58 protein-coding genes, 16 tRNA genes and 1 other annotated feature (1 of these 75 running past the window's edge) are annotated in these 57671 nt (G+C 42.7%); of the genes, 16 read left to right on the top strand and 58 right to left on the bottom strand.

Translation table 11 applies throughout. The features are described 5' to 3' along the window. The 3 genes from H580_RS0106350 to H580_RS0106340 all read right to left on the bottom strand — a co-directional run. Positions 1–341 carry the 5' portion of an SCO family protein gene (locus H580_RS0106350; RefSeq protein WP_028594032.1) on the bottom strand. 313 nt of this gene lie to the left of the window's left edge, so the window shows 341 of its 654 coding nt (coding positions 1–341); its start codon is at positions 339–341; its stop codon lies off the left edge, out of view. 75 nt (positions 342–416) lie between these two features. Further along, positions 417–1346: a heme o synthase gene (gene cyoE / locus H580_RS0106345; RefSeq protein ID WP_028594031.1), complete on the bottom strand. Its 930-nt coding sequence runs from the start codon at positions 1344–1346 to the stop codon at positions 417–419. A 147-nt stretch (positions 1347–1493) separates the two neighbouring features. Further along, the gene (locus H580_RS0106340; protein WP_245583506.1) at positions 1494–1790 is read right to left on the bottom strand and encodes a hypothetical protein; all 297 of its coding nucleotides are present in this window, start codon (positions 1788–1790) and stop codon (positions 1494–1496) included. A 104-nt stretch (positions 1791–1894) separates the two neighbouring features. Here H580_RS0106340 and H580_RS0106335 point away from each other — a divergent pair, with 104 nt between their 5' ends. After that, positions 1895–2881: a metal-dependent hydrolase gene (locus tag H580_RS0106335; RefSeq protein ID WP_028594029.1), complete on the top strand. Its 987-nt coding sequence runs from the start codon at positions 1895–1897 to the stop codon at positions 2879–2881. Positions 2882–3147: 266 nt separating this feature from the next. Here H580_RS0106335 and H580_RS0106330 read toward each other — a convergent pair whose 3' ends face one another. Then, the gene (locus H580_RS0106330) at positions 3148–3381 is read right to left on the bottom strand and encodes an alpha/beta-type small acid-soluble spore protein (RefSeq protein WP_028594028.1); all 234 of its coding nucleotides are present in this window, start codon (positions 3379–3381) and stop codon (positions 3148–3150) included. A gap of 162 nt (positions 3382–3543) precedes the next feature. Between H580_RS0106330 and H580_RS0106325 the strand changes: the two genes are divergently transcribed. Beyond that, a complete protein-coding gene (locus H580_RS0106325) occupies positions 3544–3768 on the top strand; it encodes a DUF5325 family protein (protein WP_028594027.1) in 225 nt (74 codons plus the stop codon). Between the two features lie 148 nt (positions 3769–3916). On the opposite strand, the gene trpS is transcribed toward H580_RS0106325, so the two are convergent. Next, a complete protein-coding gene (gene trpS / locus H580_RS0106320; protein ID WP_028594026.1) occupies positions 3917–4903 on the bottom strand; it encodes a tryptophan--tRNA ligase in 987 nt (328 codons plus the stop codon). Positions 4904–5068: 165 nt separating this feature from the next. Then, positions 5069–5349, bottom strand: a binding site (T-box leader). A 209-nt stretch (positions 5350–5558) separates the two neighbouring features. Here trpS and H580_RS0106315 point away from each other — a divergent pair. Both H580_RS0106315 and H580_RS0106310 read left to right on the top strand, forming a co-directional pair. Then, positions 5559–6524 (top strand): aldose 1-epimerase, encoded by a 966-nt coding sequence (locus H580_RS0106315; protein ID WP_028594025.1) that lies wholly within the window; start codon positions 5559–5561, stop codon positions 6522–6524. Positions 6525–6694: 170 nt separating this feature from the next. Then, positions 6695–6934, top strand: a complete 240-nt coding sequence (locus H580_RS0106310; RefSeq protein WP_028594024.1) for an alpha/beta-type small acid-soluble spore protein — start codon at positions 6695–6697, stop codon at positions 6932–6934. 143 nt (positions 6935–7077) lie between these two features. Here the strand turns inward: H580_RS0106310 and H580_RS0106305 are convergent, their stop codons facing one another. Continuing rightward, positions 7078–8298 carry an MFS transporter gene (locus tag H580_RS0106305; protein ID WP_245583505.1) on the bottom strand — a complete coding sequence of 407 codons (1221 nt, stop codon included), beginning with the start codon at positions 8296–8298 and terminating at the stop codon, positions 7078–7080. Further along, positions 8298–10106, bottom strand: a complete 1809-nt coding sequence (locus H580_RS0106300) for a M3 family oligoendopeptidase (protein WP_036604804.1) — start codon at positions 10104–10106, stop codon at positions 8298–8300. The genes H580_RS0106305 and H580_RS0106300 overlap by 1 nt, the downstream gene beginning before the upstream one ends. A gap of 212 nt (positions 10107–10318) precedes the next feature. Between H580_RS0106300 and H580_RS25765 the strand changes: the two genes are divergently transcribed. From H580_RS25765 to H580_RS0106285, 3 genes are all read left to right on the top strand, one after another. Then, the gene (locus H580_RS25765; protein ID WP_084509008.1) at positions 10319–10495 is read left to right on the top strand and encodes a YycC family protein; all 177 of its coding nucleotides are present in this window, start codon (positions 10319–10321) and stop codon (positions 10493–10495) included. Positions 10496–10497: 2 nt separating this feature from the next. Beyond that, a complete protein-coding gene (locus tag H580_RS0106290; protein ID WP_028594021.1) occupies positions 10498–10737 on the top strand; it encodes a hypothetical protein in 240 nt (79 codons plus the stop codon). A 254-nt stretch (positions 10738–10991) separates the two neighbouring features. Further along, complete coding sequence (locus H580_RS0106285) at positions 10992–11765, top strand: class I SAM-dependent methyltransferase (RefSeq protein WP_028594020.1); 774 nt, start codon at positions 10992–10994, stop codon at positions 11763–11765. Positions 11766–11892: 127 nt separating this feature from the next. Here H580_RS0106285 and H580_RS0106280 read toward each other — a convergent pair whose 3' ends face one another. Together H580_RS0106280 and H580_RS0106275 are read right to left on the bottom strand one after the other, a co-directional pair. Continuing rightward, positions 11893–12627 (bottom strand): DUF2225 domain-containing protein, encoded by a 735-nt coding sequence (locus tag H580_RS0106280; protein WP_028594019.1) that lies wholly within the window; start codon positions 12625–12627, stop codon positions 11893–11895. Between the two features lie 32 nt (positions 12628–12659). Next, positions 12660–13040, bottom strand: coding sequence for a globin domain-containing protein (locus H580_RS0106275; protein WP_028594018.1), 381 nt, complete (start codon positions 13038–13040; stop codon positions 12660–12662). A 421-nt stretch (positions 13041–13461) separates the two neighbouring features. Here H580_RS0106275 and ylbJ point away from each other — a divergent pair, with 421 nt between their 5' ends. Both ylbJ and H580_RS0106260 read left to right on the top strand, forming a co-directional pair. Beyond that, positions 13462–14712: a sporulation integral membrane protein YlbJ gene (gene ylbJ / locus H580_RS0106265; RefSeq protein ID WP_036604774.1), complete on the top strand. Its 1251-nt coding sequence runs from the start codon at positions 13462–13464 to the stop codon at positions 14710–14712. A 125-nt stretch (positions 14713–14837) separates the two neighbouring features. Next, the gene (locus H580_RS0106260; RefSeq protein ID WP_028594016.1) at positions 14838–15650 is read left to right on the top strand and encodes an NAD kinase; all 813 of its coding nucleotides are present in this window, start codon (positions 14838–14840) and stop codon (positions 15648–15650) included. Between the two features lie 99 nt (positions 15651–15749). Here H580_RS0106260 and H580_RS25400 read toward each other — a convergent pair whose 3' ends face one another. Together H580_RS25400 and lipA are read right to left on the bottom strand one after the other, a co-directional pair. Next, positions 15750–16589 carry a YutD family protein gene (locus H580_RS25400; RefSeq protein ID WP_051217292.1) on the bottom strand — a complete coding sequence of 280 codons (840 nt, stop codon included), beginning with the start codon at positions 16587–16589 and terminating at the stop codon, positions 15750–15752. 92 nt (positions 16590–16681) lie between these two features. Then, entirely contained in the window at positions 16682–17569 is an 888-nt protein-coding gene (gene lipA, locus H580_RS0106250) for a lipoyl synthase (RefSeq protein WP_028594015.1), read from the bottom strand. Positions 17570–17774: 205 nt separating this feature from the next. On the opposite strand from lipA, the gene H580_RS0106245 reads away from it, so the two are divergent. After that, positions 17775–18827 carry a M23 family metallopeptidase gene (locus H580_RS0106245; protein ID WP_028594014.1) on the top strand — a complete coding sequence of 351 codons (1053 nt, stop codon included), beginning with the start codon at positions 17775–17777 and terminating at the stop codon, positions 18825–18827. A 698-nt stretch (positions 18828–19525) separates the two neighbouring features. Here H580_RS0106245 and yunB read toward each other — a convergent pair. Together yunB and H580_RS23545 are read right to left on the bottom strand one after the other, a co-directional pair. Then, positions 19526–20611, bottom strand: coding sequence for a sporulation protein YunB (gene yunB / locus H580_RS23550; protein WP_425414113.1), 1086 nt, complete (start codon positions 20609–20611; stop codon positions 19526–19528). Positions 20612–20783: 172 nt separating this feature from the next. Further along, positions 20784–21149, bottom strand: a complete 366-nt coding sequence (locus H580_RS23545) for a hypothetical protein (protein WP_036604772.1) — start codon at positions 21147–21149, stop codon at positions 20784–20786. A 167-nt stretch (positions 21150–21316) separates the two neighbouring features. On the opposite strand from H580_RS23545, the gene H580_RS0106230 reads away from it, so the two are divergent. After that, positions 21317–22027 carry a 4'-phosphopantetheinyl transferase family protein gene (locus H580_RS0106230; protein ID WP_028594013.1) on the top strand — a complete coding sequence of 237 codons (711 nt, stop codon included), beginning with the start codon at positions 21317–21319 and terminating at the stop codon, positions 22025–22027. 117 nt (positions 22028–22144) lie between these two features. Here the strand turns inward: H580_RS0106230 and H580_RS0106225 are convergent, their stop codons facing one another. The 7 genes from H580_RS0106225 to H580_RS0106195 all read right to left on the bottom strand — a co-directional run bounded on the left by H580_RS0106225 (position 22145) and on the right by H580_RS0106195 (position 28587). Further along, on the bottom strand, positions 22145–22897 hold the full coding sequence (locus H580_RS0106225; protein ID WP_028594012.1) for an iron ABC transporter ATP-binding protein: 753 nt from the start codon (positions 22895–22897) through the stop codon (positions 22145–22147). Beyond that, the gene (locus tag H580_RS0106220; RefSeq protein WP_028594011.1) at positions 22894–23958 is read right to left on the bottom strand and encodes an iron chelate uptake ABC transporter family permease subunit; all 1065 of its coding nucleotides are present in this window, start codon (positions 23956–23958) and stop codon (positions 22894–22896) included. The genes H580_RS0106225 and H580_RS0106220 overlap by 4 nt, the downstream gene beginning before the upstream one ends. Continuing rightward, the gene (locus H580_RS0106215) at positions 23955–24971 is read right to left on the bottom strand and encodes an ABC transporter permease (RefSeq protein WP_028594010.1); all 1017 of its coding nucleotides are present in this window, start codon (positions 24969–24971) and stop codon (positions 23955–23957) included. Before H580_RS0106215 ends, H580_RS0106220 begins: the two co-directional genes overlap by 4 nt. 19 nt (positions 24972–24990) lie before the next feature. Continuing rightward, positions 24991–26004 carry a siderophore ABC transporter substrate-binding protein gene (locus tag H580_RS0106210; protein ID WP_028594009.1) on the bottom strand — a complete coding sequence of 338 codons (1014 nt, stop codon included), beginning with the start codon at positions 26002–26004 and terminating at the stop codon, positions 24991–24993. 194 nt (positions 26005–26198) lie between these two features. After that, a complete protein-coding gene (locus tag H580_RS0106205) occupies positions 26199–27074 on the bottom strand; it encodes a DUF4097 family beta strand repeat-containing protein (protein ID WP_051217291.1) in 876 nt (291 codons plus the stop codon). Between the two features lie 87 nt (positions 27075–27161). Then, positions 27162–27866 (bottom strand): ABC transporter permease, encoded by a 705-nt coding sequence (locus H580_RS0106200; protein WP_028594007.1) that lies wholly within the window; start codon positions 27864–27866, stop codon positions 27162–27164. Further along, on the bottom strand, positions 27859–28587 hold the full coding sequence (locus tag H580_RS0106195) for an ABC transporter ATP-binding protein (RefSeq protein ID WP_028594006.1): 729 nt from the start codon (positions 28585–28587) through the stop codon (positions 27859–27861). The genes H580_RS0106200 and H580_RS0106195 overlap by 8 nt, the downstream gene beginning before the upstream one ends. Positions 28588–28753: 166 nt before the next feature. Here H580_RS0106195 and H580_RS0106190 point away from each other — a divergent pair, with 166 nt between their 5' ends. Together H580_RS0106190 and H580_RS0106185 are read left to right on the top strand one after the other, a co-directional pair. Continuing rightward, positions 28754–29482 (top strand): response regulator transcription factor, encoded by a 729-nt coding sequence (locus H580_RS0106190; protein WP_028594005.1) that lies wholly within the window; start codon positions 28754–28756, stop codon positions 29480–29482. Next, positions 29479–30573: a sensor histidine kinase gene (locus H580_RS0106185; protein ID WP_028594004.1), complete on the top strand. Its 1095-nt coding sequence runs from the start codon at positions 29479–29481 to the stop codon at positions 30571–30573. The genes H580_RS0106190 and H580_RS0106185 overlap by 4 nt, the downstream gene beginning before the upstream one ends. 80 nt (positions 30574–30653) lie before the next feature. Here H580_RS0106185 and H580_RS0106180 read toward each other — a convergent pair whose 3' ends face one another. From H580_RS0106180 to H580_RS0106150, 7 genes are all read right to left on the bottom strand, one after another. After that, positions 30654–31058 (bottom strand): hypothetical protein, encoded by a 405-nt coding sequence (locus tag H580_RS0106180; RefSeq protein WP_028594003.1) that lies wholly within the window; start codon positions 31056–31058, stop codon positions 30654–30656. Between the two features lie 480 nt (positions 31059–31538). Then, entirely contained in the window at positions 31539–32537 is a 999-nt protein-coding gene (locus H580_RS0106175) for an amidase domain-containing protein (protein ID WP_028594002.1), read from the bottom strand. Between the two features lie 694 nt (positions 32538–33231). Continuing rightward, on the bottom strand, positions 33232–33990 hold the full coding sequence (locus H580_RS0106170) for a hypothetical protein (RefSeq protein ID WP_036604792.1): 759 nt from the start codon (positions 33988–33990) through the stop codon (positions 33232–33234). 259 nt (positions 33991–34249) lie between these two features. After that, positions 34250–36133, bottom strand: a complete 1884-nt coding sequence (locus H580_RS0106165; RefSeq protein WP_028594000.1) for a M56 family metallopeptidase — start codon at positions 36131–36133, stop codon at positions 34250–34252. Beyond that, positions 36133–36546: a BlaI/MecI/CopY family transcriptional regulator gene (locus tag H580_RS0106160; RefSeq protein WP_028593999.1), complete on the bottom strand. Its 414-nt coding sequence runs from the start codon at positions 36544–36546 to the stop codon at positions 36133–36135. The genes H580_RS0106165 and H580_RS0106160 overlap by 1 nt, the downstream gene beginning before the upstream one ends. Positions 36547–36972: 426 nt before the next feature. Next, on the bottom strand, positions 36973–37809 hold the full coding sequence (locus H580_RS0106155) for a TrmH family RNA methyltransferase (protein ID WP_245583504.1): 837 nt from the start codon (positions 37807–37809) through the stop codon (positions 36973–36975). Next, positions 37806–38474 carry a potassium channel family protein gene (locus H580_RS0106150; RefSeq protein WP_028593997.1) on the bottom strand — a complete coding sequence of 223 codons (669 nt, stop codon included), beginning with the start codon at positions 38472–38474 and terminating at the stop codon, positions 37806–37808. Before H580_RS0106150 ends, H580_RS0106155 begins: the two co-directional genes overlap by 4 nt. 172 nt (positions 38475–38646) lie before the next feature. On the opposite strand from H580_RS0106150, the gene sspI reads away from it, so the two are divergent. Next, positions 38647–38868, top strand: coding sequence for a small acid-soluble spore protein SspI (sspI, locus tag H580_RS0106145; RefSeq protein WP_028593996.1), 222 nt, complete (start codon positions 38647–38649; stop codon positions 38866–38868). A 99-nt stretch (positions 38869–38967) separates the two neighbouring features. On the opposite strand, the gene H580_RS0106140 is transcribed toward sspI, so the two are convergent. The 3 genes from H580_RS0106140 to H580_RS0106130 all read right to left on the bottom strand — a co-directional run bounded on the left by H580_RS0106140 (position 38968) and on the right by H580_RS0106130 (position 43306). After that, on the bottom strand, positions 38968–40029 hold the full coding sequence (locus H580_RS0106140) for a MerR family transcriptional regulator (RefSeq protein ID WP_028593995.1): 1062 nt from the start codon (positions 40027–40029) through the stop codon (positions 38968–38970). 218 nt (positions 40030–40247) lie between these two features. Further along, on the bottom strand, positions 40248–41528 hold the full coding sequence (locus H580_RS25395; RefSeq protein ID WP_051217290.1) for a MerR family transcriptional regulator: 1281 nt from the start codon (positions 41526–41528) through the stop codon (positions 40248–40250). Positions 41529–41719: 191 nt separating this feature from the next. After that, positions 41720–43306, bottom strand: coding sequence for a peptide chain release factor 3 (locus tag H580_RS0106130; protein ID WP_028593994.1), 1587 nt, complete (start codon positions 43304–43306; stop codon positions 41720–41722). 165 nt (positions 43307–43471) lie between these two features. Between H580_RS0106130 and H580_RS0106125 the strand changes: the two genes are divergently transcribed. Continuing rightward, positions 43472–44824 carry a flavin-containing monooxygenase gene (locus H580_RS0106125; protein WP_051217289.1) on the top strand — a complete coding sequence of 451 codons (1353 nt, stop codon included), beginning with the start codon at positions 43472–43474 and terminating at the stop codon, positions 44822–44824. A 106-nt stretch (positions 44825–44930) separates the two neighbouring features. Here H580_RS0106125 and H580_RS0106120 read toward each other — a convergent pair whose 3' ends face one another. The 3 genes from H580_RS0106120 to H580_RS0106110 form a co-directional block, all read right to left on the bottom strand. Further along, entirely contained in the window at positions 44931–45554 is a 624-nt protein-coding gene (locus H580_RS0106120) for a cyclase family protein (protein WP_028593992.1), read from the bottom strand. Positions 45555–45582: 28 nt separating this feature from the next. After that, the gene (gene zwf / locus H580_RS0106115) at positions 45583–47124 is read right to left on the bottom strand and encodes a glucose-6-phosphate dehydrogenase (protein WP_028593991.1); all 1542 of its coding nucleotides are present in this window, start codon (positions 47122–47124) and stop codon (positions 45583–45585) included. Between the two features lie 122 nt (positions 47125–47246). Then, positions 47247–48050: a YwmB family TATA-box binding protein gene (locus H580_RS0106110; protein ID WP_028593990.1), complete on the bottom strand. Its 804-nt coding sequence runs from the start codon at positions 48048–48050 to the stop codon at positions 47247–47249. Positions 48051–48165: 115 nt separating this feature from the next. Between H580_RS0106110 and H580_RS0106105 the strand changes: the two genes are divergently transcribed. Continuing rightward, entirely contained in the window at positions 48166–48636 is a 471-nt protein-coding gene (locus H580_RS0106105) for a hypothetical protein (RefSeq protein ID WP_028593989.1), read from the top strand. A gap of 92 nt (positions 48637–48728) precedes the next feature. On the opposite strand, the gene H580_RS0106100 is transcribed toward H580_RS0106105, so the two are convergent. The 25 genes from H580_RS0106100 to H580_RS0105980 form a co-directional block, all read right to left on the bottom strand. After that, positions 48729–49394 carry a response regulator gene (locus H580_RS0106100; protein WP_028593988.1) on the bottom strand — a complete coding sequence of 222 codons (666 nt, stop codon included), beginning with the start codon at positions 49392–49394 and terminating at the stop codon, positions 48729–48731. Continuing rightward, complete coding sequence (locus tag H580_RS0106095) at positions 49342–50466, bottom strand: sensor histidine kinase (RefSeq protein WP_028593987.1); 1125 nt, start codon at positions 50464–50466, stop codon at positions 49342–49344. Before H580_RS0106095 ends, H580_RS0106100 begins: the two co-directional genes overlap by 53 nt. Positions 50467–50502: 36 nt before the next feature. Then, positions 50503–51150, bottom strand: coding sequence for a cell wall-active antibiotics response protein LiaF (gene liaF / locus H580_RS0106090; RefSeq protein WP_028593986.1), 648 nt, complete (start codon positions 51148–51150; stop codon positions 50503–50505). A 121-nt stretch (positions 51151–51271) separates the two neighbouring features. Beyond that, entirely contained in the window at positions 51272–51955 is a 684-nt protein-coding gene (locus H580_RS0106085) for a PspA/IM30 family protein (protein WP_028593985.1), read from the bottom strand. A gap of 1 nt (position 51956) precedes the next feature. Then, positions 51957–52442 carry a PspC domain-containing protein gene (locus H580_RS0106080; protein WP_028593984.1) on the bottom strand — a complete coding sequence of 162 codons (486 nt, stop codon included), beginning with the start codon at positions 52440–52442 and terminating at the stop codon, positions 51957–51959. A 7-nt stretch (positions 52443–52449) separates the two neighbouring features. Further along, the gene (locus tag H580_RS0106075) at positions 52450–53118 is read right to left on the bottom strand and encodes a PspA/IM30 family protein (protein WP_028593983.1); all 669 of its coding nucleotides are present in this window, start codon (positions 53116–53118) and stop codon (positions 52450–52452) included. A 51-nt stretch (positions 53119–53169) separates the two neighbouring features. Continuing rightward, positions 53170–53469 carry a LiaF transmembrane domain-containing protein gene (locus H580_RS0106070; RefSeq protein WP_028593982.1) on the bottom strand — a complete coding sequence of 100 codons (300 nt, stop codon included), beginning with the start codon at positions 53467–53469 and terminating at the stop codon, positions 53170–53172. A 332-nt stretch (positions 53470–53801) separates the two neighbouring features. Continuing rightward, complete coding sequence (locus tag H580_RS23530; RefSeq protein ID WP_036604767.1) at positions 53802–55352, bottom strand: flotillin lipid rafts scaffold protein FloT; 1551 nt, start codon at positions 55350–55352, stop codon at positions 53802–53804. 72 nt (positions 55353–55424) lie between these two features. Then, positions 55425–55943: an NfeD family membrane protein gene (locus tag H580_RS0106060; protein ID WP_028593981.1), complete on the bottom strand. Its 519-nt coding sequence runs from the start codon at positions 55941–55943 to the stop codon at positions 55425–55427. A 189-nt stretch (positions 55944–56132) separates the two neighbouring features. After that, positions 56133–56215: transfer RNA gene (locus H580_RS0106055), tRNA-Leu, on the bottom strand. A 15-nt stretch (positions 56216–56230) separates the two neighbouring features. After that, positions 56231–56307, bottom strand: a tRNA-Arg gene (locus H580_RS0106050). Positions 56308–56328: 21 nt separating this feature from the next. Continuing rightward, positions 56329–56402, bottom strand: a tRNA-Cys gene (locus H580_RS0106045). 3 nt (positions 56403–56405) lie between these two features. Beyond that, a tRNA-Gly gene (locus H580_RS0106040) sits at positions 56406–56480 on the bottom strand. 6 nt (positions 56481–56486) lie between these two features. Continuing rightward, positions 56487–56561 (bottom strand) — tRNA-Gln (locus H580_RS0106035). 10 nt (positions 56562–56571) lie between these two features. Next, positions 56572–56647, bottom strand: a tRNA-His gene (locus H580_RS0106030). Positions 56648–56682: 35 nt separating this feature from the next. Then, positions 56683–56756, bottom strand: a tRNA-Trp gene (locus tag H580_RS0106025). Positions 56757–56760: 4 nt separating this feature from the next. Beyond that, positions 56761–56845 (bottom strand) — tRNA-Tyr (locus H580_RS0106020). A 4-nt stretch (positions 56846–56849) separates the two neighbouring features. Continuing rightward, positions 56850–56925: transfer RNA gene (locus H580_RS0106015), tRNA-Thr, on the bottom strand. A 14-nt stretch (positions 56926–56939) separates the two neighbouring features. Next, positions 56940–57015 (bottom strand) — tRNA-Phe (locus tag H580_RS0106010). 44 nt (positions 57016–57059) lie between these two features. Next, positions 57060–57136 (bottom strand) — tRNA-Asp (locus H580_RS0106005). Between the two features lie 21 nt (positions 57137–57157). Next, a tRNA-Met gene (locus H580_RS0106000) sits at positions 57158–57234 on the bottom strand. Between the two features lie 7 nt (positions 57235–57241). Then, positions 57242–57317: transfer RNA gene (locus H580_RS0105995), tRNA-Val, on the bottom strand. Between the two features lie 98 nt (positions 57318–57415). Continuing rightward, positions 57416–57490: transfer RNA gene (locus H580_RS0105990), tRNA-Glu, on the bottom strand. Between the two features lie 6 nt (positions 57491–57496). Further along, positions 57497–57588, bottom strand: a tRNA-Ser gene (locus tag H580_RS0105985). A gap of 4 nt (positions 57589–57592) precedes the next feature. Continuing rightward, positions 57593–57668: transfer RNA gene (locus tag H580_RS0105980), tRNA-Asn, on the bottom strand. Positions 57669–57671 lie beyond the last annotated feature (3 nt).

Below are 57671 nucleotides of genomic sequence, written 5' to 3'. Positions count from 1 at the left end.
ACGACATCTTTGCCAAATACACCTTTCTCCTTCAACATATCCTGAGCTTCTGTCAGCATATAAGTGGTTGGAGGACATACATCTGGGCAACTGGCGAAGAAGAAATAGAATAAGCGAACTTTGCCTTCCGTATCCGCTAAAGAAACCGTCTTGCCATCGACATTTTCTAGTGAAAAGTCTGGAGCCTGCTTAATAACTGAAAAATCAGCATTTGGATCAGACTGTCCTGCGCCCTCATTTAAAATGCCGGATCCGTATATCCATGCTGCCGCAATACCAAACAAAAACACCAATGAGAATAAAAAGATTTGTAACGAATACTTTTTCACAAAAGCTGCCACAGCTCCCGCTCCCCTTCGCATCATCTTCTCTTGAATGTCAATTCACTTGCTTTGTCATCGTCTCTCAATTAGTGATTACTTGCCCATTGTGTCTAAAATGATAACAAAGAAATGCAGCATAATTGCATAAATGGAAATCATAAATGCTTTGCGTGCCCATACTTCGTCGTTAGAGGTACGCAGCCCTGAAATACACACATATAACCAATATGCATTAATCAAGGTACCTAAAATTGCATATATGATCCCTGCATAATCATACCAGTAAAACAGCCAAGGAAGCGGAAGAAGTAAGACTAAATAAGGAATCATTTGCAACTTCGTACGCTTAATACCTTTCACAACCGGAAGCAAAGGATAGCCTGCTGCGCGATACTCTTCTACTCGCAGTACGCCAAGAGCCCAGAAGTGTGGCGGCTGCCATAAGAACAGCAAGGCAAACATAAGAACAGTACCAAGATCAACAGATCCAGTTACCGCTGTATAACCAATAACGGGTGGCATTGCACCTGGTATCGCTCCTACAGATGTGCTCCAAGTAGAAGTTCGTTTGAGCCATAACGTATAAACAACCACGTATCCGAACACTCCAATGAGTCCAAAAAGTCCTGCTACGGGATTAACGAGTAAGAATAATACAAGTAGTCCTGCGATGCCAAGTGCAATGGCATATCCTAACACGACATGAGGCTGTAAGCGCCCAGATGGTAGAGCACGCTTCTGCGTCCTTTCCATCTTGGTGTCGAAATCTCGGTCAAAATAATTATTAAACACGCAAGAAGAAGCCATTGTTAAAGTGGCTCCTACAATCATCCACAATAAAGTTACCCAAGGTATATCCCACTTAGCCGCAACCCAGAATCCAGCTATCGCTGCTAATAAATTTGAGCGAATTATTCCTGGTTTCGTAAGCTGAATGAACTCTTTCCATAACCGTTCCCGAGTTGGCTCCTCAGTTATAATTGCGGATTCCGGCGAAGTTCTATATGTGATTTGCTTATCCACGTATCACGTTCCTCCTTGTTGTTCTCCGAACGAGCAGAATTTGATAACTCCTGCTGTAATCTTCATCATAGCAAATAAGATCAATTAATGACAATGTTCATTGCAATCGTTCATCAATTTGACAATTCAATGGATGGAGTTTCATATTTATTCAGATACATGAACAGCACGAGCAAACTCCCAAATATGAAGCTTTGCTTTTCCCCCTGGAATACAATCTGTAATCTCATCCCATTCACTGTGTTCTTCCAACCGTATTCGCTTCATTGACTCGTATTGCTCCACCGTTGTATTTAGCCATTGTTCTACAAATACATTTGGCTGGTCTGTTCCTTCGTACCACAGCACGTCCTGTCTGTTCGCCAATTGTTTGGCAGCCTTCTTTACGTAAATATCCCGCTTAGCAGGATCGATTCGATATTCGACAAATATAATGCGTTCCATGACCATCCTCCATTTAAGTTGGAACCGTCTCTTAGGCGGTCTTTTTCTTTTATTTATATTTTGCTTCAAGTCTGACCACAATACAACAGCGGAGGTGCAAGTCAATGGATTCTATATCGCATCTGGCTATTGGATTAGGCTTAGCGGGTCTTTCACAAATTGATCCCATTGTCGCAGCAGACACTACGACAGCAACTGCTGTATTAGCAGGAACGATCATTGGTTCCCAGGCTCCTGATTTTGATACCATTTTTAAATTAAAAGGCAATGAAATTTATGTACGAAACCATCGAGGCTTCTCACACTCGCTTCCGATGTTAATCGTCTGGAGCTTGCTTATTACTGGTGGATTACATCTGCTCATACCGACAAACCATTGGCCACATGTGTTGTTATGGACTGCTATCGCTGTTGTGCTTCATGTTTTTACAGACCTGTTCAATACGTATGGAACACAAGCTATTCGCCCATTTTCAGAACGATGGATCTCGTGGAACATCATCCCGATTTTTGATCCATTTATTTTTACTTCTCATCTTGTTGCAGTAGGCATATGGATGTTCGGATGGATTGAGCCTACCGTGATTTTCCCCGTCCTGTACATGATACTCGCTGTTTACTACGTATGGCGGACCTTGACTCATCGCTTACTTATACGGAGATTGCCAAAGCTCGATGATGAATACAAGCCAGGAGAGCGTTATACCTTAATTCCGACAGTTGTCTGGTCACAATGGAATCTTGTAAAGAAATGTAAAGACGATGTGTTTCGTGTAGGCCAGCTTCATAAAAATCGTGTAGTCAGTTGGACGGAAACAGCAGCGTGTGATAGACACCCTGCCTTAGAAGCTTCGAAAAAGGAGACTGTCGTACAGACGTTTCAATATTTCACCCGTTATGGCTGTGCAACTGTACAACCAACAGGATATGGATTTGTTGTACGCTGGGTAGATGTAAGATATCGCCACCGCAAGCAATATCCGTTTGTAGCTGTCGTCATGATGAATGCACAATATGAAACCCTTGATACGTATATTGGATGGTTAAGTGAAGAGAAGCTTTATAAGCGATGCGGATTAGAACCTGTATAGCTTGGAAGTTCCTTCTTTATTCGAGAACTGAAACATGTTACATTGTTAATAACATGCAGCCTATAGCATGCGGACCGTTTTCCAAGTCCGTATGTTTTTTTGTGAGAAATAACTTATCACAGCTATCTACTCGCTTCCATTATATCGGAAAGTACCAGAACCAACCTTTCTCACACAACAAAAAGCTGCCCCGCGCGCTGGGACAGCTGTCTGCCACTCTTAACAAAGAGCGTGCTGTATAACTCGAAAAAAATGACTTGGGGCAATTAACGACCTGCGCCACCTGCGCCGCCTGACAATTGTTGTTCCCCGATTTGCACAAGACGCTTCGTAATGTAACCACCGATTGTTCCAGTGTCACGAGTCGTGTAGTTACCGTAGTAGCCGTCCTGTGGAATTGGAATACCCAATTCCTGTGCAATTTCGTATTTCATTTGTTGCAAAGCTGCAGTCGCTTGTGGAACGACCAAGTTGTTAGTACGAGATTGGTTGTTTGCCATGATAAGAAAATCCCCTTTCACGATGGCTGTTCGGTTATGCAAGCTTGCAAGCTTATTTTGTCCGCTTCTCTTATTGTTATTCTTACATTTTTATCATTTATCGCAAAAGGTTGCAGCGCTAAGGGATTGCTGAATCAACTTGTGAACAAAGGAGAGATTATCATGCCCAAACGATTAGCTTTATGGTTCGCTTTCTCCTCCATCATCCTCTTAACGATAACAAGCATCACCTTAAGCTCAAATGGTTGGATTTCCTTACTATGTGCTGTGTTGGCATTCTTCAATGTAGGATTTGGATTTATGTTCAAGGCAAAATATCGTAAGCAAGCAGAACAGCAAGCTGCTGCTGCTGCAAACTCTGCTGATCCTTCACAGTCAGCAAAGTAAAGCTCGATTCAATTGTTCTTGATTAAGTAAACAACTAATACAACTAATCAGCCAACAATAAAAGACCGGACGTATGCCACTGAGGCCTACATCCGGTCTATACCTATTACAACCATTCCATTTTAGCTTGTGATAGCCGTAGCCATACTTAGCGTGGCATCACAAAGCCCATCCGTTTTTTCACATCATCAAGCTTTAATTGAGCAACTTCTTGCGCACGTTCTGCTCCTTGCTTCAACACATCATACAACTCGCCTGATTGTCTCACTTCACGATAACGAGCTTGCAACGGCTCCAAGAAATTAGCAACAAGCTCCGCCAAATCCTTCTTGAACGGGCCATACATTTGACCTTCATATTTCGCTTCAATCTCAGCTACACTCAAGCCAGCAATATGAGAATAGATACCTAACAGATTGCTGATCTCAGGCTTATTAACCGGATCAAACTTAACCAACGCTTCGGAATCTGTCTTCGCACGGCTAATCTTCTTGCGAACAACCGCTGGGTCATCCAAGAGGGCAATATAGCTTCCCGCATTCGGATTACTCTTGCTCATTTTTTTAGATGCATCATCAAGGGACATAATACGAGCCCCTACTTCAGGTATATAAGGCTCAGGCATCCGGAATGTATCCCCGTAGCGATGGTTAAAGCGGTTCGCTAAGTCACGAGTCAACTCTAAATGCTGCTTCTGATCGTCACCCACAGGAATAAGCTCTGCGTTATAAACAAGAATATCGGCCGCCATCAATGCTGGATATACGAACAATCCAGCAGGAACAGATTCTTTCCCTTCAGACTTATCCTTGAACTGAGTCATACGCTCAAGCTCGCCCATGTTCGTAATTGTCGTCATCAACCAGCCAAGCTCAGCATGCTGTGGCACATGAGACTGTAGGAAAATAGAAGCTTTGCTTGGATCGATTCCTGCAGCCAAGTATAATGCTGCTACTTGCTCGGATTGCTCGCGAAGTGCGGCTGGATCTTGAGGCACCGTAATAGCGTGCAAATCCACGATCATAAAGAAGCACTCATGCTCATGCTGCAGCTTCACAAAATTCTGCATTGCCCCAATATAGTTACCCATCGTCAACTGACCGCTCGGTTGAATACCTGATAATACGCGTTTCATATGGATCATCACTCCTTTTAAGATTATGATTGTTCGGGTTATTCCTTGCACCTTAACAGAAATATCGTGAATGGGATAAGGCAGTTCAGAAGCTCAATGTTATGCAAAATAGCAGTAATCGAGCTATACGTGAACAAACTTGTGAACGCAAAAAAAGGCCTTTCGTCAAGGGACGAAAGACCGTGTTGCCACCCTAATTCACTTCGATGTCACGTTGTCATATCAGCATATTGCATCTGATACACGTAACAAACCTAACTCGAAGCCTCTCCTCCATAACGCAGAGCTGCGGTCATAGCATACTAATATACTTCAATAAACAAAGTATACGTTCCTCAAGACACTCCGAGGTCCATTCAATCACGACGTCCGCACCGATTCCCACCTACCATCGGCTCTCTGCAGCGAATTCATCACAATCTACTTATCCTCATCAACGATTTCTGTTCCGTATAAGCAAGCAAATAGTTATTTGTTAGATTATCAGCCGTATCATCATTTGTCAACAATTGCATGCTAAGCTCGCAGCCTACTATGCTCCGCATCCCGTTCTACCGCTATCTCAGCAATCTTTTATGCAAACAAGCAGTATGACATTGCGCCTCCCATTTGCTATCATTAACGTATTGATTGCTTACATAAAGGAGAGGATTCCATGCATCAAATTACAAAGGGAACTTGGAATGGGCACGAAACGATCATTATGCACAGCGAGACACTTGAAGCAACGTTGCTGCCCAGCCTCGGTAACAATATCATTCGTTTGTGGGATAAGCAAGCTGAACGTGATGTGCTGAGAACACCAGCGGAGAGTGACTTCGATTATTACATGACCAAGCCATATCACTTCGGCATACCCATGCTGATGCCGCCTGGACGCATTCGTCGCGGTCGCTTCGCCTATGCAGGGGTCGATTATCAATTCGACCAAAATACAGCGAATGACAATCACATTCACGGCCTCCATCGCACGCAAGCTTGGACGGTTCAATCTGCTGTGGTAGAACATGATCAATGTATCGTTACTACCGTATTCCGTACGGAAGAAGATGCGAATTGGATGAGGCAATATCCAACACCACTTGAGTTGAAATTAACACATATTTTAAAAGGACACCGCTTAACACAAAAGCTGGAAATGACAAACATAGGCGAGCAGCCTGCGCCATTTGGCTATGGTACACATACATGGTTCCAGCTTGACAGCGAACCTGAGAAATGGACGCTTCAAGTCCCTGTCTCTGGCATCTATGAGCTTGATCATGAGCTTATTATGACAGGGAGAACATTGCCGCTAGGCGAACACGAAGGCTTGAATAAGGGACAAAATCTACAAGGAACCAACTATGATACTGTTTTCAGTACTGGTGGACAACGACCAGAAGCTTGGCTAACGCGTGAAGATGGCTATCGAATCCGCTACGCAGGCAACGAGCCTTATTTCAAACATTGGGTGTTGTACACACGTGGCGAAGCCAATGAAATTATTTGTGTGGAGCCATATACGTGGCTGCCTGATGCACCTAATCTTCCTTTCGATCAGGACACAACAGGCCTTATCGAACTGCTGCCCAACACGCCTGTTGAACTCGTGCTTGAGCTAGATATTATCCATCCATAGCGCCCAGTCTGTAACGAGTTACTTCGAAAACTACAGACCATTCGTGAAAGACAAAAATAATGCCAAGCATCCACGACAGATGCTTGGCATTATTTACATTCACCATCCTATTAACCGTATGCATATTTACAAATTACTTTTCCATACTAACTTCATAGGAGGTGAACAACATGGCAGGAAATCAAGCTAACAACCAAAGCCGCACGAACAACCTCGTTGTTCCACAAGCAACTGCAGCTTTACAACAATTAAAATATGAAATTGCACATGAGCTAGGAATTCCAATTCCACAAGACGGCTACTACGGCAATTACACCACTCGTGACACAGGTACTATTGGTGGTTACATCACAAAACGCCTTGTCCAAATTGGTGAACAGCAACTAGCTGGCGGACGCAGTACGCGCTAACTAATTGTATCAATGTGACGCTTCTCCACCTATATACTTAACTCCTAGTGCCGAAGAAGCTCAACTAGAGCTTCTTCTTTTTGTTGTGAAGTGATACAGCATCATTTCGCCGTGGTCATACGACTTCAAATCGAGCTGCTATGTTACATAGATGAGACCTGCTTGCTGCTAACCTTTTTATATACTTGCTTACGCTTCTTCGATTGACTGGACCATATCATGAATCCAATCGCAGCTAATGCGGCGCACACGATACCGAAGCTGTACATCCCTGCACCGCCATACGATTCATGCAGCGCTCCACCAATTGATCCTCCTGCAATACCAGCGACGCCAATAAACAGCATGTTCAACAGTGCTTGACCCGTTGCATTCATTTCCCTCGGCAAAATTCGGGCAACGAATTCGATAGATGTTACCCAAACCGCTACAAAAGTAATGGCATGCATCGCTTGAATCGCGACAATCGCCCACGGATCCGTAAACACTACACACAGCCCCCACCGAATTGTATACAAAATGGATACGATCAAGAGCATGCGCTGCATCGAAAATCTTTTCACGATATTGCCCATAAAGAAAAAGCCAACAATTTCACTCGCTCCAGCTACTGCCCAAGCCCATGAAATATGATTGCCTGTCCCACCTTCAGCTTGAAGATGAATGCTAAGCAGACCATCGTTCATACGATGAGGAATTGCAATCAGCATAAGCATGCCGAAGAACACCAACAAGGTTGGGTTCGAAAATACTTGTCGAACGGACTGCCAATTCAAAGTACGAGGTTTGCCTGCCTCCTCCACTTCACCTACTCCTGAAGTGAGCGCCTCTGGTTCACGCATAATTAAAAACATCATCATAACTCCAGACCAAATGCTGAGGAATATCCATAGGAGAGCGCTAACCCCACCAATCTGATCGAAAAACATGCCCATTCCTACAAGCATAAGACAGAAGCCAACAGATCCCCACAATCGAATAGAACTGTAGGTGGTACCTAATACAGGTGCCATTTTCACAGTTAAGGCATCCAACAACGATACGGTAGGCATGAAAAAGATATACATGATTAATAAACTTGCTGTCGTTATGTAAGGGTCGGTCGTTAGAAACATTGTTGTTGCACAAATCCCCATTACTAGCCACAGCGACAATAGGAGCGGACGAACCGCTCCCATTCTATCGCTTATCACTCCTGCCACCGGCTGGGCAAACATAGCAATAAAAGGTCCGAGCATAAGCAGTGTACTCGTCTCAATCGTACTGAACCCTCTTTGCATCAGCAGCAGCGGCAAGTAAGGAATAAATACAGAGTTTGTTGAATGGAACAACGTGTGTACCAGTTTAAGCTGTATAGAATTCACTATTTTACTGCATCCTTATTATCCGTCATCGCTAAAAATTGCTCAATATCTTGAACCGTCACATCAATTGCACTTTGCCAGAAGTCTGCTTGTGTCAAATCAACACCAAGATGCTTCTGAGCCAAATCTTCTACCGTCATACTGCCTGTATCGCGCAGCAAATCATCATACTTCGCTGCAAACGTTGTTCCTTCTTCCTGTGCACGTGCATACAAGCCCGTGCTGAACAAGTAGCCGAACGTATACGGGAAGTTGTAGAATGGAACACCGGTCAAATAGAAGTGTAATTTAGATGCCCAGAAATGCGGATGGTACGATGACAGCGAGTCACAGTATGCTTCCTTCTGCGCTTCTTCCATAAGTTCGTTCAATTGCTCAACAGAGAGCAAGCCTTTGCGGCGCTCTTCATAGAAGCGAGTTTCGAACAAGAAGCGTGCATGAATGTTCATAAAGAATGCAACAGAACGTTGAATTTTGTCTTCGATTAAGGAAAGCTTCTCATCCTCATCCTTCGCTTGTTTTACAGCAGAATCCGCAACGATCATCTCAGCAAACGTTGAAGCCGTCTCTGCCACATTCATGGCATAATTCTGCGCCATTTCTGGCAGATCATCCATAACAAATTGATGGTATCCATGACCAAGTTCATGTGCCAACGTGGATACATTAGATGGTGTACCGGCATAAGTCATAAAGATGCGTGTTTGCTTACTTACCGGAAGTCCTGTACAGAATCCACCTGGACGCTTGCCAGCGCGATCCTCTACCTCAATCCATCCATTCTCAAAGGCGTGTACAGAAAATTGCGCCATTTTCTCACTGAACTTATTGAACTGCTCAACGATCATTTGCGCGCCTTCATCATATCCAATCTTAGATTGCGTGCTGCCGATTGGAGCATCTACATCGCACCAAGATAAGCGCTCTACACCTAACAGCTTCGCCTTGCGCTCCAAATATTTCACGAATGCTGGCTTGTTCTTCACAATCGTATCCCACATCGCATTCAAGGTGTCCGTAGACATACGGTTAATAGCCAAAGGTTCTTTCAACACATTATCCCAACCACGATGCTCATACAGCTTCAAGCGGAAGCCGCCAATACGGTTCAACGATTCAGCACAGAAGTCAGCTTGTTCAGACCAAGCTTGTTCCCACAGCTTGAATGTTTCTTCACGAACTTCACGTTCAGGATGAGACAGACGGTTATGCGCTTGTCCTGCAGACAATTGCAATTGTGCTCCATTATCCTCTACTTCAATACGTATTTGTGAAACAATACGGTTATACAATTCTCCCCACGCATGGTAACCATCGATAGATAGATCCCCAATTAGCGCCTCTTGTTCTGGAGAAAGCTTCTCACGTGCCCAATCTCTACGTTCATTCAATGGAAATTGGATGCCCTTCATATCCGGCAAAGAAATGTATTGCTGCCAGAGCTCATCGTTCATCGCGCTCCATTTCTCATCAAACAACGTATTCAACGTAACTAGCTGTGCACGTAAGCTTTGTACACGTCCTGTCAATTGAATTGCCTTCTTGTCTTTCACATTTTGCGACGTCAAGCAGCCAATAAAGCTTCCCACTTCGTGCGCTCGCGCCGAGATATCCTGCATATCCAACGTGTTTGCTGCAAGTTTATGTACGTCTTCCGTTGTTTCGATGACAGGAAACTGCTTCAATGTCTCATGCAATACTTGCATGTCTTTCTCCAATTGAACCATAGCCTGTTGGAGCTCTTCTGATTCAGAGCCTCCAGAGAAAATAACTTCCAAGTCCCACGTTTGCTGTAGAGGTAATTTCACGATGTACACACCTTTCTGAATTGGTATAACTGTAGCAGCACGAAACGTTTGATTCATGTTGTCTATTCTAAGCTGTACTCATTTGTTCGGAATTGAGCTTCAATTCCCGATTTGTCAATTCGGTGCTGAACGTGTATAACTAGACTATAATCCATATTACACCCGTGGTCCTGCTAGGTTCAACAAAGATATTATTTGAAGGAGGTCTATCGATGAGACCATTACAAATATCAGCTGACACTGCTGTCAAGCTGTCTGAAGCTCTTGGTGTCCCATTAGAACAATTGATGCATATGCCGCAGCACATATTGATGCAAAAACTTGCCGAGATCGCGGCCCAATCGTCATCAAATTCATCAGAAGAGAAAGTGGACGGCAAGGAGGCTTAACTATGATTCCATTTGAAAATACACTTCCCTATGATGAACAGATGGGAGATCTTTACGCGCAGCAATGTCCTTATTGTCATCAGAAGCATGTACTATTACCAATCCGCCCTGAGGAACTGCCAGATATCCATGATGGCAAGAAGCGCTTGCTCGTATTCCCTTGCTGCAACAGCAGCGTGACAATAGTAGACGCAGACAGTGATTATTTGCTTGCTAACAAGAAATTGCCTAGACTACCTTAGTCACCAACGCTAATGGCTACTTATTCGTATTTCTATTACGAATGAATCTGCAGTCACTTTTCACATGCGAATTCATAAATCATTTTACCCCGGATTGACTCTATGTAAGAGCGCCGGGGTTTTGTCTGTTTGTGCATGGCTGTGGAAATAAAATTCCCCTTTACACGATTGGAACAATTTAGTTATAATCCACTTGTGATAATAATGAAACATAGTTTCATACAATGGAACGATACGGATGAGGGGGCAAATCCATGGATATCAAAAAGCAAGTATTGCAGCAGTTCGGCCAACACGCATCGAAGTATGTTTCAAGCCAAACTCATGCTAAAGGAAAAGACTTAGATCTGCTCGTCATGCTAGCTTTAAGCGAGAATCACTCTTCTGTACTTGACATTGCCACTGGTGGCGGACATGTTGCTAATGCATTGGCACCTTACGCCAAGCACATTGTTGCTTATGATATGACACCTGAGATTCTTGCGAGTGCGGAATCATTTATAACAGGGAATGGACATCAGCATATTCAGTTTGTAGAAGGGGACGCTGAGAAGCTCCCGTTTGCTGACCACAGCTTTGATATTATTACCTGTCGGATTGCCGCTCACCATTTCCCTGACGTCCATTCGTTTATTCAAGAATCATACCGTGTGCTTAAACGAAACGGTCGATTATTGATTATTGATAACGTAGCTCCTGAATCAGACCTCCTTGACCAATTTTACAATACCGTTGAGAAAAAGAGGGACCCTAGCCACAACCGAGCGTTTAAGAAAGGGGAATGGATGTATTTTTTGGAATCCAGCGGCTTTACTATCGAAAGCATGTATACGTTCCCTAAAACATTTGCCTTTGATGAATGGTTTAAGCGCATGGGGCAATCCGATCAAGTTCGGCAAGAGCTTACTCAACTGATGCTGGAAGCATCATATGACACACAACATTACTTCCGAATTCAAACGAGCAAACAGCAAATCATCAGCTTCCGTGGGCAATCTGCACTTATTCAAGCCAAAAAAGAAGTTTAAAAATGCTTGTTGATAAACACACAAGCCATCCTGTACACGCTGCGGCGCATAACGGGATGGCTTGTTTTATTTTCTAAAAATTTTTATGTGAACATCTTATGTTATTACCACGGTTACCAAGCAAACTTTACAGTACAATCCGTTTCTCTTGGAACATTTCATCTGGTGTTTCTAGCTTCTGAGCTTGCATCTCTTCACGCATAACCGCCCATTGCTCACGCGCCGCACGAATCATCGCCGCATCCATAATTTTTTTATCATGAATGAGTCTTGCAAAGCATTTAGCAGCATCTTGAAATTGACCAAGCCGACGATATAACTCACCTATCATATAAATGAGTTTTGCATCATTTAGCTCGGCAGCTTCTTTTTCAAAAACAGCCACGTATGCTTGTAGAGCAAACTTCAAATACCGCAGTTCTTGTTCGGTATTATTCCGATACCGATGCAGCCATGCTGTATGATGAAGCAGCCCCGCCAGCACTCTGTCGCTCTCTTGAATCGTTTGCGCGGTCAGTACTGCCAATTGGTACGTTTGCAAAGCCATTTCCCAGTTCCGCTCTGCCCCATAATCTCGTGCTGTCCACTGCTTGCCGATCCGTTCTTGAAACTGCGCTTTCTGCTTGTCCGTCCATTGCTTTTTACTGTTCTCTGTCGTTGCACACCCACAATGCGGACATACACACACCACATAATAGTCAGGATTGTAGCGTTCATTTGAATAGTGTTGACAGAAGTCACTGTCCACTTGTTTGGCATGCTTAAATCGGGAGCGAACTCTTGATGTTCGATAAGGTATGTCACATTGAGGACACCGAACATCAATTTGATATAAAGGCTCAACTTCAACCGAGGAATTCATTTACAATATGCCCCCTCTTATATGTTGACTGACTAAGGTTGATTAACAAAGTGATACGCTGGACCACGCAGACGCTCAATAATAAACTGCGAAAGTTCTGCATCAACATTCACTTCTTGTAGAGCGGCTTCCATACAGCTCAACCACGCATCCGCATGCTTCGGCGTAATCGGAAAAGGAAGGTGCCGAGCTCGCATCATTGGATGTCCGTATAGTTCTGAATAGATTGCTGGACCACCAAAAAATTGAGTTAAAAACAAGAGCTGTTTCTCTACTACAGGATCAATATTTTCAGGGAACAATGGCCCAATTAATGGATGTGCTTGTACTTTAGGATAGAACGCCTCGACTACTTGGCGAAGTACCGGTTCTCCTCCTAATGCTTCATATATACTACCTTGATACCGCTGCACGTTCTCACCTATCTTTCTATAAAGTGACCATAAAGTTTCGGGCTCATTATATCACAAAAAAACGCTGAACGGTGTGTTCAGCGTCATGGTTATCAATAGTATTTCCACTCTTCTTCAGCAGGACTAATCAGCGACTCTCGAATGACGTAGACGAAAGCACAAACAAGAATACCAGCTATAATACTCATTCGTCTCCCCCCTATTTCAACCCAATTAGATTGGTTACTTTAGCGCTTCATCAATTATTTAATGAAATTGTATCATAAGGATAGCCGTTTTTATATTAAAAAATGCAAGCGGTTTCTTTACAATTTGATTACAAAGCCCTATTCCCATGTCATGATTGTCCAATATCCTTCATATGATCCATTGGGACCTCTTGTCCCAGACATCGTTACGGTGCGCGGAGGGAGAGCATATTATGCCTTGGTACATTAAAATAGGGAGTATTGTCCGCTTTATACTATTGAGCGCAATATTCGCCCTTATGCTGCAATATCCGGCATCTATTCTGCAAGCGGCCTTACGAGGAGTAGGTATTTGGTGGGACGTGCTGTTCCCTTCTCTACTGCCATTTTTCATTATATCGGAAGCACTGCTTGGGTTCGGCATTGTTCATGGAATTGGAGCACTATTAGACCCAATCATGCGGCCTTTGTTTCGGGTTCCAGGGGTAGGTGGTTTCGTGGTAGCGATGGGATATGCTTCAGGGTATCCTGTAGGTGCCAAGCTGACGACCAGACTCCGATCTGAGGGACTTCTTACGCGGGAGGAGGGAGAACGGCTCGTCTCATTCACGACCACATCAGATCCTATCTTTTTAATAGGAGCTGTTGCTGTAGGTTTTTTTGGAAGTCCTGCTCTTGCCTTGCCACTTGCCATTGCACATTACGGTGCGGGCCTGCTTCTTGGCATCATGATGCGTTTCCATGCTTATCGTACGCCCACTACCCCAGCCACAGATCAGGTAACGACTTCAACTAGCCGTTTAACATCACGTTCGCCATCCATATGGATAACTGCATTTCGAGCAATGCATACTGCTCGTTTGCAGGATGGACGACCATTAGGGACGTTACTATCACAAGCTATCCAATCTTCTTTAAAATTAATGATGGTTGTGGGAGGGCTTGTTGTTTTTTTCTCTGTCCTCATGGAACTGCTCACCTCTGCTGGCATGATGAAATTATGGGATCATACACTTCGTATGCTCTTATCATGGATACACTTGCCTGAATCTCTCGCACCTGCACTATCTGGGGGGCTATTTGAAGTTACACTTGGCTCCAAAGCAGCCGGAAGCGCTGAAGGCTCTGATTTGCGCATGCAAGTTACAGCAGCAGCTTGGATCGTATCGTGGGCAGGACTATCTGTACATGCACAGGTGGCAAGTCTGCTAAATGAATCGGATTTGCGTTATACTCCATTTCTTATAGCACGATTTCTACATGGCATACTCGCTGGATTGTTTGCTTATTTATTATTTCCATGGCTTGCCCCTTATTCAGCAGCATGGTCTTCATTTTTAATGCCACCCACCATTTCAGAAGCGCATACGAACTGGTCATGGGTTGTCTATACCCTGCAATGGGGAGCATACCTAACACTAGGTATTTGCTTAGTACTACTACTGGGATCCTACATCGTTCGCATTATTCGCTTATTGCGATAAAAGTTGGCGATTGTTTTCCTATGAAAGACATATTAAGATGAAGATGACTAAATGACTGGAAACCTCTTTCATGTAGAGGAAACAATTATTCAAAAACTTGTACACCATAAAAAGGAGCCAACGCTTTGAAATACGCAATCTTGAATCGCGGAGATGAGTTATCACTCGAGTTAACAGAACGATTTCATTATTTGGCAGCCGAACAGCAACTCATTCATCATGACGAGTCACCTGACATCGTAGTTTCCATTGGCGGAGACGGCACAATGCTGCAAGCGTTCCACCGTTATATTGATCAACTTAACAGTACTGCCTTCGTCGGTATTCATACAGGGCATCTTGGCTTCTATGCGGATTGGAAGGCTGATGAGATAGAGCTGCTCGTCCAACTGATGGGCAATCACAATCAAGCTGAAACTTTACAGCCTCGAATCGTCAAATATCCATTAATCGATTTAATTGTGACTACACATCATCAAGAAACAACTAGACATACGGCACTTAATGAATTCACGTTAAAAGGAATCGACGGCACTCTTGTGGCCCAGATTGACATCAACGACCAATTGTTCGAAATGTTTAGAGGAGATGGCATTTGCGTTTCCACTCCATCAGGGAGTACGGCGTACAATAAAAGTTTGGGCGGCGCCATGGTCCACCCGTCTATCGCTTCTATTCAGCTTGCAGAAATTGCTTCTATAAACAACAGAGTGTTCCGAACGTTAGGCTCTTCGCTCGTCTTACCTAAGCATCATCACTTTGATATTTTCTCACGCAAGGAACAGCGATTGCTCTTAACGATTGATCATCTCAATTCGACTGTGGAAAATTTATCGTCTATTCGCTGTCAAGTATCGGATCAAACCGTGACCTTTGTTCGCTATCGGCCATTCCCATTTTGGAATCGCGTACGTGAAGCCTTTCTTGGCTACGAGTAATCGGCCCCATACGTATAAACATTACATTAATCATGAAAGGGCTGTCCCTCAAGTAGTGCTAACTACTCAAGGGACAGCCCTTTCTATGTGATAACTGAATTATGTTGTCGTTGATGGACTTGTATTTGATGGAAGTGGATCTGGAGCAGCTCGATGAGCATTTCCATTGCGACGCGGGCCGCCATCTTTATTCGCATGCGGTTTATTAGGCTTGTTCGAATCTACTGCACCTGGATTAGCCTGAGATTTCGAACGAGCTTTGGCACGATTGCGGTTCGGCTTGCTTCGTTCAGGACGCTCAGATCGCTCATTCCGCTCTGTACGCTCATGCCGTTCAAGATGATCGGCTTTCTCCGCACGTTCCTTTTGATCCTGTCTACCTTGACCTTGTTGAGGCTTATCTTCACGAGTTGAGCGGTTATAGCGATTACGTCCACGCTCATTGCGTTCAGGACGAGTATGTCGCTTAGAGCGGTTAGGCATCATTCCTGCTGCCACCGTTTCATTTGCGCCCTCTTCCTTCACAGAAGAACGAACTGGAAAACTGATACCTTCCGGTTTGGCTTCTCCCTCACCATCAAGCCTCACTTCCTCCAAAGCAGCAGCACCTTCCTGCTCCGCTTCTGTAGGAAGTTCTGTCCACTCTACATTTGTACGTCCATCCTTATTAGCCACTCGTTCGAGGACAAAATAAGCACAACCAAAATTGCAATACTCATTTACATAATCCATCATACTTGCAATTGTAGTCTCTTTCGATGCCTTCGGATGACCTTCTTTAAAAAATCCCTTCAACCGAAGCTGATTGTAGCCCCAATCACCAAGTATATAGTCATATCGCTCTAGAACTTCGCTGTATCGTTCGCGGAAAAAATCTGGGTTCCACGCATTTCTGTATTCATGAACAAGCTCATACGTTCTCCCGCCGATATGAATCACGTTCTATTCCTCCTTCTCCGTGCTGCAGTACTATCCCGCCCGCAGCATAACGGCGAAGCGCGTCCTACCATGTATAGATGTAATGAACGATGTTATGCCTTGGCCGCTACGTTCTCCTGCGCTGACTTAACTTGCTCATGCGCATGATAGGAGCTGCGTACAAGCGGTCCCGACTCAACATGACTGAAGCCGCGCTTTAATCCTTCTTCTTTAAGCTCTGCAAATTGTTCTGGTGTGTAGTATTTCTCTACAAACAAATGTTTAGGTGTTGGCTGCAAATATTGACCAATCGTCAAGATGTCGCAGTTAACCGCACGCAAATCATCCATCGTTTGAAGAATTTCATGCCACTCTTCACCGACTCCAAGCATAATACTGGATTTAGTCGGAATATCAGGCTGCATTTCTTTAGCACGACGAAGAAGTTCTAAGGAACGAGTATATTTTGCCTTCGCACGTACACGATCCGATAGACGTTCTACCGTCTCCACATTATGATTCAAAATATCTGGTTTGGCATCCATTACAATCTTCAATGCATCCCAATTGCCCATAAAGTCAGGAATTAATGTTTCTACAGTACATAACGGTAACCGACCACGTACTGACTTGATGGAGCCTGCAAATATGGATGCACCCCCATCTTGGAGATCATCACGAGCCACAGATGTAATTACACAATGACGCAATTGCATTTGCTCAGCTGCTTCTGCAACACGCTCTGGCTCTTGAAGATCCAGTTCAGTCGGCATCCCTGTATTAACCGCACAGAAACGACATGCGCGTGTACAAATATCGCCGAGAATCATGAAAGTTGCAGTACGATTAGCCCAGCACTCATATATGTTGGGACAGCGCGCTTCTTCACAGACCGTATGCAGCGTCTTACTGCGCATCATATCCTTAATTTCGGAATAATTTTCACCTGTGGTCAGCTTGATGCGTATCCAATCGGGTTTAGCTTGCGCTTTTTTCTTCATGAAGTTCTACTACCTTCTTTCTCGGTTCGCTTGTCCTTGACCTAATTCAGTATTATAACATGAATGGTTAAAAATCCATACCTTTGACTGCACGGAAATCATTTAAGATTTAAGTCAAATTGACAGCATAAGAAATGGATTGTGGCACATGCTACATATAGTGAACATTCTGGTTACATGCAGCTATGGTTAGGAGGTATTCCCATTGCCACGTCCCTTTGTCCTATTGGTATTCGTACTGATTGCCGCCATAGGTTGCGGGTCATTCATTAGTGCTACAGCGGCCTATCATAAACCCGCTTCTACAGCAGATGGCAAGAGCAAGAAACCTGAAAATAATGATGCCGATCGTCGCATGCTATACGATAAAATGAGCGCCGTTACAGGTATCCCTTGGTATCGTTTAGCAGCTATCGATCAGTACGAACGGACGATAACAATTGCGAATCCTAAGAAGCGTGAACGTTCCGCTCCCGTCGTTAGCATTGTCGTTGAGCCTCCCCAGTGGGCAGGCATGCTCAATCCCGATATGAGCGACAACAATCCGAAGTCGATACGTTTATTCAACGGTATTGGGCGTGACGGTTCGGGGGACAATCGTGCCGAGCGAAATAATGATTTTGATTTACTTTACAGCGTAGCCACTTTTATAGGCTCGTATGGTGTACAGGAAGAAGACTTTGCTAATGGCTTGTGGAATTATTATCAAAATTCAAGAGCCGTCCAGCGAATTAGACAGTTCGCTAAAATTTACGAGCGCTTTGATCAACTGGATTTGAAAGATCGTGCTTTTCCACTGCCCATACAATCGATATACTCCTATCGCAGCACATTTGGCATGGGGCGCCATTACGGTGGTTACCGCATTCATGAAGGAACCGATATTTTTGCAAGACATGGTGTTCCTGTTCGCAGCACTTGTTATGGGGTTGTAGAAATTAAAGGCTGGAACCGCTACGGCGGGTGGCGCATTGGCATTAGAGATACGGACAACCTATATCACTACTATGCACACTTGTCCGGGTTTCAAAAGGATTTGAAAGAGGGAGACATCGTCTCTCCAGGCCAAGTCATTGGCTGGGTAGGCAGCTCAGGTTATGGTAAGCCAGGAACACAGGGCAAGTTTCCTCCTCATCTTCATTTTGGTATTTATCGCGATCGTGGTTTGATTGAGTACGCCTTTGATCCGTACCCTTCATTGAAACAATGGGAGTCTATGGACCATCGCAAGCTTCGTAAAAATAAAAAATCATCATAGTTCAAGGAACTAAGACAATGAAGGAGCATAAAGTTGACTTAGAAAAAGTCTAAGCCAACAACGTGGTTCCAAATCCCATTTTCGAATCGTACTTTCGAAACTGTTGCCGCCGTAAGCGATTCATCTATAGTAATCTCTCCTATCCCTAAAAAAGGTCGAACTGAAAGTTCGTTTAGAACTTCAAGCTCGACCTTTGCCTTGTTCTGCACTTTCACACGCGTTAGGGTAAGGGAGTAAGACAGGGATTGCTATGATGACAGCTCTTAAAAATCAGCTCTTGCTCAAGATTAGGGCTATCCTAATCAAATAACTGTAAAAGTGCATCTTTATATTGCCAGAAAGATTGATTTGAGGCCAATTCCTGCAAATGTGCATCTTTTTTTCTGAATTATGTACTGCTTCGAGTAAAGGGAGGGAATATAACTGCATAATCGCAGGCTTTCAGCTCATTTCGATAAAGTGAGTATGAAAAGATGTATTTTCGCATGAATTTCTATTGACGAGCAGCATGCAGTAATACAAACGTCAACAAACCTATTTATCGATTATACTAGGTCATCTAAATACCGCTAACCATTTTCAAATTATGAAACGATCATGCCCGTACCTGTTCAAAATGTATAATCCTTACACAATCCCGACTGGTGTCTGTCATTCCAATAACCTTAATATACGTATTCATGTACTTATTCATGTAATTAATGGCCTTCACCCGTGGAGACACCCTCACTCGTACCCGTGGACGAATCGTTCCCACTCCCCTGAGTAGAACCGCTAGATGGCAGCGTCACACCTGGTGATACCGTAATCCCTCTGCTTTGTTCTGGGGCAGTTGGCGGTTGAGCAGGCAATGATAGTGCTGGAGCTTGATCTGAATTGGTACCGACTGCCTTTCCTTTGCCATCATAGTAATACATCGGCACATCGCCCACAACGAGCATATAGGAAATAGGGATTTCCGTTTCTACAACCTCAGGCTCCATATCGAATGGGATAACAATCGCTACCTCTTCCACAACTTTAATATACACTTCAACAAGCACCATATTAATGCCCACTTCCATCGGCCTTGTATCCAATTCAACTTTTACAGCGCCTTGCGGCTCCATCTTTACAGGGATGCGCGGACCAAATGAAGCGATCAATGCACTCCCTAATGCTTGACCGAGCGGTATATGGTCATGGAACTCTTCGGTGGAACGCAGCGCATTTTGAACAATATTCGCCGTCTCCGAAGTAATCCGCATATGCTCATTATAATTTAAAATAAAACTCGTTACTTTTCCTCGATTATCCGTCTTCCACTCAATGAGTTTATCCAGCTTCCTGCCTTGCGCTACCTGATCACTTATCGCTTTATTAATCGCTTGTGTCGCCATCTGCTTAATGCGGATTTTTGCCAAATGCATAACTGGCCCACGAACATGCTTATCTACATAAAGAAATAACTGAACACTTAGCAGTAAAAAAATAATAAGCGCGATAAACCATGCCCGTCTTCTGCGTTTGGGTTTAGGAGGCGCGCTCTTCCAACCTGCTCCTGCATAACGCATTGACCTTGTAGAAGAAGATGAATAATCCGAAACGGCTACTTCACGACTAGACTCATTACTTGCCGACGGAGATCTGGATGACCAGCGTCTCGTCCCTTTCCATCGTTTCTCATTCCATTGACTATGCACTCTCGACTTAGTAAACAGCGCAGTTCGTCCCCAACGACGATGCCGTTTCATCGACAAACTTTCAAGCATACGCTGTAACCACGATCGTCTTCCCCAGCCCATGATCGTTCCCCCTTTTCCCGCAAGCTTGGGCAGCTGTAATGTTCCAATGTATGCACCAAGCAGCAAAAAAAGAAGACAGCCCTCTACTGACTGGATCTGAATCGCTATCGAAACAGAATCTAATCAAAGTAAGCTGTCTTCTTCCTATGATCAACTAGCTTGGGATGACCTATTAGTATCCTCTATATCCAGGGTTATAAACATTAGAGCCAGCATGCTGGTTGGATTGCTCAATATAATTTACATGCGGTTGCACATGAGCAACCAATCCCGTTGAAGCATATCCGCCCTGTACGGAATGTGCTTGGTGGGCAAGATGAATAATTTGCTGCAGCTGCTGTACCGCTGTTTGATGACCTTGCAGCGCAGTTTGAATCACATTTGCAGCATGCTGTTCAATTTTTGCAAGCTCCTGCAAGCGTGCAGCGTTTTGCTGCTCTTGCTGTAAGAGCTGTTGATACTTCTGTGAAGCAGCATTCGTTTGCTGAATCAATTGCTGAGCAAGCTGTTCAATTTGATACGTATTTGTATGTGTCATTGGTCGTTCTCCTTTTCAATCATAGATTGGAAATAGCATCCTTTATATCGTGCCTCACATGTCTTTTTTTATGCACAACCTGTATTCTTTTTTAGCTCCCTGCGTCATGGCATGATATATAATGAATACATACTTTACACAATCACATGTTACTGGGGGATTAATCTATGCAGGAAATTATCGCAGTAACCTCATTTACTAATATGGATGAAAAATGGTTCGAACAGTCTCTACAGCTTCTGCCGACGGACAAGCAGCACAAAATAACTCGCTACATGCGCAAGCCCGACCAGCTTAGGGCTCTTATTGGCGAAGTAACGGTTCGTTTGTATGCGATGTCTAGAACAGGACTAACCCATGAACAATTGCATTTTGACAGCAATACATACGGCAAGCCATTTTTACGAGACACTCCAACTTTCTCTTATAATGTTTCTCACTCAGGGGATTGGGTTGTGTGTGCAATAGATGGGTCCGAGGTAGGTGTCGATGTAGAACATATTCAGCCAATCGATCTTGCTATAGCAGAGCGCTTTTTTTCAGAAGAAGAAGTAATGGATTTATTCGCATTGCCTGAAATAGAACGGCAGGACTATTTCTTTGACCTGTGGACATTGAAGGAGAGCTATATTAAAGCGGTGGGAAAGGGACTATCCATTCCTCTAAATTCGTTTTCATTTAAGCGTGCCGACGGGCAATTCACTTTTCATTCCGATACTGATCCTACTCCTTGGTATGTGAAACAATATCAATTAGACTCGCAGTATAAGTTGGCTGTTTGTGCAGGACATGAGCAACTGGCAGATCAGCCGATTCAGCGTAACGCCGCTGAGCTGTGTGAGGAGTTTATTCAAAAAGTAACTTTGTGTAAGTTGTGATAGCAGCTCCCTTTACATCTATGTGATATGTAAAGAGCCCTGAAGGTGTTTGAACAATGAAACCTTCAAACGCCTTCAGGGCTCTTTAGCATGTAATCGTAATCATCATTAAGGAAGCTAATAAATCGCTATTGGACCATAAGGACCATCGAGAATTTCTATTTTTGTTTCAAAAATATCGGTCAAAATTTCTGGTTTCATAATCTCTTCCACTGTTCCAAAAGCAGCAATTTGTCCATCCTTCATCGCACAAATTCGATCCGAATATTTGGCTGCAAAATTGATATCATGCATAACCGTTAGAATGGTTCTTCCAAATTCATTAGCAGCATGTCTCAAATGCTCCATCATTTGAACCGAACGAGCAATATCAAGATTGTTCAGCGGTTCATCCAAAAGTACATATTCCGTCTCTTGGCACAAAACCATTGCCACATATGCCCTTTGCCTTTGACCACCCGAAAGCTCATCTAAATATCTATTTTCTAGGTCAGTCAATTCTAAAAAATCGATATATTTCGAAATAATAGCCTCGTCCTCTTTCGTTAACCTTCCCTTTGAATAAGGAAAACGTCCAAATCCAACGAGTTGTCTGACCGTAAGCCTCGTGACAAAATGATTTTCTTGACGCAAAATAGTGACAATTCGGGCTAAGTCTTTCGATTTAGATGCAGTAACATCCATATTGGCGACCGTAATTTGACCTTCATCCATTTCCAAAAGTCTTCCAATCATCAAAAGTGTCGTAGACTTTCCAGCACCATTGGGTCCAATTAAAGAAGTGAAACCAGCTTTTGGTATTTCGATATCCAAAGGCCCTATTTTAACCTTATCCGTATAAGACTTTCTAACCTTATTAATTTTTATCATAGAGCCCTCTTCCTTAAAATTACAGATAAAAATACAATTCCACCGAACAGCTCGATAATAACGGAAACTACACCTTGAGCATTAAATACATGATACATTAGAAAATACGCACTCGTTAGTATCAAAAATCCTATCGCAAGTGCCATTGGAAACATGTATCTATGGTCATAAGTTGGCGCTGCTTGATAACTTAATGTCGCTACTAAAAATCCATAGAAAGTAAGTGGTCCAATTAAAGCCGTTGAAATGGACATCAACACAGAAACTAAGATAAGCGTATAAATGATACTAGATTGATGTTTAACTCCAAAAGAAGTAGCGGCATCTTTTCCAAGTGACAACACATTTAATTTCTTAGAATAGGCAAGCAGCAACAAGGCTGCAATGATTACGATTGGAATGACAATTGGATAATAATCAGCATCGGCATTATTGACAGAACCAAACAATCTTGCCTGTAAAATATCAAACTCTGACGGTGCCAGAAGTCTTCTCATAAACGTTGATACGGAGTTCAGGCCCGTACCAATAATAATGCCAACCAAAAGCATCAGTTGTAAGTTTCCATACTTCCCAGAAAGTAACCATCCATAAAGGATCAAGCTCATTAAGACCATAAGAACAACTTGAAATAGAAACGAGCCAATACCACTAAAATTGATCAGTGCACCAGCACCAAAGAAAAATACGGTACTCGTATGAATCGTTGAGTAAAGGGATTCAAACCCTAACAACGAAGGAGTGATAATCCGGTTATTCGTAATCGATTGGAAAGCCACCGTCGCCAAGCTCTGACAAATGGCAGCAATAATCATGGCAATAAGCGCTTCTATCCTTCTCATAACCACTGGAATAAAAGAAGGTGAATCTATTGGAACCGGATTGTTGTAAACTAAGAGGCCGTATGAAGAAAGAATGCCCAAAACAATCAATGTAATTAGCAACATCCAATAACGTTTTTCCTCTTTCTTAGAACGAAAAGCGCTAGCTGATCTATTTTCATTATGAAGGCCAGAATTGATTTCGACATTTTCTTTATTTCTATATGCCAATGCGTTCATCTTAGCCTCCTATGTTTTCTTTGTCTCAATAAAATAGCAATAAATACGACTGAGCCTAATGTTCCAAGTATTAATGAAACAGGCACTTCAAAAGGCATGATAATCGTTCGAGAAATGATGTCACAGAACGTTATCGTCCCCATGCCTATCACGCATACCCAAGGCAAATTACTTCTAAGATCATCTCCTCTAAACATGGAAACGATATTAGGAACAATGAGACCTAAGAAAGGTAAGTTACCAATAACAGTTGTAACAATGCCAACTGCAAAAGAAATAAGACCCGTAGCAAAAAGAATAAGCCTACCGTAGTTTACGCCAAGACTTGTTGCGACATCTTCTCCTAGTCCAGCCAAAGTCAATCGATTAGCAAAAATAAAAATGAGAATAGTCACGATAATGATTAGCCACAAATATTCATATCTTCCAATTTGAACAGAGGCAAAAGAACCTACAAACCAACTTTCAATACTTTGCGTCTTCTGAAACAAGAGTCCCAAAAAAGTGGAAACTGCAGAAATGACTGCTCCAAGCATCAGTCCAATGATCGGTACAATTAAAGACGAACGAAGCTTCACTCTTCTTAAAAATAAAAAGAAAATCATCGTTCCTATGAAAGAAAAAAGGATTGCACCCGTCATTCTTAGAACTAAACTTGGCGCCGGAAATAATAAATAAACAGAAAGGAGTCCTAAACCTGCCCATTCAGTAGTTCCCGTTGTGGTAGGTTCAACTAAACGATTCTGTGTAATCAGTTGCATGACGAGTCCTGCCATTGCCATGGCAGCACCAGTAAGCATTAATGCAACTGTTCTTGGAACACGAGTTATGAAAAACATATCCCAGCCGTCTGCTTGTCCACGTATATCATAAACTCCAGTAAAAAGTGAGATAACCCCTAAAATAATAACAACAAAAATTGCTAGTATAAAAGGTTTTGTCCATATTTTATGGTGGTTATAAAACTGGGGTTGAGAATTAATCTCAACCCCAGTTCTAGTATTGTTTGGCACTATGTTATACTCCTTTACACTACTTAGCTAATGTGTTTGCAAGGTTTGTAAACAATTCCAAGTACGTTTGGATAGATTCATTTAGGTACGTATCAGCTGGTGCATAAACGATATTTCCTTTAGAAACAGCCGTTGTTTTTTGAAGTGCCGGTGATTTATCAATTACATCCTGAGCAGGAACTTTACTCGTTTCACCAGTGATTGGAGCATCACGATCTAATACGAATATCCAATCAGGATTGCTTTGTGCAATCGCTTCAACAGAAATTTCATCACCTTGATGATCGGTAGTATTCGCTTTAACTTCTAATGCCGGAGTCCATCCAAAAATCTCATACATGGGTCCCCAAACACGTCCATTTTTAGGAGCTGAATAACCAATATCTCCACCAGAAACGATAACACTCATCACTTTATCTTTTCCATTATAGGCAGACTTAGCATCTGCGATAGCTTTATCAAAATCAGCTACTAATTTGTTAGCCTCTTCATTTTTATCAAAAATTTTCCCTAACGTAATTGTAGAATTTTTAAGTCCATTTACCAAGTTTTCTCCAGGTTTCTGAGCGTCCTTAGAAATATCAACATTCAGATCAATTACAGCTGCCTCTGGTACTAGTTTTTTAATATCTTCATAGTAGCCAGCAAATCTTTGACCAACAATGACAAGATCAGGGTTTACAGCCGCAATAACTTCAAGATTGGGTTCACGGTGATTTCCAACATCTTTAACTTTTTCATTAGTCACATATGGTGAATCGGAAGTCATGATAGGCTTTGGAACAGCTGCTAACTCAATGTTCCAATCCGCTAACGTTTCAAATGTTCTATTATCCAAAGCAACTACATTTTTAGGGTTTACAGGAACATCAACCGTTCCATGCGCATCAGTGATTTGAACGGTTGCAGGTTTAGCAGCCTCGTTTGCTTTCCCAGCAGTTTCCATTTTACTAGCTTCATTACTTGAGTTCGAGCAAGCTGCCAACATTACAACCATAATGGCCATAAAGACAGTGAATGTAAACTTCTTCATTTCTTGTATCTCTCCCCTGATATATAAAATGAATAGACAAACAAAAGATTGAATTGATAACATAGATGATAATGATTATCAATTTCATTTTCTACTCAATTATAACAGGTCAAAAAATAATATCAACCCAAATCTAAGTAAACAGCTTCTAAATTTGTTTATTTCTCAAGAACCGAATATAAGGGAGATATACCTTAACGCACATCGATCGTTCCATATTCACTTGTAAGCTCCAGATTATTCACACCTTTACCAATCACGCCTGATTTAGATTGATTTGTATTTTTTGTTTCCTTATAGCCGTTCAATTGAACAGCTATATCTGATATGTGACTACTAGCACTAACTGCTAATGAAGTTGGAGCTTTTTTATACGAAACCATGATATCCCCCGACTTGGTTTGTACAACTAAGGACTCACTTTCATTTGCATCTTTAACCAAAACCGTTCCATCTCTGTTCGTAATTTTCATACTGGAGCTCGTCACGTTGTTTATATCGTTGTCTCCTGTAGTGGAAGCTATGGTTAACTCATTCACTGAACTGCGCTTCATACTTAATTCCCCGTGTTCGGAAGTAAATTGTCCTGTATCTGCTGTGAGCCCCTCCACGATTGTTGTGCCGGTCTCATTGGAAAGGACAATATTATCAATGGCAACATCATTCCATCCAACATTGCCATTTCGATTATTCACTGTGATCTTGTCCACTCCGTGATTAGGAATAGATATCGAGATTGTCTCTTCTTTGTTAAAAGTAAAATAATCCATAAACCCGACCTTTTCTTCTCGCTGGGTAACTATTAATTTATTCCCATCCTTTTTTATTACTACGGGTTGACTTTGCTCATCCCTTTTTTCCCCTACAGCTGAAATCGTTATTTGTTTGGAGTCTGTTCTATTGAAATCAATATCCCAGGACTCATTTTCAATTTCTATCGCTTCAATATCGCCCACTTGAAAGGTTTGTTCCGTTTCAAACGAATGTCCTGCTGATCCTGACATACTGCATGCCGACCCCATTATAGCTATCACTACGATAGACATTGTTAAAAATGCTCGTTTCATCATCTTCCTGTTCTCCATTTCTACTCGTTCATTGTTCGGCTCGCTGGAATTGCTACAACACGCACCACTATATATACACTCCACTTCTAGTCAGGCCACATCGATCTTGTCCAATTTATAATAAGAAAGATAACCAATTATAAGACCTACAAGGCACATCACAATAGGCACGGCAATGAACTGGAATAAGCTCGCCGAAGTGCCCCCGTTCGAAACGGTTGAATTAATCAGGAAGCCAATCAATACAGCCGAAGTTATCGTTGCCGGAGCAGATTTTTTTCGCATGCCAAAATATATAGGAATTAAACTTATTCCCGCGATCATAAATGCGTTCAATATCGTAGTCGGAATAGAAGCCACCATCTGGCCGACATGAACAGGTGCCTCAAAAAATGGAAACATTGGATTAAGGGACAATACGAGTAGATTGATAATGATAGATGTGAGAATAATACTAAAAAAACAGAAGCCAAAAACAATCGCTAGCTTTGCTTGAATGATTTTTTTCCGCTGCAGCGGATACGTATATAACAATTGAATCGTCTTATTTCTGTATTCATCAATAACTAAGCGGGACAAGAGCACACTTGAGAAAATAATAAACACGATGCGAATAAATACATTCGTCAACTTCATAAGCTCTGCATAATCTGGAAACAGCGGTTCAATCTCTTCTCCAGAAGTCCATGCCATAAGCGAAACTGCCCCAAAAATTGACACGATACAAATCATTAGCGCTTTAAAGTAACTGTTTACGCGTTGTTTCTTCCACTCTAATTTCATTAATTTAAGCATGTTGGTCATCTCCCATAATAAGCTGTAAAAAATACTGTTCTAGATTGCTATGCTGTGCCCTGATTTCATCCATCTTCACTTCTTTTAATAGTCGACCACGGTTAATAACACCAATCGTATCGGCGATAGATTCAATCTCGGAAACGATATGACTTGAAATGAGGATCGTTACCCCAAGCTGCTCTTTTAAACGAACAAGCAGTTCTCGTATATCTTTAATACCGATGGGGTCAAGCCCATTTATCGGCTCATCAAGAATAAGAATGTCTGGCTTTGTCACAATTGCTCTAGCTATTCCTAATCGCTGTTTCATTCCTAACGAAAACTCAGAAATCTTTTTGTCTCCTACACGATGCAGGCCGACAATCTCCAACGCTTCTTCAACTGCTACTTTATGAGAATAGCCCACATATTCACAATGCAGCTCTAAATTCTCATAGGCCGTTAACGCTTCGTAAAACACAGGGTATTCAATAATACTCCCTATGTTCTTTAAATACAGATACGAGGTAGGCTGTACAATCTCATTTAACACGATAATCTCACCAGAAGTTGGCTTGACTAAGTTTAAAATCATCCTCATTACGGTCGTTTTCCCTGCTCCATTTGGACCTAAAAAGCCGTAAATTTCACCCTTCTTAATGTTCATATGCACGTTCGATACCGATTCAATTCCCTTGTACGTCTTACCTAATTGTCTAATGCGAATGACCGATTCCATTTTTGTAATTCCCCCTAATCCCCTATCGATTTGTTACCTTAAGCTTAATCCTTGAAAGTAAAAACCAAGTAAACAGCAGGGAAATTACTAGTAATATTTTGAGTAAGAGAATCCATTTCAAAAATCTAATTGGTATAATGTGAAGGAGAAATGAGGGATACACTCTATGGAGTCTGCAAAAATATTAGCTGTTGATGATGAAGTAGGTATTTTAAAGCTGTTGGAAATTACGCTCAAGAAAGAACATTTCACGCAGATCGAAACCGCAGCTACAGGCAAAGATGCCTTACAGCGTATTAAAGAAAATAATTACGATATTATACTGCTCGACATTATGCTTCCTGATCTAAGCGGCTTTGAACTTTGTACGGAAATACGAAAGTTAACGAACACACCTATTATTTTTATTAGTGCTCGCTCTACAGACTTCGATAAATTAACTGGGCTGGGAATTGGCGGGGACGATTATATTACGAAACCTTTTAATCCTTTAGAAGTCATAGCAAGAATTAAAGTTATTTTGCGGCGGCAGCGAATGTATGAGATTACACAACAACCGCACCAGCAGCAGCTTGGTGCTTTATTTGATTATGGCTGCTTTACCTACGATCCCGATTCTGCAACGTTAACTGTTAACAACATAATTGTGGAATGCACCGCCAAAGAGCTCGAACTGCTGCATTTCTTCTGTAAACATCCCAATCGTATTTTCACAACTGCTCAACTGTATGAATTTGTATGGGGAAACGATGCGTTTGGCGAGGAGAAGACCGTTACAATCCACATCGCCAAGCTGCGGAAAAAGCTCGGAGATGATACACGAAATCCAAAGATAATTGTCAATTTACGAGGAATTGGCTACAAATTCATCCCAACTAATGAGGAACGCAAATGAGAATAACCACTCGATTTATTGTTCATCTCGCATTAGGACTTGTACATTGGATACTGGCATCTGCCCTTAGCATGATCATCATTATAGAAGGCATCTTTCCTCTGTTTGGCCTTATTGTGAATGAAAATACAGAGGGCATGCTTGTAGGATGGATTTTTGGGAGCAGCACGGTCATTTGTATTGGATTGTTTGGATGGTATTTTGGCGGTCCGATCGGATTTATTATGAGTTGGATCTATCAACTATCGAAGCACCATTACGAGAAGCCTGTAGGTTTGAAGAACATTTATACTCGTAAGGGAAAGCTCCGCATGCGCTATCTTCTATATAAAGAAGTGCTGCAGCAGCTCCAAGCTCTGGCTTCTACTTTACAGGCTAATGAACAGGAAAGACGGAAAATTGAACAAGCCAAGCAAGAATGGATTGCGGGGATTTCGCATGATTTGAAAACACCCCTAACCTATATTACCGGCTACTCAACACTTCTTTTGAATGAACAGTATGAGTGGTCGAAGGAAGAGCGCCATTCTTTTCTTCAAGAGATTCATCATAAAGGGATACACATGGAGGAGTTAATCCAAGATTTCAGTCTTGTTTTGCAACTGAACCATGTTGACGGAATGTTATTGTTAAATAAGACAGCTCTAGATATAGTAGAATTCACGAAAAGAGTTGTTGCCGACATTAGTAACAATCCGCAAGCAAGCAGCTATAGGCTGCATTTCAAGACAGACACACCTGAAATTCAAGTTGAGTTCGATCCCAAGTTCATGCATCGCATCTTGCAAAATATTTTAATGAACTCGATTCTACACAACCCTGAACATACAGATATTTATATCGAGCTACTTCATGAAATCGATGCTGCAGTTATTCGCATTACCGATAACGGCGTAGGCATGTCCACTGAGATGGTAAACAACCTTTTTCAACAATATTACCGCGGCACCACAACGGATGCTTCTACAGAGGGAACTGGTCTAGGTATGGCGATCGTTAATAAGCTCGTTCAAGCTCATCAAGGAACCATTTCTGTAACGAGCGAGCTTTCGAAAGGGACATCATTTGAGATTAAATTGCCGAAAATATGATACTTGATACCATCTGGGCTGTCCCAAAAAAATTATTTAGGAGAGCCCAGACTTTCCTATGAGCAATTAGATTATTATTTTTATTGCGTTTGCACAGAGGGAATGCTGTAGATAATATATTCTTTTGAATACATACGTGAAGTAATGGTTATTTTCTCTTTGTTTTTTTCAAAAATCAAACCTGCCCCCAATTTATCTTGATAGACCCAACCTTTTTCTCTCATATATTTTTTGAATATTTCTTCGTTATTATCGATTTTCATTACATATTTCTCAGGTTGCTCTGAAAACTGTACAATCTCTTCGTTAATAAAATTAAGCTTTACTATTGATAAAAACAAAGGAACAGGATTTCCTTCTTGAAAAATTGCGTCACTGTTTATCCCTACAAGTACTCCAATAGTTAATAAAAAGATAATTGTAACAATTACTAGATTTCTAACTTTTTTTGACTTTACAATCTTCTGTTTTTTAGATTCAATCATTTTATATCTCCTCCTATACGGATGAAATTGATATTTTACACTTTATTACTTTCCCTTTAAACTCATTTATAATTTTACATACATATATGAAACCATGGCCTATTTTTTATCTCAACCAGCTACTCCAAGGTCAGTAGTTAATTTAAGTATTTCTTGATCCAACTCTGTTTTTATCAAGTATTCATATGAAATCAGAATCTTACCTAGCGCAGTTACTATAGCATTGGAGACAAAGTTCCTGTAACATATTCCTTCTTATCTTTTGGAGGATGTTTAGGATTTATTAAGTTAACTCCCTCTATAAATTGTTTATAATCGTACACGGTAGCGATAACGCTGCATTAACATTACTTTCTTCTATACTTCCCCCTATTGCTTTACATTCATTGAGAAAATTTAAATATAAGAAAATAATAAAGGCTGTCATAAAAATTCCCCTAAAGAAAGAGGCAGGAGTATTATCTCCTGCACGGCGAATTATCAATGATTAACTTTCCAAGCGTAAGCTGGCCATCCTAAATTTGTGAGAGTAGTAATTGGCTCATTTTCTTTATCAGAAGTATGGTATGTTAAAAAAATATTACCTTTATTGTCTATTTTCGTTACTACAGTCGTGTGACCAATATGGAATTTTCCATCATTAGGAGCTGTATCCCAATGAATTACATCCCCCACTTTTAAATCTTGAAAATAATTTGCACGTGTTACATTTGTACTATGATTTTGGAAATGTACATACTGATTATGAGCCCCGCCCCATGTATGGCTAGGAGGGTCATTAAATGCATTTTTGTAGTACCAATTATCAGGGTCATTGTAGTCATAACCAAAATTATCATTTCTGATCATAGATATACCGCCAGCGTAAAGCACTTGTGATACAAAATTTGTGCAATCATTTAATCCCGCATAGTAATCATAGCTAGAATTACGAAGTTCCTTGCCATTTTCTGTCCATTTTAAAGCATAATTAACAGCGTTAGTTGTATTATATCCACTACCATTAAGTAAAATTTTTACGAGTTCATCATTTTGTGGATTTGGACCGAAGGTTGTAGGAGTTGGTTCTTCGAGAAGACTCGGCACGTCATTTTTTATAATATATTTCCCGATGGCTGATGTTAATGCATCTACCTCTTGAGCAAATTCATCATTGTTATTCAAATCTAACCTAACACCTAGCTTTATCGAATTATAGTAGTAATTTAAACTGAAATTTGGAGATATTGAAGTTATTGTTCCAGGCTGATGTTCTAATATCTTATCAATTTTTGAGATTGTATTTTGATACTGAGTCTTAATATCAAGAGGAATATGATCATAAAAAATCTCATTATTTGCTTCATAGAACTTAACAATAGATTCTTTATCAGGCAGTACCGTCTTCTCATTGCTGGCACTAACTGAAGAAAAACTTACAAATGTAGTGGTTAAGGCAATTGTTAGGGACAATAAACTTAGTTTAACTAGTCTCTTCATACTACACCTCCAATTTTTTTTATCTTGCAACTTCAATTACATGCTTACTTTTCATTTCTCACCTCCTCTTTTTAATTGACATTACAAAAAATCAGTGAAAAAACGAATGGTAGAGATATTCGAAATAACTCAAAAAATGCGCTATATATTTAATAAGGAATATCTAGAAGTTTCAAATAACCGTTGGTCTGAGATGATAGTTTTTTACATGTGGGGTAAATAAGAAGTGACTCACAAGTTACTACAGAATAGAGTAACATGAAGTTTATCAGGAGTTTGCTCTATATAATCCCAGATTAAACCAATTAATGGTCGATTGTCAACATAATTGGACAAAATCTTTTACGCACCTTTTCTCACTATCTCGAACTACATAATCAAGAGTTAATAGCTTAGTACCTTGTCAAAGTTGTCATACTGTAGTCAAATTAAAAGATAGAACTCATATGTAGTAGCGCAATTATAGAACTGATATATATAAAGCACTAAGGAAAAAAGGCATTACCATGAGCATGTCAGTAAAGGAATGCCCGATGATAACACCCATCGATTGGTTATACCATACAAAAGTATGCATTTATCTCAAAGAACCTATTTGTACCAGCAATGTAACTACCCTTATAGGGCCTGAGAGACTATAAAACTCAATTCGCGTTAAAATAATACCAGTGACTATGTCTCCACACCTATGCAATTATTTCTTTACTGCGGCTTTAAGGATCTCGATCATCTGTTCCTTCTTCATATCAGCTTTCGTTGAAATACTATAATAGTATTTACCGGTACCATACCAGAACACGTATTTTGGTGTATTCGGGTCTGGAGCTTTTTTTCTTTTCTTATCATAGGGATGTTCATAAACGAAACCTTTCAACTTGAGATAGTTCCCACTCGCCGTATACTGATTAATAGTCAACTCGTCTTTCCCGTTCGTATAGGTTAAATGGGCTCTCCCGACTTCTGTCCAATCCATCTTTTTGGTGTACACGATTTCCCCACTCTTTTTAGCCTCTTCCAGCAAATCATCGAAAAACTTTCCCTCGAATGGTATTTCAATTCGCGCGCTGACAAATTTATATCCTTCTGGCAGATTGGAGGGCTGCTGCAAGACGGGATTATTGAACTGGGTAATTCTTTTAGCGTAATCTTCATATGTAGTAAATCGATTCCCTTTATAATCGCTGAAAGGACGAAAGGGAACTCCACTATTTAACTGTCTAAACTTATTAAACACCATAATATAAACATCACTTGGATCTTTAACAAGAGCTTGAACTCTCTTCATCTCACTCTTTATATGCTTCTTCTCCTCTGCCGTCGGTGCCTTTTCTGCTGCTTTTTTAGCCATTGATTGTTGATTCGATGTGGAAAATATCGCTTCTGTCTTCGTACTCGTCACAGAACCAAACAGTAAAATACTGCTCAATGTCGCAATTGCTACTTTTGTTCCCATATTCACTTTTACTCGCCCCTCTCATGTGTTCATTTCACACGCTTATTAACTACATCTGTAGTTGATATTGATATACTACAACTGTAGTTAATTGTTGTCAACCTATTTTTGGGAAATAAATTTAATTTTTTTGCTTCCTAATAACATCACTCGTTCTCCCTCTAAGCCCAGCGTGTCTGTTCAAGGAACAAAAAAAGCCCATTTAGTCCTATTTTGGACTGCATGAGCTTTTACACGAACGCACTATATCGAGCTTATTTTACTTTTTCACAGAAGCTTTCAGTATTTCAATCATCTGTTCCCTCGTCATATCAGAATTCGTTGAAATGCTGTAATAGTATGTACCTGTCCCATACCAAAATACGTACTTTGGAATGTTCGAATCAGGTTCTTTTCTTGTTCGCTTGTCATAAGGTTGTTCGTACTCGAACCCTTTTAGCTTCTGGTATTCAGGACCAGCTGTATATTGATTGAGGATCAGCTCATCCTTTCCATTCGTATATGCAAGCTGAATTGCCGTCTCTTTCCATTCAAACTTCTTGCTGTACACAGGTTTCCCACTCTTCTTACCTTCAGCTCTTAAGTCATCATAGAACTTTAGCGGTATCCTAATCTCCCCTCTAGAAAACTCAAATCCTTCTGGCAAATTTGCAGGCTGCTGTATAGTAGAACTCTCCAAACTAGCAGCTTTATTTATGTAATCCTCATAGGTCGAAAATGTTTTCCCATCCATATCCCCATAAAAGTTAAAACGATGCCCGTTGTTCACTTGCTTATCTTTAAAGTAGATGGCATAGCCGCCACCAGACTCTTTCACCAATGCTTTTACCCGCTTGATCTCGTTATCGATAAACTTTTTATCATGCAATTGGATATTAGCCATACCTACTTCATTATCTACAACTGCTGGTCGCTGAGGCTGCTCTATATGTATGTCCATCCCTTCGGCTTGGGGGGCTTGGGGTATCGACAAAGCATTGCTGCTCGTCTCATCTACCAACGTCACCTTGCTCTTCGCATCTACGAGCGTCACACTGCTAAGCGCAACAATCGTAGCAATGCCGAATACCGACAACTGATATGATTTTTTTCGAAAATGTTTGATCATTAGTAATCTCTTTTTCACTTGCTTATGCGTAGCTGATAGGGCAGCTACTCCTGGCCGATGTTTAGTTCCTGAAAAATACTCCAGTACTTGAATAATCGTCTGCCCATAGACATGGTTTGGCATGGAACCAAGCCGATCCAGCACACAAGCATCACAAGCCATCTCTTGATCCTGTCGTGCTCTACGCAAAGCCAGCCATAGCAATGGATTGAACCAATGTAAAATAAGGACAATGTGCAGTATCCAATTCACCGCCACATCCCAGCGCTTAATATGAGCAAGCTCATGCCCCAAAATATATTGCAGCTGCTCCTGTTTCAAGGAGATAAGCAGCGTAGGCGATATAGCTACTACAGGTTTAAAAAAACCGACCGCAGCTGGCTCAGGCAGATGGCCAGATGCTATAAAACGCACATCCCTTGTCACACCGAATATTCGCTTCGTCTCCTCAAACATTGCTAATAAACGTGGCGAAGTAACCTCACGACCCGCTCGCAGCGCTCGCTTCAAACGAAGCTGATCATAAATCGTCTTTAGCGTAAGAACACATACACCTGCAAGCCAAACCAGCATAAACGTATCTACAACGCTCATATTCCAACTCAACCAAGAGCTGTTATCGCGACTACTTTCCGATTCAAATGGATCGTGAGAACTCAACATAGACGATCCACTCACAATAAAATGGTTATTCTCCGAACGGTGAGAGTTACCGTTATCATACGCCGTCTCTTTTATCCCCTCTGCCTGCCATCTTTTATCTACAGCAGTTGGAGCAATACTTTGCTGCAACTCAGGTTCTATGGCATTGGCAGGCAGCATATTGTACAAGCTAAGCGAAGACTCTGGTGCCCATGGGAGCAGCAAACGAATCACCACAGGCAGCCAGAGCAAATAAGTCCATCTCGCTCCAAGCTTATTTTTCAACAGAAATTGCAGGGTAAGTACAAGTACGACTAGAATGCCAGCCATTATTGATCCACGAATAACCCAATCAAAAATCTCCATTAAGCTTGCATGCAAGGTTGGACTCATTAGTTCTCTCTCTTCCCTTGTTGATCATCGCTTCCAGTTTCATCAAATAAAGCCTTCAAATCCTCAATTTCCTTTGCATTTAACTTTTTATCTTGTAGGAAATTAGCTAGCATCGGTTTCAATGATCCACCATACAGCTTTTTCATAAATGATTTCGTTTCAGAGCGCAAATACTCTTGCTCGCTAATCAGTGGGTAAAATAAATAGCTGCGTTTCGAGCCTTCTTCTGGCTTCGTGCCCGCTGCTTCCTTTTGTACCAGTCGGCTTAACAGCGTTCTAGTCGTATTTGGACTCCAACCCATAAGATCCGCCATTTGATTCACGACCTCACTGGAAGGGCAATTGGGCTTAGCCCACAGTACACGCATCACTTCCAGCTCCGCATCCGTAATGAGTGGTGTTTGTTGTGTCATCCATGAAACCTCCAACATCAAATTAAAAAACCAATAACACTACAGCTATAGTTATATATTGATACTACAAATGTAGTTGTTCGTTGTCAACATGCTTTCTGCCGTAAATGGATTCACGCTAAAATTATGCTACTCAACAGCGGCATTTCTCCCTGAATCTATATGATTTTCCCTGACACTGGAATCATGAATGTAAAAAAGACTGGGACAAAGATAGTAGAACCACTATACCCTTGCCCCAGTCTTTTTTTTCAACTTATACACGTATAGGCTTATAAAAGTTTTATCCTATGCATAGCCAAACGGCATGCGAAAAATCACGAGAATAATATGATAGTTATGCCACGATATCCACGGACACAACTATTTCATAGCCCCATAGTACAAATACTGCTTAGAACTCCCTTTATCCACTTTTACTACCTATTATCTATAATGCCGCTGCCTCATCGCCTCATACAGCAGCACCGTTGTCGCCATAGCAACATTCAACGACTCCGCTTTCCCCTGCATCGGGATAATAACAGACTCGTCTACCAACGACTGCACGTGCGGCGAAACGCCCTTACCCTCATTGCCGACAACGAACCAAGTCGGCTGACGGAAGTCGAAGGAATAGCAAGAGTGCTCAGCTTGTAAGCTTGTGCTTACAACGCATACGCCTTGCTGCTTCGCTTCTGGCAATAGCTCCAACAAATCACCCTCTACGACAGGAAGATGGAACATCGAGCCCATCGTAGAACGAACCGTTTTGCTGTTATATACATCGACCGTTCCGCGGCCAATAAGCACGCCTGTCGCGCCTACTGCATCTGCGGATCGAATAATGGTACCAAGATTACCCGGATCTTGCACACCATCCACAACGACAACCAATGCCTGTTTTGCCTCGAACAGTTGTCTCCAGTTCAATTCAGGCTTGCGCATAACCGCAAACACAGATTGAGGTGTTTCGGCGTCTGTGCACTTGCGTATGACCGCATCTGTAACCGCAATCCATTCAATGGGTTCAGCACTTGCACTTACACTTGCTTCTGTTCCCGTTTCCTTCAAGTAGGAAGTCAATTCCGCAGGCAGCCCTCGCTCCTGATCAAACACAACGCTCTCTACAGGTGCGCCAGAACGCAGCGCTTCTTGTACTAAATGAATGCCTTCGGCGATATAGCGCCCTTCGCGGTTGCGGAACTTCCGATCTTGCAATTGTGCCCACTGCTTCACGCGTGGGTTACTTACTGATGTAATCGTTATAAATGATGTACTCATAATTCCGACAATGCCAACTCCAATTTATTAAGATGATCATTTTGACCGACGATGACCATCACATCCCCTTCACGAAGACGATAATCAGCTAATGGTGAAATATTAATATGCCCATTATTTTTGATCGCCATGATATTGCAGCCGAAGCGTGCACGAATATCCAGCTCAATTAAGTTCTGTCCAACCATGTTTGTCGAAGCACGCATGTCTACAATACTGTGATCGTCAGACAATTCGATATAATCCATAATGTTCGGTGAAATTAAGTTATGTGCGACACGCGTTCCCATATCCCGCTCTGGGAATATGACCTTGTCCGCGCCAATTTTACTCAACACTTTGCCGTGAAGCTCGTTTTGCGCCTTTGCTACAAGCATCGGTACACCGAGGTCTTTCAATATGAGTGTAGTCAAAATACTCGCCTGTATATCCTGCCCAATCGCAACTACTACTACGTCAAAATTGCGTATGCCAAGCGCCTTAAGCGCTTCTTCTTCCGTGGAATCCGCCGACACCGCATGTGTTACCATGCTCGCTACTTCTTGTATTTTCTGCTCACTTGAATCGATCGCCAATACTTCAAAGCCCATTTTGCTCAAGCTGTTAGCAACACTAGATCCAAAGCGGCCCATGCCAATTATCGCATATTGCTTCTTGACTGCCATCGGTTCACCTTCCCGTTCATTTCAGTTACATGCTGCCTTTATTATAACACAGCGTAACAAGGCCTGTCCCAAGCGCTCTGACGTATAGTTTTCCTTTATACAGCCCTCGCATACATGGATCACCGTCAATAAGGTTAAGCTATAAAGGATCATTGCAAAAGGAGGTTGTCCCGTGAACGTACTTATTAACTTGCGCCAAGCTATTATTCAAAAAGTAACGGATAAATCAGATGCAGACATCGAAGATATGATTGTCGGATCAGTGGATGGCGATGAGAGAGCTCTGCCTGGGCTAGGTGTTCTGTTCGAGGTCATCTGGAAACAAAGCAGTGCTGAACAGAAACAGCAATTTATTCAAATTTTGCAGCAAAAGCTCAGTAACTCCCCTTCGTAAAAACTTCCGTATTCGTCGATTAACGATAGGCACGAATAACATACTTTACACCAAGCAAAAGACACGGCATTGCCTTACGCATGCCGTGTCCTGTCTAACTTATATTGATTTCGTCGCGTAAACGAGATGAACCAATTCGCCTAACTGCTCTGCTCCTGTTTCATAACCGTTTGCCCTCCACCAGTCGAGCAGCTTAGAACGATCCGCATAATATTCATCTTCGATCCACCTGATCTCATCCTCTCGTCCCACTTGCTTGAGCATCGTATAATAAGATTCACGATGAGCTTCATTTTCGAACATAACGTCAGAAATAGCTACCCTGCCCCCAGGAACAAGTACTTGGTCAATCTCTTGCAGCGCAATCAGCTTCTGCTCATCCGTCAAATGATGAAGCGCATAAGTTGATACAACAAAATCAAACGTTTCATTTACAACAGGCAAGGCCATCATATTGCCGAGCAGCAGTCTGAACGCCGGCCATTTCTCCCGACAACGATTGAGCATCTGCTCAGACTGATCAATACCAGTCATTATCGCTCCATTCTCCGCACAGCGTGCTGATAAATTTCCAGTTCCGATGCCCAAATCAAGTCCTTTATTTCCAGGCTCGATTCTGGCTTCCTCACAAGCCCGCTCCAAAGCTTTTTTATAATCTGCATGAACGTGATAAGCATCATCCCCAACATTACTTACTTTTTCATCATAATGATCTGCCTGACTATCAAAATTCCATCGATCTTCCCATGCATTGCGCATGGCATCGATGCGCTTTGCTTGTTCTGCCGCTTGTTCCAGCGTCATAAAAAAGATTTCCCCTTCCGTATCTTCTGAAATGTGAATCAATTGGTCCATCTGCTGAACCAGCAGCTTTAGCTGAACAATTTCCTCTACAAATGATTTGCGTCGCCGCATCATATGTATTCTTATCGCTGCCATATCGCCTGCCAAGGCTTTATCCAAACAATTGCGGATCTCTTCTATGGAAAGCCCTAACTCCCGCAGCCAGCTAATTAACCTTAACCGCTCTATATCTTCCACTCTAAATGTTCGGTATCCGTTATCTTCCTTCTGAATAGGCGCCAACAATCCACGTTCTTCGTAATATCGAATCGAGCGTGTACTTATTCCTAACATTCGCGACACATCTTGTATTTTCATAGTGACGTCACCCCATCCATCCTGTCGTTATCACGTGATATATGTATTGTAAACGTTGACGCGACGTCAACGTAAAGCATTAATTTCTATTTTTTTCATAGGTAAAATAAAACGCATAATCCCCTAAGAAATTTACACAATAGCTGTGCCTAATTTATACACGAGCAAAATAAAAAACACGACCTGCCATTTGCAAATCGTGTCTTGTCATTCCTATGTTATTTCTGTTTGACCGCATAAACGATCGAGGTCCATGCATCCAACTGCTCCATATCCGCTTCGTATCCATTAGAACGCAGCCAAGCCAGCAGCTTGGAACGATCCGGATAATCAACCTTGCTCAACTTCTCAATTTGATCCGCATGTCCTGATAGCCTTACCTCTGCATAATAGGATTGACGATGCGCCTCATCTGCAAACATCATATCGACGAGCACGACTCTGCTTCCAGGCACAACAACTTGATCCAGTTCTAGCAATGCAATATGCTGCTGCTCATCAGTCAAATGATGAAGCGCAAACGACGAAACTACAAAGTCAAACGTCTCATTTACAACAGGCAAAGCCATCATATTGCCTAACAACAATCGAATAGATGGCCATTTTCCCCGACAGCGCTCCAGCATCTGCTCTGATTGGTCAACTCCTGTCATGATAGCTCCCTTGGATAAACAACAGGCAGCTAAATTGCCCGTACCGATACCTAAGTCCAGCCCACGATCTCCAGCTTTAATATTCGCAAGTTCGCTTGCTCGCTGCAAAGCTTCGTTATAATTTACAGGACCATGTGAATGCCCATGCGAGTGATTATGATTATGGGAATGGCCCTGCCCATGTGCATGTTCTTGGGAATGAGCGTGGCTATGACCATGTGCATGTCCTTCTGAGTGATCATGACTATGGTGATGAGAATGACCACAACCATGTGATTGACTATGATTATGCGTATTTGCTCCTGCATGATCATGAGCATTTGCTTGTACATGGTCTTGGTGCTCACATGTCGGTGCATGCTTATGCTCAACATCTTTCACTTGTGTGTCATACTGTTTGGCTAAGCTATCAAAATCCCATTTATCCTCCCACGAGTTCCGAGCTTTCTCAACCCGCTTTGCTTGTTCTGCCGCTTGCTCTAATTTCATCGCTAACCATGTCCCTTCTGTATTTTCTGATGTATGAATCAACTGATCCATCTGTTGAATTAACAGCTTCAACTGCACAATCTCCTCAACAAATGCTTTACGTCGCCGCATCATATGAACTTTCATCGCTGCCATGTCTCCAGCCATCACTTCATCTAAACAGCCGCGTATGTCCTCGATAGACATCCCCAGATCACGCAGCCAACCAATCAACCTTAACCGCTCCACATCCTCCTCCCGGAATATGCGATAGCCATTATCCTCCTTCGAAATGGCCCCTAGCAATCCACGTTCTTCATAATAGCGAATCGAACGTGTAGTCATTGCTAGCTGCCGCGACACATCTTGTATTTTCATAGTGACGTCACCCCATCAAAATGTTCCGATAACACGTGTTAGCTATATTGTAAACATTGACGCAGCGTTAATGTAAATCAGGTAATTATTTCTTGTAAATTTGAATATATACGAAAATACAAAAAGAGCTCCTCACCATGACGATGAAGAGCTCTTCTCATTTTAATAACCTACTATATCCGTTAAACGCCTTACGGTGCAGTCTCAAGGAACTTCACATCTGGCATTTTTTCCATTGCTGTACGCATTGCATACTCATTCTCGAACAAGGCAACGAAGTTATCCTTCTTGTCTTTAACGAGCTGTGAATTGATACGGAACTTCGATGGATCGATTTGCGGGCCAACTACCCAACGGGCAAATTGGAATGATAGACGCTGCAATTGCACATCTACCCCATACTCCGCTTTCATACGATGCTCAAATACTTCAAACTGAAGTTGACCAACAACGCCGAGGATCGTCTCATCGAACACACCTGCATTGTGGAACACTTGAATCGTTCCCTCTTCTGTCAGTTGATCTACGCCTTTTTGGTATTGCTTGTGCTTCAATGCATTTTTCACCGTTACACGAGCAAAGATTTCAGGCGAGAACGTTGGCAGCTCATCAAATACAATCTCAGAACCTTGGCTCAAGCTATCGCCGATACGGAAAATACCCGGATCGAACAAACCGATAATATCGCCTGGGAATGCCTCATCCACGATATCACGATCTTGCGCCAAGAACTGCTGTGGCTGTGCCAGCTTAATATCTTTACCAGCACGGACATGCCTTACACTCATACCACGTTGGAATTTGCCTGAGCAAATACGCAAGAATGCAATACGATCGCGGTGCGCTGGGTTCATATTCGCTTGAATCTTGAACACATAGCCAGAGAATTTCTCGTTCGTCGGGTCAACCTCACCACTAGTGGATTGACGCGGCGCTGGTGATGGTGCAAGTTTAAGGAAGTTTTCCAAGAACGTTTGCAAACCGAAGTTGTTGATCGCACTTCCGAAAAATACAGGCGTCAATTCGCCGCGCTTTACTTTTTCATAGTCAAACTCATCGCCTGCTACATCAAGCAGTTCCAACTCTTCGCACAGTTGGTCATGCAAGAACTCGCCAGCCATCTCGCGAATATGCGGATCACGGTAGTCTTCAACCTTCTGTACTTTAATGTTGGAATGATCGTCGCCTTGGAATAGCTCAACCTGATTATTCATGCGGTCATAGACCCCACACAGGCCACGGCCCATACCAATTGGCCAGTTCATCGGCACTGAACGAATGCCCAGCACTTGCTCCAACTCTTCCAAGAGATCGAACGGACTGCGGCCTTCACGGTCTAGCTTGTTAATAAACGTAAAGATCGGAATGCCACGCTTCGCACATACTTGGAACAGCTTAATTGTCTGTGCCTCGACACCTTTAGCAACGTCAATCAACATGACCGCGCTGTCGGCAGCAGTCAATGTACGGTACGTATCTTCACTGAAGTCTTGGTGACCAGGCGTATCCAAAATATTAATGCGGTGTCCATTATAGTCAAACTGCATGACGGAAGAAGTTACTGAGATACCACGCTGTTTCTCGATCTCCATCCAGTCACTTGTTGCATGCTTGCTTGCTTTTCTCGCCTTAACTGTACCTGCAAGGCGAATTGCTCCTCCGAAAAGAAGAAGCTTCTCTGTTAATGTTGTTTTACCCGCATCCGGGTGAGAAATGATAGCGAACGTACGGCGCTTCTCAACTTCTTGCTTTAATTGTTCCGTTAAGGATTTGCTCATTATTTTAGCCCTCTCATCACAAAATCACGTATCTCCTATTGTAACACAAAATAGAAAGCGTCATAAATGGGGCAACCAATTCTTTTTCTTACTTTTCTAATATTCAAATAATATTAATAATGTTATAATGACGGCAATGAAATTTTATAATGGAGGCTGTTCGATATGACACAAGTAACGAATACAACTGTAGTCCAATTATCGGCGCAATCAACGAAGTCTTCACAGTCATCACGTTCAAGTATTACTAATGTGCCTGCCTTATCCAAAAGTAATGCATGTTCAGGAACAAGCCTGTCCCCTAACCTAACTATGTTCTCATTTAATCACGAAGTTATCCATAACTATACAGCTGCTCATGATACTCTTGACCTTGTCATTATTGGTGCAGGGCAGGCAGGATTAGCTCTCGGTGCACGAATGAAAGAAATGAAATCAGCAATGTCCATGCTCATCTTGGATCGACACGCACAAGTAGGAGATAGCTGGCGCAGCCGCTATGATTCCTTGCAGTTATATACACCTCGCAAATACAGCCAGCTTCCTGGCCTTCCACTGTCAGGTGATCCAGAAGGATTCCCCAACAAAGATGAAATGGCCGATTACATGAAGCGCTATGCGGATCATTATGAGCTACCGATTGTAGGAAACTGCGGTGTAACGTCTGTACAACTTATGAATCAAAATCATACAACGAGCACACATAACCTTCAGCCACAACAAGAACCGTTACATGAACTGTCCGCACAGCTACAAACCGCTCTTCCATGCATTGTTGGTAAATTCCATCTCATGATTCATGGATTCGATAAGCCGCTGTGCTGCAAACAACTCGTACTGGCACATGGGGCATTTTCTGCGCCTTTCATTCCCGAATGGGCTCACCATATTAATCCGTCCATTGTGCAAATCCACTCCAACTCCTATTTGCGGCCTGATCAACTGCCCACCGGCAGTGTGCTTGTTGTCGGCGGAGGCAATTCAGGGGCACAGATCGCTGTTGAGCTGTCACGTACGCATCAAGTAAGCTTTTCCGTACGTTCCCCCATACGCCATCTACCGCTTCGAACACTCGGGCGAAGTACATTCGAATGGATGGATACACTTGGTTTTTTACATGCCCCTACAGATAGTTGGCGGGCTCGTTTCCTGCGCAAACAAGGGGATCCCCTATTCGGCTATGAATTAAAAGAAGCACTGGGTGCTGGAAACATTCAATTGATGAGAGCAGCAGAAGCTTGGGACAATGCTTCCAGCTCCGTCGTATTCGCAGACAGCTCTACCATGTCCCCTACTTCAATTATATGGGCAACTGGATTCAAGCAAGATAATGATTGGCTCCAGCTACCTAATTTATGCAATTCACAAAGTCAAATACAGTACCGTGGCCATCATACCCAGATTCCCGGACTATTTGTAATCGGCATGCCATGGCAGCAAGCAAGAAGCTCCGCTCTCATCTGTGGAGCAGGTAGAGACGCTGCGAAACTTGCCGTTGATATTTTGGCGAACAAGTAATCGAACGAATTCACATCAAACTTTATGAACGATCTGTAACTCCCTTGCAAGGATACGCAAAAAAACCCCTGCGAAAAATCACAGGGGGCGAAACCTTTTATCATACTTATTTACCGATCAAGAGCGCTCGTGCTGGAGCAGCTTCAATGCCTGTTAGCTTCAACGGTGCAATGACCATGAAGTAAGTGCCTTGCTCTACTTCTTTGAGGCGCAAACCTTCAACGATAATTACGTTGTTGTTGAACAATGGACGATGAGTCGTATATTCTGGCTGTGCACGTTCGATACCAAGACCATCTGTGCCTACGCCTGTTACACCCAACTCAATCAAATATTGAGCACCATCTTCTGCAAGATAGACGAACTCAAAATCAAACTCTTCCGACAAAGAGTTACGAGTTTTCAGCAGCACCCAGTCACCACGCTGAAGCCCAAATGGCTCCAAATCTGCACGGCCAATACCGCCTTCTACGTGTGTCAAATCAACAACACGCGCATTTCCAACCAGCTTGTCCAAGCCGATCGTTTCAATCGTCTCACCGTTCTCAATCATATGAAGAGGTGCATCGACATGTGTACCACAGTGCACGTCAATATCAATACGGGACTCGTAAGCTTTTGCATTCGAGAAGTTTTGCACATTACGAATAATCGGCTTCTTCTCTTCTTTGTTTTTGTATACTTGTACGTTTTCATCTATTGTCATAGAAATATCGTAAATTTTAAACAACGTTTGTTACCTCCCTTGGCTGATAGGCTTACTTCCACACAACCGTGTCTTCGTCTTGTCCATTTACTGGCCACCAATGGAAGCCATCTTCTGCTAACAACTCATTAGCACGTTCCGGTCCCCAAGAACCAGCAGGATAGAAGTGAAGATCCTCACTCGTCTGCTTCCAAGCTTGAGCAATTCGATCTACAAATGCCCATGCTTCAGATACTTCATCCCAACGAGTGAAGTACGTGGAATCACCACGTGCTGCATCAAAGATAAGACGCTCATAAGCCTCTGGCGTATTGATACCAACGATGCTGCTCTGACAGAAGTCCATCGCAAGCGGCTGAACGCCACCTTCTGATCCTGGCTTCTTCCCGTTGATGCGAACGTAAATGCCTTCCATCGGATTAACGCGAATAACGAGCAAGTTAGGCTCTAAATTATGCTTAGAGCTCAAGTACACTCTGGACGGAATGCTCTTGAATTCTACAACAACTTCCGTTGTCTTTACTGGCAATCGCTTGCCTGTACGGATATAGAACGGCACTCCTGCCCAGCGAAAATTATCTACATAGACGCGCGCACCCAAATACGTTTCCGTTGTAGACTCAGGATTTACCTTGTCTTCTTCACGATAACCGGGCAATGCTTTACCATTGAGTGAGCCAGCGGAATATTGTCCACGGACAACATTTCCAATAACTTCTTCATCGGATTCATAAGTTCGCAAGGATCGTAGAACTTTCACCTTTTCATCCCGAATATCTTCAGGATGCAAGCGGCTTGGCGGCTCCATCGCAATCATCGTGAGCATCTGAAGCATATGGTTCTGAGCCATATCGCGCAATGCTCCCGCTTGATCGTAATATCCTCCACGCTCTTCGACACCAACCGTTTCGGATAACGAAATTTGAACATTCGCAATATGCTTGTTGTTCCATAATGGCTCAAAGAACGCATTTGCAAAACGAATTACTTCAATATTTTGAACCATCTCTTTGCCTAGATAGTGATCAATACGATAAATCTGATCTTCATTGAACACAGAACGAAGCTCTTCATTTAATTGCTTAGCAGATTCCAGATCATATCCAAACGGCTTTTCAATCACTAGTCGTGACCAGCCTTTCGTATCCAACAAGCCACCGTCACGTAAATTGTATGACACTGCACCAAACAGCTCTGGTGCCAATGCTAAGTAGAACAGACGATTGCCAGGGATATGGAATTCATGCTCCAGCTGTTGGGATTGCTGCTGCAATTCACGGAAACCATCAACGTTGTTAATGTCGAGTGGCTTATATTCGAAATGCTTCGCAAACTCATTCCAATCTTCATCCTGCTGCACATCATAGCGACAAAACTCATCAATTGCTGCACGTACATCCTCACGGAATTGCTCTTGCGTACGAGGACGGCGAGCTAAACCAACAACAGCAAAGTTCTTCCCAAGCTTGTCCTCACGGTACAAGCTGTAAATGGCAGGGAACAGCTTCCGGCGGGCCAAATCACCTGTAGCGCCGAAAATATAAAATATCGCACCTTCAGCCAGCATGGTCTCTTGATTGTTCATCTCTGTCATCTCTCTCCATTCCTTAACACTCGTGTATGTAAACCTTCTGTTAAATTCGAATGTGATGCCATTTTAGCATATAACATTCATCTATTCCATATTTCCTAGTATATCTACTTTAATAATTCACTTTAATATTCACCAGCAATTAATGGAGCTCCTAATGTAAGTCTCGCTATCCCTTCCCCTGCCAGCTCATGTACAGCCATTTGCAAATTAGCGACACCGGACTTCATCTTAATACCTTCCCCCATATAATCCGTCTCATACGATACACTGCGAGTACGATTATCTTCATAATGATCTATAGCTTTAGCATGCCCTAACAGCTGCATCTTTCGATGCATTTGCCCCCATATAGAATCTAGTGTTCCTACAGCTTTCGTACGAATTTCACTATTCCACAACACAGAGAGATTATTGGCTTGAAGCGCCTTAAGCAAGTTCTCCCCTTCATCGACAATATACTCCTTACCTTTCAGTTCCACCCCAGTTAAGTGAATAGTAAAGTAAAGCCTTCCATCTTGTTCTGCAAATACAAGTATTTCCCGCTTCCAATTTGAACCTTGGTCATTAGCACGCAACACCTCTTGTCCTCGTTCTTCTCTAGCAACGAATGGTGTTGCAACATGTATACTCTCTTTCCATTTCAACGCTTCCTGTTTCCAATCCTCAGCAGGAATCAAATAACTGCCCTGCATAATGAGCTTCGTTTCATAATTAGACCCGTCACTATGCTGCGCAAGATCCCACAATTTGTTGACTCGCTCTGTAACAGACAGTTGCAACGCATGCCCTGCTTCGTTTGACACGATTTGTCTTGTTTCATTTCCAAACAGTACTCCATCTTTAATTCCAAGTATGATCATAATCGCGACTAATAGCACAATAACGCCACCACTTACGCCTAAATTCCAACTTTTTCGCTTGCTCACTTTGCCTCTCTCCTCCTTGTTACTTAGAAATGTTTATCTAGGTAATCGTCTATACACATCTGACTATGAACGAATAAACTACCTCAGCACTGTATTTTGAAAGGAGGAACTTTGCATGTTACCTATTCAGGTAGATGAAAATGAAATCAAAAAGTATTATGGACGGCCCATTTGCGTCGTTACAAATGATGGTAGACATTATATAGGACGACTTAGCTCTTGCAATGACGGTAAACTGATCTTAAACGAAAATCCGTATCATGCTCAATCTCACAGCAATATCCCGATCCTAACGGACAACCAGCATCCTACTAAATCCGAATATAAAAAGAAAAAGAATACAAACTCAGCACGAAAAAAGAAAGGAACAAAAGGGAAATCAGCATCAGACTCTGACTTTAATCCTAATTTCGACTACGAAATTAGTCATCCCTATAACGGAAATCCATATGGAGAACCATATCCTAATAGTTACCCAGGACCAGTGCCTGGCGGCTTCCCTCCACCTTATCCCTATCCTCCATATAGTGGAGCATTTGGATTTGATTTGGCTGCCATTGCGTTCCTGTTTCTTCTGCTCTTATAATGACCCTGCAATACGTACATTCAGCCGTCAATGGTAGTTACAACAATACAACAGCCCGACGGCATAATGTCGTCGGGCTGTTCATTCTGTCATTATTCAGCTAATCCATTCTTATAGGCATAAATCGCAGCTTGCGTACGATCCTCAACTTCCAACTTAGCTAATATGTTCGTAACATGGAACTTAACCGTCTTTACGCCTATAAAGAGCTCGTCAGCAATATCTTGATTCGACTTGCCTTGTGCAAGCAATCGCATCACTTCCATTTCACGATCGGTCAGTTGCTCATGAGCAGCTTGCGCTTGCTTAGGCTGACGGAAACGATTCATCATCTTGGAGGCCACTTGCGATTCAAGTACAGACTGACCACGTGCTGCCGCTCGGATGGCATCCGCAACCTCATTTGCACGAGAGGTCTTTAGCAAGTAGCTGAATGCCCCTGCTTCAATTACAGGATACATCTTCTCATCATCCAGATAACTAGTAAGCACAATTACTTTACAGTCAGGATATAACTGCAGCAGTTTGCGTGTCGTCTCAATACCATCCATACCATCCATAACTAAATCCATGAGTACGACATCTGGCTTATATTCTTGTGCTAAGCGTATACCATCCATCCCGTTTCCCGCTTCGCCAACTACCTCAATCCCGTCTTCTGTACTTAATACAGCGGCCAATCCAATCCGAACCATTTCATGATCATCAACCAATAGAACTCGAATGTTCTCTGTTCTCTCCATATCCGTCGTCTCCATTGCCATCTGCTTCAATGTCCTCCTTCCAGATCGAATTCTCCGTCACAACTGGTACACGAATCTCAATTCTAGTTCCTTTGCTCGGTGCTGTAATGAACTGTATAGAACCACCCACCTCGTGAACACGTTCTTGCATCGTCCGCAAGCCGTAACTGGTTTGCTTCGAATCCTGCCACTCAAAACCTACACCGTTATCTCGAATCATCAAACGCACATGGTCTTCCCGATTCTGTATTCGAATTTCCATTCGTTCTGCCTTAGAATGACGAAGTGTATTAGACATCGCTTCTTGAATAATGCGGAACAAATGGTTCTCTACACCTTTAAGAAGACGAATATCATCATCCACTTCACATTGAATCTCGATTGGAACCTTCATTTGCAGCTCACGGACCAGTTCCTGAACACCCTGGACAAGTCCTTTACCTTCCAAATGTACGGGTCGTAAATGCAGTAATAAGGCTCTCATCTCTGATTGAGCTACGGAAGCCATCTCTTCAATCAATTCAACTTGACGCTCAGCGCGATCAAAGTCGCGGCTAAGTGTACGCTTTACTGCTGTCGCTGTCATAGATATCGCGAACAGCTGCTGACTAACTGCATCATGCAGCTCCCGCGCCAATCGTTGGCGCTCTTCAATAATAGCTGTTATACGTGCTTGTTCAGCAAGCTGAGCATTGTTCGTAGATAACCGCTGTAACGAAGTAACTTGCTCTTCCCAACGCTCACTTACTCTTCCCAACTGTTCAGCCAACTGTCCAAGCTCGTCTGTCCCTAATTGAGGTATAGGGCGGGATAAGTTTCCCTTTTCTAAGAGCACCATGGATTCGCGCAGCAGCTCAATTCTTCTCTTTGTCTTGTAACCTTGATAAAAAGCGAACAGAATCGTCACTGTACATACAGCGAACAGCGTCCATAATGTCGCAATTACACCTTCCATCCACGTTTCAAATGGTCTTACATATCCTGCTGACTGCAGCATATATACAATGATAAAAAATAAAGCAACGGAAAAGAGAAGTGTCTCCCCGATCGTGCGGAAGACCATGTTTCCTGATTTTTTAGGGTGCATAGCGACCTTCTCTCCCTTCTATCCTACCCTATTATTTTAATGGATTCGAATATCAATATCTCCTACGATGTATGACAAGTTCAACTTAACCTTCTGTTCCGTTAACTCATAGTGCGGGGAACGCCATGTCCATTTATTGAAGAAGCCCGTTTCTTTATTATGTTCTACATCAATATGACCAAATAAAACGGTTGCCTCGATCTCAACACCAATATGATCTGGAATTGTAATATCTACATCACCCATAGCACCTTGGAAAAAAAGAGTCGTTTCAGGTTCATCCAACAACGCTAACGATAAGTCGATATCACTTTCCCCAATTACATGCCACAAGCTTTGGCTTTGTAAATGAAACGGAACACGATCCCATTTTAAGCTGCTAGCAAAACTATGCCGCTTCATCATTTGTTCATGTCGCTGCACAGCACGCATTCGAAAATAAAATACGCCAAATGACAGAAGAGCAATACCTATAAACAGCGCCAGATGCTCAAGAAGCAAAATAGCCCCACCGATAGCGATTAATGTATAGCCAATCTTCACATCCATCGTTCTTACCTTGCGCACTCCAAAAATAATCATAACGAGAGCTAAAAATGTACCGAAGGTAAGAAACTTTCCAATAAGAATGATAACCCCCGCGAAGATGAGCACATAAGCTAGTATTCGATTGTCTGTTTTCATGCCGCACCTCCTGTCATCAATAGTCGGCTCTTTTACGCAACGGCACGAATGGCGATGCATGCTGCATCGCCATTCAGTCTAACTACTACAATATCATATATTTTAAGTGAAGCGAATACGTTTATTCCTTTTTACCAAGCTTTTGCTTAAGAGCAGCCAATTGCTCTTCTACTGCCAACTCTTTAGCTGGATCAGCTGGTGGCTGATAGGAACCAGCACCTTGATATGAGCCGTAAGGAACACGCATTACTTCTGCTTCTGCTTCCAATTGCATAATCTTCTCTTCCATACGGTGGAATCCGCGAGCTGCGCCACCTGCTTCAATCGTATGCAAAGAGCTGATAGAGTTCATTTGCTTGCGAGCTTTTGCCATTTGTGCACGTGCAGCAAGCTCATTGCGCTTGTTGCGAAGCTTGTAGAACTCATCTTTCATTGTGTGCAGTTGGTGCATCAGTTCTTGTGCTTGAGACTGAGCCTGTGCATGCAAGTCACCAAACTCATTCACTTTTTGATCGTAGTACAATTTTTCTTCAAGAAGCTTACGAGCTACTTCTTCTTGACCAGCCTGCAAAGCACGACCCGCTTGTGTCTCACGATCAGCGGAAATACGAAGTGCTTCATCATAGCGGTGCTTAATACGGCGTTCATTTGCCATTTGCTTAGCAACTGTTACCTCTGCTTGATGAATTTCCAATTCCATATCGCGCAAGTATTGATTCAACATCATTACTGGGTCTTCTACCTTATCCAACACTTCATGTACCGATGCTTTAGTCATGTCCTTAATACGTTTAAATACTCCCATTTTACTTGTCCCCTTTCTCGTAACGAGCTAAGCGCTCTTTCAATTGTTCGATTTCGCGTTTCATTGCTTTCTTTTCGATGTCTTCCATCATAGAATCTACAGAAGAACGATTCATACCACCTTGGTTGGAGTGGTTGTAAGACTGTCCTGCAAATTCATTGCCATTACGGTAACCATTTGGCTGTTGTGCACCATAGCCATTAGAGAAGTCTCCGCCTGGCGTATACGTACGGCTGTTATAATTATTAGGCTCATAATAGCCATGTGGACCTTGATTTCCATATGGTCCATACGGATTTTTAGGCTCCTTTGGAACAACAAGCGCTATTAGGAAATAAGCTAGCAACAACGTTCCTCCAGAGAAAACTACACCTAGTACGAACAAGATTCGTATAAAGGATGCATCAAATCCGAAATACTCGGACAAACCTCCGCATAGTCCGCACAATTTCGAATCGCGTGCGGAGCGATAAAATTTCTTTTGCATAGCTTACTCACTCCTTCGAGGTGTTCAACTTCTGCTTCAAACGCTGAAGCTCCTGATCCAGCTTCGACTCGCGTTCAAAGCCCCCGTTGTATCCACCATTCATCCCGCGAACATCACGGATACTGTTCGTTTCCCATTCCATATCATTGACGCGATCTTCCAAGCGGCGGAACATGCCGTTCACTTGTTGATGACCATATTGTCCAATACGCTCATTCATACGCTGTTGTAAATGGATAGTTTGCATACGAGCGATGTAAATTTGGCGCTTATCATATGCAGATTGGAATTCATTCTTAAGTGCTTGCAGTTGAGCTTCAAGTTCCAAAATGGCCTGCTTGCTCTTTTCATACAGCTCCGTGTAGTGAATGACCTTCTCCTCATGCATCATCTTCTCTTGCAAAGCAAGCTTAGCAGCAAGTTCTTCGCCGGCCTTCAATGCAATCAAAGCCTGTTGTTCACGACGTTCACGTAACTCCTCTGCTTGATTGAGTTGACGCTTCATTTGATTCGCATGAACTAAGTATTGGTGGTATAACCTTTCTGCTTCCTCTATCTCATGTCGAGTTTTCATGAGGAAGCTATCAATAACGCGAATTGGGTCTTCGGAACGTTCTAGATGGTCATTCAACGTTGCCAATGTAATATCCCGTACTCGCTGAAATATATTACTCATGCACTTGGTACCTCCTTTGTGCTAGTTATACAGTTTTCATCATGGTGTGAGTTAATATCGGTAGTCGCGTCGATTTTTTAGCATCTTTACACCAAATCCAATCATCGCGATTGCGATAATTAAACCAATGAACCAAGCTAATTCGCCAATTAAGGAGAAGGCACCGATAATAATAAACAACCCACCGAAGAATCGATTGCCGGCTTTCACACCATAATAACCAAGAGCGATCAATGCGATAGGAATTAAGTACTCCATCAAACCGCCAAGCAACCATCCTAGCTTACTTAGCAAGATAATTCCTCCGATACCTATCAGAAGCAGGGCTATCGTGTTTCCTTTTCTCTCCATGTAATTCGTCACCACCTTTCTGCGTCGTTTGCTTATGTCTTTATTTTAGGTTGTTTACCAACGATTCAAAACAGGCTGGGGACGGTATTTGCACCTAGACTCAAGTCGGGGAACCTCACCAACCTGCGATAGGCTCATCTCCCAAACCTAGCAACGGCCCTTATGGCAGTATGCCGTAAGGGCCGCTCACAACTGCTGCAAATCTTACATTCTACTCCCTAAACATGTCTATTTCATCATACATGTACTGCTTACTTCTTTATTTCTAAGATATAGTTCTAAGATGTAGTTCTAAGATGTAGTTCTAAGATCTATTTCTTAGACCTTAGGTCTCATGGGCCTTCAACCTTAGAATTGTCCTCAGAAGTAACAGCGATAGTTGTATCAGGAAGTTTAGGTTGCTGTTTATGCTGTTCGAACAATCCACTGTCAGCATTTGGCCCATCTGTTAGACGCTTTACAATTTTCTCAATATCGAGACCAGATACATCTTTAAGCATTTGTGGGGCTGTCGCCATCAGCTCAGTAACATAGTTACTAACACGTGCTGCGCCTTCTCCTTTGCCAGTATCAACGACCGTCAACTTATCAATCGAGCGAATAGGATCAGCAATTCGACCCGCCAATTCCGGTAGCATCTTCATCACGATATCCAATACCGCAGCTTCTCCAAACTTCTCAAATGCTTCCGCTAGTTTCTGCTTCGCCTCTGCTTCAGCAAGACCACGCAAGCGAATCACTTCTGCTTCTGCTGTACCACGTGCACGTTCTGCATCTGCATGCGCCAAGCCATCCAAACGCTTCTGTTCAGCATTCGCCTTAGCTTCTGCTTCGATTCGATACTGCAATGCATCAGCTTCGAGCACTTGGCGCGCCTTCTCTGCCTCTGCCGCCTGAACAACAGCATAACGTTCTGCGTCCGCCTTCTTTTTCATTTCCGCATCGTACTGTTTTTCCCTACGTAATATTTCTTTTGCTTCGAGATCAATTTCCCGTTCTCTACGAACAATTTCAACCTGCATCTGTTCTTCCACAACCGTCTGCTTCGAACGAGCTTCTTGAATATGATAGGCTTGGTCCGCTTCCGCTTTAGCGGTATCCTGCTCTCGTTTGAAGGCTGCAATTTTCAACTCTTTCTCTTTGGATGCCTCAGCAACATTCGTATCGCGCAGCAGTTCGGCCTTCATCCCCTGCTCATCTGCATTCGCTTTTTGAATACGAGCGTCCCTCACCGCCTCAGCCTCAGCGACTTCAGCATCACGTTTAACTGCTGCAATACGCGGCTTTCCTAACGCCTCTAAATAGCCATGCTTATCCCTTACATCCTTTATCGTAAAGGAAACAATTTGTAGACCCATCTTCTTCAAATCTCGAGCAGCAACAGCTTGCACTTCTTGAGCAAATCGATCGCGATTGCGGTACACTTCCTCAACCGTCATGGAACCAAGTATCGCTCTAAGATGTCCTTCCAGCACTTCTTGTGCCTCACTTTTTAATGATTCGGTTGGCTTACCTAGGAATTGTTCTGCTGCAGTCGCTATATCTTCTACAGAGCCCCCCACCTTAATAATAGCCACAGCATCTGTCAACACAGGAACTCCTTGTTCTGTGTATACTTCAGGTGTAGTAACATCTAGTTTATGAGATAATAATGATAGAAATTGTGCCTGTTGAAAAATAGGGATGATGAATGCTCCACCGCCACGAACGATTTTCATGCTGCGTCCGGATTCATCCTTACTTACATTTTTAGTGCCGAGATAAGATCCCGTTACGATCATTGCTTCATCTGGACCCACTGTTTTGTATCTAGCCCAGAAAGCTAAAGCAATAACGACAAGTACCCCTACTACGATAAGTGGGATGAGAAACACATCATTCATACAATCTCTCCTCTTTTCAATTATTGATAAACAACCTTGAGCGCTCAGTCTAAAAACTGTATATATCTGACCCTATAAGCGCTGCAGTTCTTCCATAGGAGAAACATAGGCCGTATGATCTCGAACGTCGATAATGACTACTTTCGTGTAAGAAGGAATATCAATACCATCGAACGATGCCGCTATTTGATTAGTAGCACCTGTCTTGGAGTGAATAATGATTTCACCAAAACCTTGTGAAGGAACCGGAGTATGAACTTCTGCTATGCTCCCAATAAGGTCATTCAGAGAGAAAGCAATAGAGTGTTCACTCTTTGCTATCGACTTTAAGTAAAAGAAGTACATGATAGTGGAGACCACAACTGCAGCACATAAAGAAAGCACAAATATAAGCCATGGTAATAAACCTGAGTAACGTGTAAGTAAAATGCCAGATGCACCTAACGAAGTAAGCCCACCGATTAGAACAGCAGGTTGTAGAAAAGGAATATGTATAACCTCACCGATTGCGGCATCCACATCTCCAAATAATAATGTAATAGCAGCATAGAGAATGCCTAGAATCAATAAACTCCAATATAGAACTTCCATAGCCTCACTCCTTTGTTTTTTTAAACTAAAGCAGCGGTACAGATGAGCTAGTAATATAAATATGAAGGATATACAACACAATACGGAGCAGCACAAAATAAGTTTCAAAATATGGAAGTAAATAAGAAATAAGCTACATAGACACAAAAAAACCCTTGAGTATACCTCAAGAGTTGAACTTGTTAAATATGGTGCCGGTGAAAGGACTCGAACCTTCACGGTTTCCCTCACGATTTTGAGTCGCGCGCGTCTGCCAATTCCGCCACACCGGCATATTTAGTTATAAATGGCGCGCCCTAAGAGATTCGAACTCCTGACCTTTTGATTCGTAGTCAAACGCTCTATCCAGCTGAGCTAAGGGCGCTCAAGCACATAACAAGTAAAATGGAGGCGCCACCCAGACTCGAACTGGGGGTAAAGCTTTTGCAGAGCTCTGCCTTACCACTTGGCTATGGCGCCTTATGGAGCGGAAAACGGGATTCGAACCCGCGACCCTCGCCTTGGCAAGGCGATACTCTACCACTGAGCTATTTCCGCATTAAATGGCTGGGGATATAGGATTTGAACCTATGCATGACGGAGTCAAAGTCCGTTGCCTTACCGCTTGGCTAATCCCCATTAGATAATTTGGGGCGACCGAGGGGAATTGAACCCCCGAATGCCGGATCCACAAACCGGTGCGTTAACCACTTCGCCACGATCGCCAAATTTCTAAATATTAACTTCTTTTGAAACATTCTGGCAGGGGCAGCAGGAATTGAACCCACACTAACGGTTTTGGAGACCGCTGTTCTACCTTTAAACTATGCCCCTATAATGGTGGAGGCTGATGGATTCGAACCACCGAACTCGTAGAGAGCAGATTTACAGTCTGCCGTGTTTAGCCACTTCACTAAGCCTCCATAATGGTGCCGGCGATAGGAGTCGAACCCACGACCTACTGATTACAAGTCAGCCGCTCTACCAACTGAGCTACACCGGCGTATTAAACTTTAATGGTGGTTCGGGACGGAATCGAACCGCCGACACGAGGATTTTCAGTCCTCTGCTCTACCGACTGAGCTACCGAACCTAACTATAAAATCATTCATTCCAACTACTCGTCGTTAGTTAAAATGGCGGAGCTGACGGGATTCGAACCCGCGGTCTCCTGCGTGACAGGCAGGCATGTTAGGCCTCTACACCACAGCTCCACGATAGGAATAAAAGATATTTGGTTGCGGGGGCAGGATTTGAACCTACGACCTTCGGGTTATGAGCCCGACGAGCTACCGGACTGCTCCACCCCGCGATGTTTATGGTGGACGCTGACGGGATCGAACCGCCGACCCTCTGCTTGTAAGGCAGATGCTCTCCCAGCTGAGCTAAGCGTCCATATTATTTTCTGGTTTATTTCCCAGCGACTCTTATATCTTATCAAGTTTCGCTTCGTTTTTCAACCATCAATTTTTACCATTTCATTTTATTGAAAGTGGTGACCCGTAGGGGATTCGAACCCCTGTTACCTCCGTGAAAGGGAGGTGTCTTAACCCCTTGACCAACGGGCCGCATTCTGGCGGAGAGAGGGGGATTCGAACCCCCGAGACGCTTTTGGCGCCTACACGATTTCCAATCGTGCTCCTTCGACCAACTCGGACATCTCTCCATAATGGCTCCCCGAACAGGACTCGAACCTGTGACAACTCGATTAACAGTCGAGTGCTCTACCAACTGAGCTATCAGGGAATA

Origin of the sequence: Paenibacillus assamensis DSM 18201 (assembly GCF_000422445.1) — a bacterium.
GTDB classification, from domain to species: Bacteria; Bacillota; Bacilli; order Paenibacillales; family Paenibacillaceae; genus Paenibacillus_B; species Paenibacillus_B assamensis.
This window is presented reverse-complemented; position numbering and strand designations above follow the sequence as displayed.

What these genes read in the sequence shown, in the direction of transcription:
- H580_RS0106340 (WP_245583506.1), bottom strand. Translation starts at nt 1,790, where the DNA reads ATGGAACGCATTATATTTGTCGAATATCGAATCGATCCTGCTAAGCGG.
- H580_RS0106335 (WP_028594029.1), top strand. Translation starts at nt 1,895, where the DNA reads ATGGATTCTATATCGCATCTGGCTATTGGATTAGGCTTAGCGGGTCTT.
- H580_RS0106330 (WP_028594028.1), bottom strand. Translation starts at nt 3,381, where the DNA reads ATGGCAAACAACCAATCTCGTACTAACAACTTGGTCGTTCCACAAGCG.
- H580_RS0106325 (WP_028594027.1), top strand. Translation starts at nt 3,544, where the DNA reads ATGCCCAAACGATTAGCTTTATGGTTCGCTTTCTCCTCCATCATCCTC.
- trpS (WP_028594026.1), bottom strand. Translation starts at nt 4,903, where the DNA reads ATGAAACGCGTATTATCAGGTATTCAACCGAGCGGTCAGTTGACGATG.
- H580_RS0106315 (WP_028594025.1), top strand. Translation starts at nt 5,559, where the DNA reads ATGCATCAAATTACAAAGGGAACTTGGAATGGGCACGAAACGATCATT.
- H580_RS0106310 (WP_028594024.1), top strand. Translation starts at nt 6,695, where the DNA reads ATGGCAGGAAATCAAGCTAACAACCAAAGCCGCACGAACAACCTCGTT.
- H580_RS25765 (WP_084509008.1), top strand. Translation starts at nt 10,319, where the DNA reads ATGAGACCATTACAAATATCAGCTGACACTGCTGTCAAGCTGTCTGAA.
- H580_RS0106290 (WP_028594021.1), top strand. Translation starts at nt 10,498, where the DNA reads ATGATTCCATTTGAAAATACACTTCCCTATGATGAACAGATGGGAGAT.
- H580_RS0106285 (WP_028594020.1), top strand. Translation starts at nt 10,992, where the DNA reads ATGGATATCAAAAAGCAAGTATTGCAGCAGTTCGGCCAACACGCATCG.
- H580_RS0106280 (WP_028594019.1), bottom strand. Translation starts at nt 12,627, where the DNA reads ATGAATTCCTCGGTTGAAGTTGAGCCTTTATATCAAATTGATGTTCGG.
- ylbJ (WP_036604774.1), top strand. Translation starts at nt 13,462, where the DNA reads ATGCCTTGGTACATTAAAATAGGGAGTATTGTCCGCTTTATACTATTG.
- lipA (WP_028594015.1), bottom strand. Translation starts at nt 17,569, where the DNA reads ATGAAGAAAAAAGCGCAAGCTAAACCCGATTGGATACGCATCAAGCTG.
- yunB (WP_425414113.1), bottom strand. Translation starts at nt 20,611, where the DNA reads ATGGGCTGGGGAAGACGATCGTGGTTACAGCGTATGCTTGAAAGTTTG.
- H580_RS23545 (WP_036604772.1), bottom strand. Translation starts at nt 21,149, where the DNA reads ATGACACATACAAATACGTATCAAATTGAACAGCTTGCTCAGCAATTG.
- H580_RS0106230 (WP_028594013.1), top strand. Translation starts at nt 21,317, where the DNA reads ATGCAGGAAATTATCGCAGTAACCTCATTTACTAATATGGATGAAAAA.
- H580_RS0106225 (WP_028594012.1), bottom strand. Translation starts at nt 22,897, where the DNA reads ATGATAAAAATTAATAAGGTTAGAAAGTCTTATACGGATAAGGTTAAA.
- H580_RS0106220 (WP_028594011.1), bottom strand. Translation starts at nt 23,958, where the DNA reads ATGAACGCATTGGCATATAGAAATAAAGAAAATGTCGAAATCAATTCT.
- H580_RS0106210 (WP_028594009.1), bottom strand. Translation starts at nt 26,004, where the DNA reads ATGAAGAAGTTTACATTCACTGTCTTTATGGCCATTATGGTTGTAATG.
- H580_RS0106205 (WP_051217291.1), bottom strand. Translation starts at nt 27,074, where the DNA reads ATGATGAAACGAGCATTTTTAACAATGTCTATCGTAGTGATAGCTATA.
- H580_RS0106200 (WP_028594007.1), bottom strand. Translation starts at nt 27,866, where the DNA reads ATGCTTAAATTAATGAAATTAGAGTGGAAGAAACAACGCGTAAACAGT.
- H580_RS0106195 (WP_028594006.1), bottom strand. Translation starts at nt 28,587, where the DNA reads ATGGAATCGGTCATTCGCATTAGACAATTAGGTAAGACGTACAAGGGA.
- H580_RS0106190 (WP_028594005.1), top strand. Translation starts at nt 28,754, where the DNA reads ATGGAGTCTGCAAAAATATTAGCTGTTGATGATGAAGTAGGTATTTTA.
- H580_RS0106185 (WP_028594004.1), top strand. Translation starts at nt 29,479, where the DNA reads ATGAGAATAACCACTCGATTTATTGTTCATCTCGCATTAGGACTTGTA.
- H580_RS0106180 (WP_028594003.1), bottom strand. Translation starts at nt 31,058, where the DNA reads ATGATTGAATCTAAAAAACAGAAGATTGTAAAGTCAAAAAAAGTTAGA.
- H580_RS0106175 (WP_028594002.1), bottom strand. Translation starts at nt 32,537, where the DNA reads ATGAAGAGACTAGTTAAACTAAGTTTATTGTCCCTAACAATTGCCTTA.
- H580_RS0106170 (WP_036604792.1), bottom strand. Translation starts at nt 33,990, where the DNA reads ATGGGAACAAAAGTAGCAATTGCGACATTGAGCAGTATTTTACTGTTT.
- H580_RS0106165 (WP_028594000.1), bottom strand. Translation starts at nt 36,133, where the DNA reads ATGAGTCCAACCTTGCATGCAAGCTTAATGGAGATTTTTGATTGGGTT.
- H580_RS0106160 (WP_028593999.1), bottom strand. Translation starts at nt 36,546, where the DNA reads ATGACACAACAAACACCACTCATTACGGATGCGGAGCTGGAAGTGATG.
- H580_RS0106155 (WP_245583504.1), bottom strand. Translation starts at nt 37,809, where the DNA reads ATGAGTACATCATTTATAACGATTACATCAGTAAGTAACCCACGCGTG.
- H580_RS0106150 (WP_028593997.1), bottom strand. Translation starts at nt 38,474, where the DNA reads ATGGCAGTCAAGAAGCAATATGCGATAATTGGCATGGGCCGCTTTGGA.
- H580_RS0106140 (WP_028593995.1), bottom strand. Translation starts at nt 40,029, where the DNA reads ATGAAAATACAAGATGTGTCGCGAATGTTAGGAATAAGTACACGCTCG.
- H580_RS25395 (WP_051217290.1), bottom strand. Translation starts at nt 41,528, where the DNA reads ATGAAAATACAAGATGTGTCGCGGCAGCTAGCAATGACTACACGTTCG.
- H580_RS0106130 (WP_028593994.1), bottom strand. Translation starts at nt 43,306, where the DNA reads ATGAGCAAATCCTTAACGGAACAATTAAAGCAAGAAGTTGAGAAGCGC.
- H580_RS0106125 (WP_051217289.1), top strand. Translation starts at nt 43,472, where the DNA reads ATGACACAAGTAACGAATACAACTGTAGTCCAATTATCGGCGCAATCA.
- zwf (WP_028593991.1), bottom strand. Translation starts at nt 47,124, where the DNA reads ATGACAGAGATGAACAATCAAGAGACCATGCTGGCTGAAGGTGCGATA.
- H580_RS0106105 (WP_028593989.1), top strand. Translation starts at nt 48,166, where the DNA reads ATGTTACCTATTCAGGTAGATGAAAATGAAATCAAAAAGTATTATGGA.
- H580_RS0106100 (WP_028593988.1), bottom strand. Translation starts at nt 49,394, where the DNA reads ATGGAGACGACGGATATGGAGAGAACAGAGAACATTCGAGTTCTATTG.
- H580_RS0106095 (WP_028593987.1), bottom strand. Translation starts at nt 50,466, where the DNA reads ATGCACCCTAAAAAATCAGGAAACATGGTCTTCCGCACGATCGGGGAG.
- liaF (WP_028593986.1), bottom strand. Translation starts at nt 51,150, where the DNA reads ATGAAAACAGACAATCGAATACTAGCTTATGTGCTCATCTTCGCGGGG.
- H580_RS0106085 (WP_028593985.1), bottom strand. Translation starts at nt 51,955, where the DNA reads ATGGGAGTATTTAAACGTATTAAGGACATGACTAAAGCATCGGTACAT.
- H580_RS0106080 (WP_028593984.1), bottom strand. Translation starts at nt 52,442, where the DNA reads ATGCAAAAGAAATTTTATCGCTCCGCACGCGATTCGAAATTGTGCGGA.
- H580_RS0106075 (WP_028593983.1), bottom strand. Translation starts at nt 53,118, where the DNA reads ATGAGTAATATATTTCAGCGAGTACGGGATATTACATTGGCAACGTTG.
- H580_RS0106070 (WP_028593982.1), bottom strand. Translation starts at nt 53,469, where the DNA reads ATGGAGAGAAAAGGAAACACGATAGCCCTGCTTCTGATAGGTATCGGA.
- H580_RS23530 (WP_036604767.1), bottom strand. Translation starts at nt 55,352, where the DNA reads ATGAATGATGTGTTTCTCATCCCACTTATCGTAGTAGGGGTACTTGTC.
- H580_RS0106060 (WP_028593981.1), bottom strand. Translation starts at nt 55,943, where the DNA reads ATGGAAGTTCTATATTGGAGTTTATTGATTCTAGGCATTCTCTATGCT.